The 53,324-nt window shown below is 55.2% G+C and carries 46 protein-coding genes; 28 read left to right on the top strand and 18 right to left on the bottom strand.

The genetic code is table 11. From position 1 onward, the window contains the following. Together ACOVRA_RS10035 and ACOVRA_RS10030 are read right to left on the bottom strand one after the other, a co-directional pair. Positions 1-1,448 (bottom strand): efflux RND transporter permease subunit (locus ACOVRA_RS10035; protein ID WP_421720176.1); only part of this gene is annotated, 1,448 nt, incomplete at its 3' end. After that, entirely contained in the window at positions 1,445-2,770 is a 1,326-nt protein-coding gene (locus ACOVRA_RS10030) for an efflux RND transporter periplasmic adaptor subunit (RefSeq protein WP_421720175.1), read from the bottom strand. The genes ACOVRA_RS10030 and ACOVRA_RS10035, both read right to left, overlap by 4 nt. A gap of 166 nt (positions 2,771-2,936) precedes the next feature. On the opposite strand from ACOVRA_RS10030, the gene ACOVRA_RS10025 reads away from it, so the two are divergent. From ACOVRA_RS10025 to ACOVRA_RS09995, 7 genes are all read left to right on the top strand, one after another. Continuing rightward, complete coding sequence (locus ACOVRA_RS10025) at positions 2,937-3,608, top strand: TetR/AcrR family transcriptional regulator (RefSeq protein ID WP_421720174.1); 672 nt, start codon at positions 2,937-2,939, stop codon at positions 3,606-3,608. Positions 3,609-3,646: 38 nt separating this feature from the next. After that, positions 3,647-4,579, top strand: coding sequence for a class A beta-lactamase (gene bla, locus ACOVRA_RS10020; protein ID WP_421720173.1), 933 nt, complete (start codon positions 3,647-3,649; stop codon positions 4,577-4,579). Positions 4,580-4,595: 16 nt separating this feature from the next. Further along, entirely contained in the window at positions 4,596-5,249 is a 654-nt protein-coding gene (locus tag ACOVRA_RS10015; protein WP_421720172.1) for a glutathione S-transferase, read from the top strand. A gap of 156 nt (positions 5,250-5,405) precedes the next feature. Beyond that, a complete protein-coding gene (locus ACOVRA_RS10010) occupies positions 5,406-6,239 on the top strand; it encodes a sulfite exporter TauE/SafE family protein (protein ID WP_421720171.1) in 834 nt (277 codons plus the stop codon). A 36-nt stretch (positions 6,240-6,275) separates the two neighbouring features. Continuing rightward, entirely contained in the window at positions 6,276-7,385 is a 1,110-nt protein-coding gene (locus tag ACOVRA_RS10005; RefSeq protein WP_290804352.1) for a pyridoxal phosphate-dependent aminotransferase, read from the top strand. Positions 7,386-7,694: 309 nt separating this feature from the next. Continuing rightward, complete coding sequence (locus ACOVRA_RS10000) at positions 7,695-10,436, top strand: TonB-dependent receptor plug domain-containing protein (RefSeq protein WP_421720170.1); 2,742 nt, start codon at positions 7,695-7,697, stop codon at positions 10,434-10,436. 168 nt (positions 10,437-10,604) lie between these two features. Continuing rightward, positions 10,605-11,765, top strand: a complete 1,161-nt coding sequence (locus ACOVRA_RS09995; RefSeq protein ID WP_421720177.1) for an AAA family ATPase — start codon at positions 10,605-10,607, stop codon at positions 11,763-11,765. Between the two features lie 11 nt (positions 11,766-11,776). On the opposite strand, the gene ACOVRA_RS09990 is transcribed toward ACOVRA_RS09995, so the two are convergent. Further along, complete coding sequence (locus tag ACOVRA_RS09990) at positions 11,777-12,724, bottom strand: hypothetical protein (protein WP_421720169.1); 948 nt, start codon at positions 12,722-12,724, stop codon at positions 11,777-11,779. 185 nt (positions 12,725-12,909) lie between these two features. After that, positions 12,910-13,284, bottom strand: coding sequence for a winged helix-turn-helix transcriptional regulator (locus ACOVRA_RS09985; RefSeq protein ID WP_421720168.1), 375 nt, complete (start codon positions 13,282-13,284; stop codon positions 12,910-12,912). Between the two features lie 92 nt (positions 13,285-13,376). Here ACOVRA_RS09985 and ACOVRA_RS09980 point away from each other — a divergent pair, with 92 nt between their 5' ends. Then, positions 13,377-14,147, top strand: coding sequence for a nuclear transport factor 2 family protein (locus ACOVRA_RS09980; RefSeq protein ID WP_421720167.1), 771 nt, complete (start codon positions 13,377-13,379; stop codon positions 14,145-14,147). A 27-nt stretch (positions 14,148-14,174) separates the two neighbouring features. On the opposite strand, the gene ACOVRA_RS09975 is transcribed toward ACOVRA_RS09980, so the two are convergent. Genes ACOVRA_RS09975 through ACOVRA_RS09965 form a run of 3 tightly spaced genes read right to left on the bottom strand, consistent with a single transcriptional unit; the run spans position 14,175 to position 17,100 of the window. Continuing rightward, on the bottom strand, positions 14,175-15,446 hold the full coding sequence (locus tag ACOVRA_RS09975; RefSeq protein WP_421720166.1) for a sulfate adenylyltransferase subunit 1: 1,272 nt from the start codon (positions 15,444-15,446) through the stop codon (positions 14,175-14,177). After that, entirely contained in the window at positions 15,446-16,354 is a 909-nt protein-coding gene (gene cysD / locus ACOVRA_RS09970; RefSeq protein ID WP_421720165.1) for a sulfate adenylyltransferase subunit CysD, read from the bottom strand. The genes ACOVRA_RS09975 and cysD overlap by 1 nt, the downstream gene beginning before the upstream one ends. After that, positions 16,351-17,100 carry a phosphoadenylyl-sulfate reductase gene (locus tag ACOVRA_RS09965; RefSeq protein WP_421720164.1) on the bottom strand — a complete coding sequence of 250 codons (750 nt, stop codon included), beginning with the start codon at positions 17,098-17,100 and terminating at the stop codon, positions 16,351-16,353. The genes cysD and ACOVRA_RS09965 overlap by 4 nt, the downstream gene beginning before the upstream one ends. Before the next feature lie 238 nt (positions 17,101-17,338). On the opposite strand from ACOVRA_RS09965, the gene ACOVRA_RS09960 reads away from it, so the two are divergent. From ACOVRA_RS09960 to cobA, 3 genes are read left to right on the top strand one after another with little or no spacing between them, the layout of a single operon-like run. Next, a complete protein-coding gene (locus tag ACOVRA_RS09960; RefSeq protein WP_421720163.1) occupies positions 17,339-19,033 on the top strand; it encodes a nitrite/sulfite reductase in 1,695 nt (564 codons plus the stop codon). Next, complete coding sequence (locus ACOVRA_RS09955) at positions 19,030-19,647, top strand: DUF934 domain-containing protein (RefSeq protein ID WP_421720162.1); 618 nt, start codon at positions 19,030-19,032, stop codon at positions 19,645-19,647. Before ACOVRA_RS09960 ends, ACOVRA_RS09955 begins: the two co-directional genes overlap by 4 nt. Continuing rightward, positions 19,644-20,420 carry a uroporphyrinogen-III C-methyltransferase gene (gene cobA, locus ACOVRA_RS09950; protein WP_421720161.1) on the top strand — a complete coding sequence of 259 codons (777 nt, stop codon included), beginning with the start codon at positions 19,644-19,646 and terminating at the stop codon, positions 20,418-20,420. Before ACOVRA_RS09955 ends, cobA begins: the two co-directional genes overlap by 4 nt. 31 nt (positions 20,421-20,451) lie before the next feature. Here cobA and ACOVRA_RS09945 read toward each other — a convergent pair whose 3' ends face one another. After that, positions 20,452-20,835: a glyoxalase gene (locus ACOVRA_RS09945; protein WP_421720160.1), complete on the bottom strand. Its 384-nt coding sequence runs from the start codon at positions 20,833-20,835 to the stop codon at positions 20,452-20,454. Then, positions 20,835-21,272 carry an OmpA family protein gene (locus ACOVRA_RS09940; RefSeq protein ID WP_421720159.1) on the bottom strand — a complete coding sequence of 146 codons (438 nt, stop codon included), beginning with the start codon at positions 21,270-21,272 and terminating at the stop codon, positions 20,835-20,837. Before ACOVRA_RS09940 ends, ACOVRA_RS09945 begins: the two co-directional genes overlap by 1 nt. 115 nt (positions 21,273-21,387) lie before the next feature. Between ACOVRA_RS09940 and ACOVRA_RS09935 the strand changes: the two genes are divergently transcribed. From ACOVRA_RS09935 to ACOVRA_RS09915, 5 genes are all read left to right on the top strand, one after another. After that, on the top strand, positions 21,388-21,738 hold the full coding sequence (locus ACOVRA_RS09935) for a PadR family transcriptional regulator (protein ID WP_421720158.1): 351 nt from the start codon (positions 21,388-21,390) through the stop codon (positions 21,736-21,738). Then, entirely contained in the window at positions 21,728-22,663 is a 936-nt protein-coding gene (locus tag ACOVRA_RS09930) for a hypothetical protein (protein WP_421720157.1), read from the top strand. Before ACOVRA_RS09935 ends, ACOVRA_RS09930 begins: the two co-directional genes overlap by 11 nt. Before the next feature lie 74 nt (positions 22,664-22,737). Beyond that, positions 22,738-24,273: a cryptochrome/photolyase family protein gene (locus tag ACOVRA_RS09925; protein ID WP_421720156.1), complete on the top strand. Its 1,536-nt coding sequence runs from the start codon at positions 22,738-22,740 to the stop codon at positions 24,271-24,273. Beyond that, the gene (locus ACOVRA_RS09920; RefSeq protein WP_421720155.1) at positions 24,260-24,493 is read left to right on the top strand and encodes a DUF2805 domain-containing protein; all 234 of its coding nucleotides are present in this window, start codon (positions 24,260-24,262) and stop codon (positions 24,491-24,493) included. The genes ACOVRA_RS09925 and ACOVRA_RS09920 overlap by 14 nt, the downstream gene beginning before the upstream one ends. Before the next feature lie 117 nt (positions 24,494-24,610). Further along, positions 24,611-25,285: an HAD family hydrolase gene (locus tag ACOVRA_RS09915; RefSeq protein WP_421720154.1), complete on the top strand. Its 675-nt coding sequence runs from the start codon at positions 24,611-24,613 to the stop codon at positions 25,283-25,285. A 35-nt stretch (positions 25,286-25,320) separates the two neighbouring features. Here ACOVRA_RS09915 and ACOVRA_RS09910 read toward each other — a convergent pair whose 3' ends face one another. Beyond that, positions 25,321-26,691: a sensor histidine kinase gene (locus tag ACOVRA_RS09910; protein WP_421720153.1), complete on the bottom strand. Its 1,371-nt coding sequence runs from the start codon at positions 26,689-26,691 to the stop codon at positions 25,321-25,323. Continuing rightward, positions 26,691-27,368: a response regulator transcription factor gene (locus tag ACOVRA_RS09905; RefSeq protein ID WP_421720152.1), complete on the bottom strand. Its 678-nt coding sequence runs from the start codon at positions 27,366-27,368 to the stop codon at positions 26,691-26,693. Before ACOVRA_RS09905 ends, ACOVRA_RS09910 begins: the two co-directional genes overlap by 1 nt. 118 nt (positions 27,369-27,486) lie before the next feature. Between ACOVRA_RS09905 and ACOVRA_RS09900 the strand changes: the two genes are divergently transcribed. The 4 genes from ACOVRA_RS09900 to ACOVRA_RS09885 all read left to right on the top strand — a co-directional run bounded on the left by ACOVRA_RS09900 (position 27,487) and on the right by ACOVRA_RS09885 (position 30,922). Then, positions 27,487-28,530 carry a class I SAM-dependent methyltransferase gene (locus tag ACOVRA_RS09900; protein ID WP_421720151.1) on the top strand — a complete coding sequence of 348 codons (1,044 nt, stop codon included), beginning with the start codon at positions 27,487-27,489 and terminating at the stop codon, positions 28,528-28,530. Between the two features lie 205 nt (positions 28,531-28,735). Continuing rightward, positions 28,736-28,936, top strand: coding sequence for a YdcH family protein (locus ACOVRA_RS09895; RefSeq protein ID WP_290804432.1), 201 nt, complete (start codon positions 28,736-28,738; stop codon positions 28,934-28,936). Positions 28,937-29,172: 236 nt separating this feature from the next. After that, positions 29,173-30,096 (top strand): diacylglycerol/lipid kinase family protein, encoded by a 924-nt coding sequence (locus ACOVRA_RS09890; RefSeq protein WP_421720150.1) that lies wholly within the window; start codon positions 29,173-29,175, stop codon positions 30,094-30,096. Positions 30,097-30,130: 34 nt separating this feature from the next. Beyond that, positions 30,131-30,922: a metallophosphoesterase family protein gene (locus ACOVRA_RS09885; protein ID WP_421720149.1), complete on the top strand. Its 792-nt coding sequence runs from the start codon at positions 30,131-30,133 to the stop codon at positions 30,920-30,922. On the opposite strand, the gene ACOVRA_RS09880 is transcribed toward ACOVRA_RS09885, so the two are convergent. The 3 genes from ACOVRA_RS09880 to ACOVRA_RS09870 are packed head-to-tail and all read right to left on the bottom strand — an operon-like array spanning position 30,893 to position 33,695. Next, complete coding sequence (locus ACOVRA_RS09880) at positions 30,893-31,642, bottom strand: MaoC/PaaZ C-terminal domain-containing protein (protein WP_421720148.1); 750 nt, start codon at positions 31,640-31,642, stop codon at positions 30,893-30,895. The two genes, ACOVRA_RS09885 and ACOVRA_RS09880, sit on opposite strands and share 30 nt — an antisense overlap. Next, complete coding sequence (locus tag ACOVRA_RS09875) at positions 31,639-33,132, bottom strand: AMP-binding protein (protein WP_421720147.1); 1,494 nt, start codon at positions 33,130-33,132, stop codon at positions 31,639-31,641. Before ACOVRA_RS09875 ends, ACOVRA_RS09880 begins: the two co-directional genes overlap by 4 nt. After that, positions 33,129-33,695: a TetR/AcrR family transcriptional regulator gene (locus ACOVRA_RS09870; RefSeq protein ID WP_298229749.1), complete on the bottom strand. Its 567-nt coding sequence runs from the start codon at positions 33,693-33,695 to the stop codon at positions 33,129-33,131. The genes ACOVRA_RS09875 and ACOVRA_RS09870 overlap by 4 nt, the downstream gene beginning before the upstream one ends. A 133-nt stretch (positions 33,696-33,828) precedes the next feature. Between ACOVRA_RS09870 and ACOVRA_RS09865 the strand changes: the two genes are divergently transcribed. The 4 genes from ACOVRA_RS09865 to ACOVRA_RS09850 all read left to right on the top strand — a co-directional run bounded on the left by ACOVRA_RS09865 (position 33,829) and on the right by ACOVRA_RS09850 (position 39,954). Next, a complete protein-coding gene (locus ACOVRA_RS09865; protein WP_421720146.1) occupies positions 33,829-34,758 on the top strand; it encodes an alpha/beta fold hydrolase in 930 nt (309 codons plus the stop codon). A gap of 19 nt (positions 34,759-34,777) precedes the next feature. Then, positions 34,778-37,018, top strand: a complete 2,241-nt coding sequence (locus ACOVRA_RS09860) for a TonB-dependent receptor (RefSeq protein ID WP_421720145.1) — start codon at positions 34,778-34,780, stop codon at positions 37,016-37,018. A 67-nt stretch (positions 37,019-37,085) separates the two neighbouring features. Beyond that, on the top strand, positions 37,086-38,432 hold the full coding sequence (locus tag ACOVRA_RS09855) for a spinster family MFS transporter (RefSeq protein ID WP_421720144.1): 1,347 nt from the start codon (positions 37,086-37,088) through the stop codon (positions 38,430-38,432). A gap of 250 nt (positions 38,433-38,682) precedes the next feature. Continuing rightward, positions 38,683-39,954, top strand: a complete 1,272-nt coding sequence (locus ACOVRA_RS09850; RefSeq protein WP_421720143.1) for a cation:proton antiporter — start codon at positions 38,683-38,685, stop codon at positions 39,952-39,954. 49 nt (positions 39,955-40,003) lie between these two features. On the opposite strand, the gene ACOVRA_RS09845 is transcribed toward ACOVRA_RS09850, so the two are convergent. The 4 genes from ACOVRA_RS09845 to ACOVRA_RS09830 all read right to left on the bottom strand — a co-directional run bounded on the left by ACOVRA_RS09845 (position 40,004) and on the right by ACOVRA_RS09830 (position 46,758). Beyond that, positions 40,004-40,795, bottom strand: coding sequence for a DODA-type extradiol aromatic ring-opening family dioxygenase (locus ACOVRA_RS09845; protein WP_421720142.1), 792 nt, complete (start codon positions 40,793-40,795; stop codon positions 40,004-40,006). A gap of 93 nt (positions 40,796-40,888) precedes the next feature. Then, positions 40,889-42,232 carry an alpha/beta hydrolase family protein gene (locus tag ACOVRA_RS09840; RefSeq protein WP_421720141.1) on the bottom strand — a complete coding sequence of 448 codons (1,344 nt, stop codon included), beginning with the start codon at positions 42,230-42,232 and terminating at the stop codon, positions 40,889-40,891. 30 nt (positions 42,233-42,262) lie between these two features. Beyond that, positions 42,263-45,337, bottom strand: a complete 3,075-nt coding sequence (locus ACOVRA_RS09835) for a TonB-dependent receptor domain-containing protein (protein ID WP_421720140.1) — start codon at positions 45,335-45,337, stop codon at positions 42,263-42,265. Positions 45,338-45,432: 95 nt separating this feature from the next. Next, the gene (locus tag ACOVRA_RS09830) at positions 45,433-46,758 is read right to left on the bottom strand and encodes a dicarboxylate/amino acid:cation symporter (RefSeq protein ID WP_421720139.1); all 1,326 of its coding nucleotides are present in this window, start codon (positions 46,756-46,758) and stop codon (positions 45,433-45,435) included. Positions 46,759-46,993: 235 nt separating this feature from the next. On the opposite strand from ACOVRA_RS09830, the gene ACOVRA_RS09825 reads away from it, so the two are divergent. The 4 genes from ACOVRA_RS09825 (at position 46,994) to ACOVRA_RS09810 (ending at position 53,188) form a co-directional block, all read left to right on the top strand. Beyond that, the gene (locus tag ACOVRA_RS09825) at positions 46,994-48,676 is read left to right on the top strand and encodes a sensor histidine kinase (protein WP_421720138.1); all 1,683 of its coding nucleotides are present in this window, start codon (positions 46,994-46,996) and stop codon (positions 48,674-48,676) included. Next, complete coding sequence (locus ACOVRA_RS09820) at positions 48,673-50,031, top strand: sigma-54-dependent transcriptional regulator (protein WP_421720137.1); 1,359 nt, start codon at positions 48,673-48,675, stop codon at positions 50,029-50,031. Before ACOVRA_RS09825 ends, ACOVRA_RS09820 begins: the two co-directional genes overlap by 4 nt. A gap of 103 nt (positions 50,032-50,134) precedes the next feature. Then, complete coding sequence (locus ACOVRA_RS09815) at positions 50,135-51,490, top strand: glycoside hydrolase 5 family protein (protein ID WP_421720136.1); 1,356 nt, start codon at positions 50,135-50,137, stop codon at positions 51,488-51,490. A 330-nt stretch (positions 51,491-51,820) separates the two neighbouring features. Continuing rightward, positions 51,821-53,188, top strand: a complete 1,368-nt coding sequence (locus tag ACOVRA_RS09810) for a cytochrome P450 (RefSeq protein ID WP_421720135.1) — start codon at positions 51,821-51,823, stop codon at positions 53,186-53,188. Positions 53,189-53,324 lie beyond the last annotated feature (136 nt).

The raw sequence follows: 53,324 nt of genomic DNA, 5'->3' as shown, positions 1-53,324 counted from the left end.
ACCGTCAAGGAGACAAACAAGGATGCTGCAATGGTCAACAGAACCGTGACAGGCAAGGATTGAATGAACTTGCCAGACCCTTCAGGCAGGAACAGCAGCGGTAAGAATGCCAGCATGAGGGTTGCCGTACAGCCCAAAACCGCAACCGCAATTTGACCCGTCCCATTTATGGCCGCTGTGACGCGATCTTCGCCTTCGCGCATTCGCCGGGCGATGTTCTCCGTCACCACAATGGAATCGTCGACGAGCAGCCCAAGGGAGAGAACGAAGCCCGCAATGGATAATTGGTTCAGCGTGAACCCGGTTGTCTGCAGCCAGAATACACCAATCAACAAAGACATCGGAATAGAGAGCATGACGACAAAGCCCGCCCTGATCCCAAGCGGTAGTAAGGTGATCAGTACCAGCCCCAAAGCAATCCCGAAGTCGCGATACAGGTTGCCGAGGCGATGGTTGACGTTGGCCGATTGGTCAAAAGCGCGCACGAGCTTAATGCCGGGAGGCAGACGCTTCTCAAACGCCTGTAAACGCGTTTCCAACCCGTCGCGGACTTTTTGGACGTCAACATTATCGCGTTGCTTAACCGTGATAAACATCGCACGCTTGCCATTGAGAAAGGTCAGATGGCTTGCCTCAGCCGTGTCCCAACTGACGTCGGCAACATCGCGAACGCGGACAACGCGATTGGCACTGGCAAAAACTGGCACGTCCTTGATCTGCTCTAGGCTCTTGTAAGCGCCTTTAGTCTTGACGTTGAAACGGCGCTCGCCAGCGTGGACCGCACCAATCGGCGTGTCGATCCCAGCATTGCGCAGAGCATCAGCAACTTGGGTCGGCGAAAGCTGCATCGTGGCCAGCCTGCCCGCATCGATGGAGACACGCGCTTCAGACTTGGGTGCCCCCCAATATTCGGCCTTGCGTACCCCCGGCGAGCGATCGAGCTCTTCGCGCAAATCATCAGCTACGCGCTCCATCGTCTTCCAGGGGACAAGATCAGAGACCATTGCGACTTGCAGAATATTGGTCTCAGTCGTGCGAGCGCGGCGCGTTTCCAGCCGAACAATGCCGCTGGGAAGCGTATTGCGGATCGCATTCACCTCGCGGATCACTTCATCATATTTGCGCTCTGGATTGGTGCTCCACTCAAACTCGACAATGACTGTCGCAACACCATCCGCGGCAAAACTGCGCACTTCCTTGACGTCATCTAGTCCATCCACGACGTCTTCGATTGGTTTGACCAGAAGCTCTTCTACATCCTTTGAATCTGCCCCCGGCAAGATCACATTGGTGATGACGATCGGGATTGGGAAGTGTGGGTCTTCAGATCGGGGGATCGACTGAAATGCGCTAAAGCCCAACAATGCCAGCAATGTAAAAGCCAGCAGCGTGAATTGCCAACGCTCAACCGTGAAGCGCGCTGGATTAAACTTGTTTGCAGATATCACGACTTCGCCTCAACGACCGATACCAGCGCCTTATCACTCACATAGGCCCCGCCTGATGTTACAATGCCAAGGCCCGCGGGAATGCCGCGGACTAAGGCCTGATTGCCTTGCAGGCGAACGAAGTCGACGGTTACAAGTCGTACCGTCTTTTGGTCGCCATTCAGAACGAAAAAGCTTGCTTTGCCGTTGGTAACGCCAATGAGGGCTTCGGTTGGAACGAGCACTTCATTGCTCGCCGCGACAGGGGCAGCACTTGTCTTGGCTTTGATGCGAGCTTCGGCGAAGAAGCCAGTCTTCACCTCGCCGCCGCCTTCAACAGCAATATCGACGTCGAAGGCCCCGGTTCGGGGGTCAGCGCGCTCAGCGACGCGGGTGACTACGCCTTTCAGATTCTTGCTTAAGGCGGAGACATAGACATCAACTGAATCACCGACTTGGATACGGGCAACATCCTTGTCTGAAACAGGCGTCCGCAAGATCAAGGGCGAATCCTCGTCTGCGACGGTCAAGATGGGTTGCCCGGGTGCGGTGATTTCGCCGGGCTCTGCAGCCCGTGTCAGGACGATGCCGCGAACGGGAGAAACCAATCTAGCCCAGCGTCGGTCGAAGGCTGCAGCGGACACAACCGCCTCAGCTGCGCGGGCTCTGCCAGAGGCCGCCTGAACGCCAGCTTGTGCCGCCCCCGCCCCTGCTTGGGCTTGCGTGATCCCAGCGTTTGCCGCAAGCGTTCCTTGGCGCGCTGCGGTCAGCCCAGCTTCTGCGGATCGCGCTGCCGCTTCAGCGACATCTAAACGAGTCTTGCGGGCGTCTAGCCTTGCTTCAGAGACAAAGCCCTTCTGCACCAGTGTCGCGTCGCGATCATAGTCGCGCTTCGCATTGGAAAGATCCGCTTGTGCTTGCGCAAGGGCGGCAGCTGCGCGGCTGGTATTGGCTTCGGCTTGTGCTTGACCCGCCCGCGCCGAGGCGATGGAGGAAGTTGCTGCGCGGGCTTGTTCCACAGCTTGGCCGATGCCGGCCGTTGCCTGCATGGCTTGGGCTTGCGCTTGAATGATTTGGGCTTCGACTTGGGTCGGGTCGATGCTGGCAACCACAGTGCCCTTATCGACCAATTGTCCCTCGCGGAAACCGACTTCACGCAACACACCACTAATGCGGAAGGATAGGTCAATTTCCTTTTCGCGCCGGAAGGATCCTGTGGCAACAATCTCTGTTTGCTCAGTCACGCTTTGCGCGCGCTTGATTTCAACAAGTACTGGTTCTGCTGCTTTTGACTTATCATCCCCATTGCCACAGGCTGATAAGATCAACGCAACGCCTGCCATCAGGCTTAGACGTAGTTTAAGGTTTTGACCTCCCCTTTCGGGGAGGTCGCTTTTTAGTTCTTTTTGTTTGGTCATTTTTTGCCGTACTGGGGAGGAGAATTTCAGACTGGACTACTAACCTATCAGTGATAGGATGGAGCAAATTTCGGTGAGGTCAAGAGGAAAAGTGACGATCTACAGAAAAAAATCTGATGCGCCGTCCGAAAACCGCTCGGCTGATGCGCCGCGCGCGACTATTGTCCATCGACTGAAAGGGGCTGATCGACGTGAGGATATCCTCAACCACGCCTCGCGCCTATTTCTGACCTATGGCATTGCCGGGACTTCGACCCGCATGATCGCCAACGCCGTCGGCATTTCTCAACCCAGTCTCTATGCCCATTTTGCGACCAAGGAAGCCTTGACCAATGCCCTGTCTGCGCGGGCATTCTCCAGTTTGGAAAGTTTGATCGGTAAAATTCGAACTGCCGATGTGCCACCACAAGCCCGCCTAGAAGCGATGATCCGCGGCTATATCGGCTTTGCACTCGAACAAGGGGCCGCCTATCGGATCGCTTTCATGCTGGAAGGCCCGATGCACGAAGTTGAAGAATTCAACCCCGACATTCTTCCAGGCATGCAAGCTTTTGCGAGCTTTCGCGATGAGATCGCCCTGTTGCAGCATGAAGGGCATCTGCGCGAAGGCTCAACCGATCATCTTGCGCAAAGCCTCTGGGCGACCATGCACGGCCTGTGTGCACTTTTGCTTGCTCGACCAGACTTTCCGTGGGGCGACACGGGCGCGATGATTGACTTCCATGTCGAAATCATTTTGTCAGCTTATCAGGCCAAGGCCTAATCATCGCTAGTCGACGAGATTGGCTTGAGGAGAATGAGATGACCGCGAACCCCCTTAGCGACCGCCGATCATTCTTGGGTTTTGCCGTGTCAGGCACTTTTGCCCTCTCTAGCCTTGGCGCGTGCGCGGCACCGGCCGTGAAGACAGCATCGCGTCAAGCCCCTACTGCAGAACTCGCAGCCCTTGAAGCAAAGTCGCAAGGCAGGCTTGGTGTGGGTATTCTCGATACTGCTAGCGGCGAATTAGTTGGCCACCGCCAGGATGAGCGTTTTGCTCTGTGCTCGACTTTTAAATTGCCGCTCGCCGCAGAAGTCTTGCGCGACGTCGATGCGGGTAAGCGCACACTTGATCAGTTTATCCCTTATTCAAAGGCTGACATGGTTGCCCATGCGCCGGTGACGGAGGCCAATCTTGCGGCTGGGGGAATGGCGATCGGCGAGCTTGCCAAAGCCACCCAGATCACCAGCGATAATCCCGCCGCCAACCTCATTCTGCGCGAATTTGGTGGGCCTGAAGCTATGACCCAGCGGATTCGCGCCGCAGGTGATCCTGTTACGCGGATTGATCGCTATGAGCCGATGATGAACCGCGTTGTTGGGGATGACCCACGCGACACTACCTCGCCTGCCGCCATGGCGCGTCTCGTCGCCCGCTATCTGACGACCGATTACCTCTCGCAAGCTTCAAGAGACTTGTTGATTGGCTGGATGATTGAAACCCAGACGGGCACCAAGCGGCTTCGGGCTGGCTTGCCGGTTGATTGGAAGGCTGGTGATAAAACCGGGACGGCGATGAGTGAAGGGATGACGGACAAATATAATGATGTGGCCATCGTCTGGCCGCCCGGGCGGGCACCGCTGATCATTGCTGCCTATTTCAATACCAATATTGGCTATGGCGACATGCGCGACGAGTTCCAGGCCGTGTTGGCTGAAGCAGGTCGCATCGCAGCCCGATGGGCGATAGCCTAAGGGCATGGAGCCCGCTTTGCCCATTCTCTACACGTTTCGTCGGTGCCCCTATGCCATGCGGGCGCGGATGGCATTGGCTGTTGCGGGTCTGCGCCACCAAGTCCGAGAAGTATCGTTGAAAGCCAAGCCAGCCGAGATGTTGGCCGTCTCGCCAAAGGCCACCGTGCCTGTAGTCGTCTTGCCGAATGGCCAAGTCATCGAGGAAAGCCGTGACATCATGCGCTATGCCCTCGAGCACAATGATCCGGAGCATTGGCTCGACGGCTGGGGTCCGCAGACAGAAGCGCTGGTTGATCGCAACGATGGGCCCTTCAAGGTCTATTTGGATCAATATAAGTACCCGCAGCGATATGAAGTGCCGATGGAAACCGCACGAGAGCTGGGCTTAGAAATTCTAATGGACTTAGAAGGACGCCTCGCGGAAGCGGCGTTTTTGGCGCGACAATCGCCTTCGATGGTCGATATCTGTCTGTTCCCATTCATTCGCCAATTTGCGGCAGTGGACCCCGATTGGTTCCACAAAGTGCCCGTAAATCGGCTTCGCGCGTGGCTCGCTCACTTTACGGAAGGGGCGTTGTTTTCCCAAATCATGACCAAATTTCCCGTTTGGGAATCGAGTCAGGTTCCAGTCTATGGTGGCGACCCCGTCATCATTTCGCCTATGGATTGAGCAAAACTATACGCTACTTGCGCAATCCAAATTCAATCTGAATTGCATGTCACCTAAATTCACGAAATTTTGAGCCACCTGCCTTTTGTCCTCGCGGACCCGTGATAGCGCTATCTGGACGTTGAATTCTCAACAGGGCGTGGGGCAAGTCTTTTGATGAATATGGGGGAATTAGCTGTTCAGATACCGCTGGTTTTGGCGCTCATGGCGGCAGGACTAACGGCAGGGTTCGCTGCGGGCCTATTTGGCATTGGCGGCGGCTTTGTGGTCGTGCCTGCTTTAATCGCAGTCTATCATTATTTCGGGGTGGACCCGAGCGTGATTACCCATGTCGCTGTTGGCACAAGCTTGGCAACCATCATCGTCACCTCTCTGCGTTCGGTTCAAGCCCATGCAGCCAGAGGTGTTGTCGACTTTGAAATATTGAAATCTTGGGCCCCATGGATTGTCCTTGGTGTTGCTGGCGGTCTGGTTCTGGCGGGCTCTGTGAAAGGCCAGGTGCTGGTTCTGGTGTTTGCGACTGGCGTGTTCATTATGGGCTTGCACTTTGTATTCCCCATTCTAGAGCGCAAAGACCCGATTGCGCGCGACATGCCGACGGGCCCTTTGAGAGCGGGCTTGGCAACCTTTCTGGGCGGCTTCTCTGCCCTCTTGGGGATTGGCGGCGGCACCATCGCAATTCTCGTGATGACCTCGTACGGTCGCTCCATCCACCGCGCGGTTGCAACCGCGGCTGGCCTTGGTGCGATTATCGCAATCCCCGGTGCCATTGGCTTTGCTATAATTGGTTGGGGACACGCGTCCCTGCCCATGGGCTCCATTGGCTACATCAATTTTCTAGGTGCGGTGTCTATCGCAGCCATGTCCTATTTCACCGCGCCCTTGGGCGTCCGTGCCGCCCATGCGCTGAATGCGGTAATGCTCAAGCGCGCATTTGGAATTTACCTTCTCGTCACATCGGCCATGATGCTGCATGAAGGGCTTAGTTAAGTCTCAACAAACAAACAGGGAAAAGGAGTGAAGGCGATGGATCTTTCAAGACGTTTGCTATTGGGGGCAGCCGCAGGCGGTGCGGCCCTAAGTTTAGCTAAGACTGCCTCGGCAGCTGAAGCTGTTGCGCCGCCGCTGCTAGGCCCGGCACCTGGGGTTGCGCGGCTTGGCTTGAACGAAAATCCGTATGGCCCTGCGCCAAGCGCGATCAAGGCCATGACAGAGGCCCTGTCGACTGGTGCCTATTATCCTGGCGGCGGGATCCAACGCCTCATGGAAATGATTGCCGAACGCCACGGCGTGACGCCCGATCACATCATCGTCTCATCGGGCTCAGGTGAATTGCTCAATGCCATTGCGCTCGCCTATGGCATGAAGGGCACCTTGATCAGCACGAATTTGTTCTGGGATGCTTATTTCAAGTTTGCAGAAGACAAGGGCGTAAAGACTGTTCGCGTTCCGTTGAAGGCTGACTACTCGCATGACTTTGTCGCGATGGAAGCTGCGATTACGCCCGCGACATCGTTGATCTCGGTGTGCAACCCGAACAACCCGACAGGTATTTTGGAGAAGGCTGCTGACATTCACGCTTTTGCTAAGGCAGCTTCGGCGAAGACGACTGTCCTAATTGATGAAGCCTATATTGAGCTTTCAGAGCAGCCTGTTTCCAATTCGGTCGTGGACCTGATCCGTGCGGGCCATAACATCGCGATCACCCGTACCTTCTCGAAAATCTATGGCATGGCGGGCATCCGCGTCGGCTATGTGATTTCGACACCGGCCAATATTGCCAAGATCCGCCCCTATGTCATGGGTGGCATGAATAGTGTTGGCCTCGCCGGCGCTGTTGCTTGCTACAATGACGAGCCTTTCTTGACTTATTCGCGCGCCAAGATTGTTGAAGCCCGTGAGATGGTCATGGCGGCTGTGAAGAGCGCAGGCCTGACCGCCTTGCCCTCCGCTACCAATTTTGTCTGGGTCAATGTTGGCATGAATGCCAATATTGTGCGCGAGCGCATGGAAGCAAAGAAGATCTTGATCCGCGGCGTCTATGGCACACACACCAATTGGAGCCGGGTAAGCATGGGTAAGCTGCCGGATGTGGAGCGTTATTGTAAGGCGCTGCCGGAGGTCATCCGCGCTTAAATCATCCTAGTCGAGGTCCCTGACTTTGGTCGGGCTTCACAATCAGACTCTAATAATGGGCATGCAGAGCAATCCTGCATGCCCATATTTTGATTTAGAAAATCCTTCGACTAATTCAATGATTTTCGGCATAAAAATTAGGCGTTTTTTCCTAATAAAGATGATTTTTTGGCCTATGATGCATCATTTTCATTAAATTATTCGAATCAACTAGACTTACATTTCGACCTGGCAAAACATGAAGCTGGGGAAACAGCCATCGAGAAATTCAACGCGGTCCCATGGCAGGGACCGATGAGGGGATGAACGATGCTGAAATTTAAAAATGGGGCCAGTGGCCTTGCAGTGGCGGTTAGCCTTCTGGCTGTCGGGGTAACGCTTCCAGCGGTATCTCAGGCACAAGAGGCCACCAGCGCAGATACAACAAAAGTGGGTGAAGTGGTCGTTGTGACTGGAACCAGAACGCGGGGGCGGACGGTTGCAGACTCAGCAGTTCCAGTGGACGTCTTGACCAGTGAAGCGATCACGGCTGTCGCCTTCACCGATACGCAAGACGTGCTAAAAACCTTGGTGCCGTCCTTCAACACGTTTCGACAACCGATCTCGGACGGCGCAACCTTCATTCGACCGGCGACCTTGCGGGGGCTTACTTCGGACAAGACCTTGGTCTTGGTCAATTCAAAGCGCCGCCACCGGGCGGCCTTGGTGACGATTGGCGGCAGTGGCACGCAGGGACCCGACGTGGCGACCATTCCCGCCTCTGCCTTGAAGACGGTCGAAGTCTTGCGCGATGGTGCAGCGGCTCAATATGGCTCTGATGCTATTGCAGGGGTGTTGAACTTCATCCTGAAAGACAATGACTCAGGCGGAGAGCTCAGCGCTTCCATGGGTCAATATACTGAAGGCGACGGCGACGACATTACCGTATCCGGCAATCTCGGTTTGCCCATCGGCGAGTCTGGCTTTGTCAGCATCAGTGTCGAAGCCAATTCCGCCAAGGGCACCAATCGTGGCGATCAATGGTCGCGCGCGCAAAGTCCGCAATTTGATACGGCAACGGGTGTTGGTTCAGGCTTTGATGTCGCTCTTTATCGCGCCACCTATCCACAATTCGCAGGCCTGTTCGGTCCGGGCACACGTAACAATACCAGTAACGTGCAAATCTGGGGTCAGCCGGAGAATGTCGCGTTCCGCTCGTTTGTGAATGCGGGCTATAAGGTCTCTGACAAGATCGACCTCTATGCCTTTGCCAATTACTCAAACTCAGAAGGCAGTGGTGATTTCAATTATCGCTTCCCAGATCCTGAGTTTGGCCAAACGCCGAATCCGAACGGCAGCCAAGGCACGCTGGGTCCGGCGATACGCTTGCAAAATGGTACGACTTGGACAGGGACTTCCAAATTCCCCGCAGGCTACACGCCGCGCTTCTCCGGCAATGTCATCGACTATTCGTTGACGGCGGGCGTTCGGGGCGATCTATCCGCCCGCTGGTCTTATGATGCTACCATTCGCTATGGTTACAACAAGATTTCGTATGGTCTGTCTGAAACGCAAAACCCCTCTTACGGGCCAGCGTCGCCAACCTCCTTTAGCCCGGGTGATCTGGTCGCAGATGAGACGGCCTTCAACCTCGACTTCTCATATGAGTTGCCGGTTGCCATGTTTGCCTCGCCACTGACCATATCCTATGGCGCAGAATATCGCTCTGAAGGCTATGAATTGGTAGAGGGTGATCGTGCATCTTGGGCGGCAGGACCTTATGCCAAGCCAGACCCTTGGGGCTTCTGTAACTTGGCCCAGCCGATTGCGACGCGCACACCAACCGCGGCCGGTCTTGCCGTCATTGCTGCGGGCTCAACGCTCAATTGCGCCAGCGCCAGTGATCCAGTCTATCGCCTCTTAGGCGTTGGCTCTGACGGCTTCCCCGGCAACAATCCGGACTATTCGGGCGCGATCGACCGGGCCAGCTATGCCGTCTATGTCGACCTTGAAGCCGATGTCACCGACAAGCTGTTCGTCGGCGTCGCAGGTCGGTTTGAAGATTATGAAGACTTTGGCTCTACGACGGACGGCAAGATTGCCGCGCGTTACGAGTTGACCGACGACATCAATCTTCGCGCTTCCATCGGCACAGGGTTCCGCGCACCAACGCCCGGACAATTGTCGACGGCTAACGTATCCACCCGCTTCCCAGCCAGTGAACCTGTCGCCTCGGGCCTCTTCCCGGCCACCAACCCGGTCTCGCTCTTCCTTGGGGCAAAGCCACTGGAACCCGAGCGGTCGAAGAATTACTCGGCAGGTGTCACAGCAGCTGTGGGTGACTTTAACTTCACCCTCGACTTCTACCAAATCGACATTGAGGGCCAGTTCTATGCGACGCGCTCCATCACCGTAACACCGACCATTCAAGCGGCCCTGATCGCCGCCAATGTGCCCGGTGCTAACACGATTGGTGCCGTGCAATTCTTCCAGAATGCGTTTGACTCCGTCACCAAGGGCGTCGACTTTGTGGGCACCTATCGGGCTGACTTTGGCGATTATGGTAAAACCAATTTCACGCTCAGCGCGAACTACAACACCTTTAAAGTCGGTGACATTCTGATTGGCTCGCCCTCAGCGCTCCTGTTCTTGGAAGAGGATGTCTATGACTTTGAAAATGGCGTGCCCGAGTTCAAATCAAACTTCACGATCAACCACTCAATTGGCAAATTCTCCGGCATGCTGCGCGCCAATTATTGGGGCGAATATACCGCATCCAATTGCTTGACCTCGCAGCCGATCAGCGTCTTCAAATGCCCAACCAGCACGGTCTATCCAGAAGGCCTGATCAAACAAAAGCTGGGCAGCGAGGTCCTGATCGATATGGAAGTCTCTTACGACTTCCCCAAAGATGTGATTGTCACTTTGGGTGCTCGTAACATCACAAACGAATATCCAGACGAAGGTGCTGCACGTCTGGGTGAGACGGGCAATGGCCGGGTCTACCGGTCTGACTCACTCGTGGATTGGCAAGGTACCTATTATTATCTGAAGATCAAAAAGACGTTCTAAGCTGGTTCATCAGTTTGAAATTTGGATGGGCGGGTCTCTGATCCGCCCATTTGCTTGTGCGGAAAAATGGATTTCCAAGTAAGATTTATGACATGGATTGAGGCCAATCTAGCTTTAACGTAAGATGAGCATAGCGCACGTGCTTTTAGTTTATTGGATCGATAGTTGATGATTTCGAAGCTGGCTATTTCAGGCTATCGATCCTTGCGCGATTGCGTGTTGGCGCTTGGCAAGATCAATGTGGTTACTGGCCCAAATGGTGCGGGGAAGTCGAATGTATACCGCGCCCTGCGTCTCCTAGGCGATGTGGCACAGGGACGTGTCATCCAATCTCTTGCGCAAGAAGGCGGCCTTAATTCCACCCTTTGGGCCGGCCCCGAAGCCTTCTCCGGTGCCATGAAACGCCAAGAGATGCCAGTTCAAGGCACGCAGCGCCAAGGCCCAATCGCCTTGAAGCTTGGATTCTCAGGCGAGGATTATGGTTATGCTATCGACTTAGGCTTGCCGATCCCATCGCGTTCCGCCTTCGCGCGCGACCCAGCGATTAAAGCGGAAGCCGTGTGGCTTGGTGAGACCTTGGGCCGCTCGAATTCAATTGCACTTCGCAATGGCCCCGGTGTTCGCCTGCGCGATGAGCAGGGCCAATGGCAGCAAGCCTACACCAATTTGGCAGCCTTTGATTCCATGATGACGCATTGCAGCGATCCGCGAGATGGGCTGGAACTCTTGCACATGCGCGAACGCCTGCGCAGCTGGCGCTATTATGATCATTTGCGAACCGACGTGGGGGCCCCTGCTCGGCAGCCGCAGATCGGAACTTATACACCTGTCTTGGCAAGTAATGGGGCAGACTTAGCTGCTGCCATCCAAACCATTCGTGAGATCGGCGACGGAGCGGCCTTTGATGCCGCAATTGCTGACGCCTTTGATCGGGCAGAAGTAGAAATCATTGGGAAGGAAGACGGCTATTTTGAAATTCAGCTCCGCCAATATGGCCTGTTACGTCCCTTGCGGGTGGCGGAGCTTTCCGACGGCACGTTGCGCTATCTGTTGCTGGTCGCTGCCTTATTGTCGCCAGACCCCCCTTCCCTCATGGTCTTGAACGAGCCGGAGACGAGTTTGCACCCAGACCTCTTGGCACCCCTTGCTCGCCTAATGCGCACTGCCGCCAGTAGCACACAGTTGATCATAGTGACCCACGCTCCAATCCTCGTGCAGGCTTTCTCCGACGAGCGGGACGTGGTGATGTTCGAGTTGAGTAAGCAATTGGGAGAGACTGTTATTTCAGGCCCAGACCGGCCAAGCTGGCAGTGGCCAAGTCGATCCTAAGAGCGCGACTGCTATTTCGCCTCTGCCATCGCCTCGCTACACGCCTGCATGGTCATTGAGTTGAGCTCGTCTCTGCGCTTCTCTGGAAAGCCCATTTGGGCCAGCTCAAAGGCCTCTTGTGGCTTGTCCATTTTGCAGGAGAGCTTCATGAAGTACTCGCGGTTTCGTCCATTGGGATAGCGCTGATAAACATCGCGCATAGAGGCTTGCAGGGTCGGCCAATCCGCAACTTCTTTGATGATGTCGCAATTGCAGGCCTCAAGATTCCATAGGATACGGATATAGACCCCGCTCCCTTCGGTCTTTTCAGACTTCTTGGCGGCAAAACGTAAGAAGCGACCAACCTCACCCCAACTGCCACCCCATTGCGGCATATAAAACCAGACAGCGTTGAAGTAGGTCCGGAAATAGGCCGGTTCCCGCTTAGCCGCTTCGTCCATCAAGTTTTTGAATTTGTCCTCTGGTGCACTTACGCCACGATAGATCGAGGCTAGCACAGCATAATATTCCGGATTGACTGACGCGATCTTCTTATTGGCCTCGAGGATTTCGTAAGCCGATTGCAAAGCCCCTCTAAATTTCGGCCAAGCCTCGGGTGTGACTGTGTCGGCAAAGCCATTGCCGCGGTAACACCAGCCTTGGGCTTCCAGCATACTGGCTTCAGCGATGATGGGTGCCGGACTATTGGGGGAAGCAGCTTTCCAGCGCGCGACAAAATCTGCCTTGAGAGGGAGACAACCCTTCTCCACTGTCAGGCCATCTCCTAAAAAGCTGTCCACCTTGGCGTGAAACAGTCCTAAATTCCAATAACCGTTCATGGTGCGTGAGCGACTGGTGCGGTAGCTTTCTTCGAGTGCTGTCAATGCTGTGAAGTCGTTAGCTACCATTAGGCTTTCGACCTTAGCGAAAACGGTGTTGCGATAGTCGATTTCATCCTGCGCGCTTGTGACTTCGCGCACAGGTTGGGATGCAACAGCTTGGGAAGTGCAATTCGAAAGACTGGCCAAACCCGCCAAAATAAAAAGAGATCGAATAATCAAGTGACGCCCCCGCCATTTAGAGTAGAAGCCACGTTTAAGTGAAATTGCTTTCAAGAGGTTTGCGTGATTGGTTCAAATGCTGAGTAGTCTAACGGAAAAAATTGCTATCGAGACCCCGCATCAAACCGCTTCCGCGCAGCCTGTACCGCATCATAATGCTCCGCCGCCCAGGTCACTAAGGGAATAAAGCGCGCAACAATATCCGACCCCATTGGGGTGAGTTGATAATGTACCTCGACGGGAGGGCCGGAGATAACTTCACGCGTGAGATAGCCGTCACGCTCAAGGGCGCGGAGGTTTTCAGTCAGGACGCGTTGGGTGATGTCACCGATCACGCGCTTGATCGCCGAAAAGCGTCGAGGACCGTCTTCGAGCGACAACAGGATCAGCGAACTCCATTTGCCAGTAACGGTGACGAGGATATTGCGCACGGGACAAAGCCCGCTCTCTTCTTCTGTGGTGACGGTTATGGGAAGCATACTAGGTACCCTTTTAGTACGTAATTGACACTAAGTATTAGAATAGTACTGCAGAATCTTCAACCGAGAAACTACCTTTTGGAGATGCAGAAATGACCCCTCGCGAGATTGCTTTAAGTGCTGTCCAAGCCATTTTCGCCGATTTTGACCAAGCAAAGGCGCAGTCGCTGCTGGCAACAGATTACATCCAACATAATGTCGGTGTTCCCACTGGGGCTGAACCCATAATTGGCTTTATTCCTGCCCTTAAGGAGAGTGGCATAAGGTGCACAATCCATCGCGTCATCTGCGAAGGCGATCTCGTCGTGCTCCACGGTACGTATGAGAATGCACAGGCCTTTGGTGGCGATACATTGGTTGCCTTTGATGTTTTCCGCGTGGAAGACGGCAAGGTAGCCGAGCATTGGGACAATCTGCAGCCGCACGTCACACAGACTGCGTCGGGCCATGGCATGACCGATGGTGCGGCAGACATAAAAGATCTGGATAAGACCGCGAGCAATAAAGTCTTGATTGAAGGGTTCGTGCGGGAAGTCTTGCAAGGCCGCGCACCAGAGCGGGTGACGGACTATATCTCGACCACCCACTACACCCAGCACAATCCATTGGTTGCAGATGGTCTCGACGGGTTGGGTGCGGCGATGCAGGCCTTTGCCGAGGCAGGCCAAGCCATGACCTATGCCCGCACGCCCCTAATCGTGGCTGAAGGCAATTTCGTCTTCACCGCTTCTGAAGGTAAACTCGGTGAGATTCCCACCGCTTTCTTCGATCTGTTCCGGATCGAAGATGGCAAAATTGTCGAACATTGGGACACCTTATCAACCATCCCTGATGACATGCCCCATTCTAACGGCAAATTCTAATCGGCAAACAATGATGCTGGGGTGGCTTTAGGCCACCCCACGTATCATGCCGGCGGCGGCTGTTTGGTTGGTTTCGGGATCAATCAGAATGAAAGCCCCAGTCTTGGGATTATCTTGAAACAGATCGGCCAAAATCGGGGTCTGGGTTTGTAGTTGGACCAAGGCGATGTCATTCAGCTTCAGAGCCTGATCACCGCGCACTTCAGAGAGGTCACGCATATCGCGAATGTGCAAGACGCTTTCAATTCGAGAGGTTATGCTCGCGGTGCCTTGTTGCAAGAGATATCGGCGGCGCGGGTCCCAAGCCTGATCGTCCAACCAGCATAGGTCGGCTGTTACTCGGTTGGCATAGGTTGCATCACCACCTGTCAGCAGGTCACCACGGGCAGCATCGACGTCATCTTCGGTATAGAGCGTGACAGACTGCCCTGCTTCAGCACGGCCCAAGCTTTGGTCGTAAGTTTCAATGCGAGCCACCTTGGTTGGACGGCGATGCGGCCCTACCAAGACCTCGTCGCCTACGGCCACATGTCCAGAGGCAATGCGTCCAGCATAGCCGCGCTGTGCCTCAAGCTTATGACCGTCCAGGCGTACGACGCGTTGGATCGAAAAACGAAAGGGAAGATCGCACAAATCTGTCCCCTCACCTTGGTTTTGAAGTATATCTAAAAGTGAGGCTCCTTGGTACCAAGGCGCAGCAGGACTGGTCGTCACAACATTGTCGCCAGAACGCGCATTGATTGGCACGATAGAGGGGTTGGTGATCCCAAGGCTACGGCTCAAGCGTTGCAGGCTTGTCTCAACTTCTTGGAAGACCTGCTGAGACCAATTGACGAGGTCCATCTTATTGACCGCGAACACGACCTTGAGGCCGAGCAAGTGGGCAATGGTTGCGTGGCGACGGGTTTGGACTTTGAGTGCGCCTTGGTGCAGGCGCGATGCATCAACCAGCACGATGGCGACATCGGCATTGCTCGCCCCTGTCACCATATTACGTGTATATTGCTCATGGCCCGGTGCATCAATGACAATGAAGGACGACTGGGGGGTGGCAAAATAGCGGTAGGCGACATCAATCGTAATGCCCTGCTCGCGCTCGCTCTCCAAGCCGTCAGTGACAAAGGACAAATCAAGGTCGCCCTCTTCGGCTCGGCTATAGCGGGCGTTCGATAGCGCATCGACTTGGTCGCTCATGAGCGCTTTGGAATCGTGGAGAATGCGACCAATCAAGGTTGACTTGCCATCATCGACGCTGCCAGCTGTGACAATGCGGACGAGTTTGGTTTGAGCTTGTGTCATCAGAAGTAACCTTCCCGCTTGCGCCGTTCCATGGCGGCCTCATTGACCTTGTCATCCATGCGGGTGGCACCACGCTCCGATAGCGTGCTGAGGCGCGTTTCAGCTATGATGGCGGCGACATCTGCGGCATCGCTCTCGATTGGACAGGTGCAGGTCATGTCGCCCACGGTCCGGAAGCGCACGAGGCGGTGCTCAACCTCTTGGCCCTCTGCGGCTGGGGTTACGGAAGTGACGGGCCGCCAATAATCGCCGTCGCGCACGACGGGCCGCACATGGGCGAAATAGAGGCTGGGCAGTGCGATTTTCTCGCGCTCAATATAGGTCCAGATGTCCAGCTCGGTCCAATTGGATAGGGGGAATACACGGAAGTTCTCCCCCGCTTGCAGGCGACCATTATAAAGGTCCCAGAGCTCGGGCCGTTGTGACTTGGGGTTCCACGCACCAAAGGCATCGCGGTGACTGAACACGCGTTCTTTTGCCCGCGCCTTGTCTTCATCGCGTCGGGCACCACCGAGCAACAAGTCAAAACCATGGGTTTCAATCGCTTCAAGAAGCGTCACGGCTTGCGCCGCATTGCGACTAGCCGTGGGCGAGGCCAAGCGCACACTGCCGCGCTGGATGGAGTCTTCGACATGGGCGACCACCAAGCGCTCACCCAATCTCGCCGCTGTCTCATCACGGAATTCGGTGACGCCCTCAAAATTATGGCCCGTATCGACATGCAACAACGGGAAAGGCAGTTTTTCCGGCCGGGAGGCCTTTAGCGCCAGATGCAATAGGACGGCGCTATCTTTGCCGCCAGAGAATAAGAGCGCCGGGTTGCGGCTTTGGGCTGCGGCTTCGCGCAAAATGTAGATGGCCTCCGATTCGAGGCGGTCGAGGTGGAGGAGACGGCTAAAGAAGGTCATGCGATTTTTTCCTGATTATGATTGTTCTGGTGCAAGCCGCACTCCTTGGTGTCGGCATTTTCCCACCACCAGCGACCGTCGCGCGCATGCTCACCGGGCCGAATGGCACGCGTGCAGGGGTCGCAACCGATGGACACATAGCCGCGTGCATGGAGTGGATTGAGGGGGACTTGAAACTGCTCGGCATAGGCCAAAATGTCGGCCCAATTCCAAGCGGCCAGCGGATTATATTTAACCAGGTCGTGAGCTGTATCCTGCTCGCGCTCTTCCAAACGATCGCGCGTCAGGGCTTGGTCGCGCCGCTGGCCTGTGATCCATGCGTCGTAACCACCAAGTGCACGCCCCAAAGGCTCAAGCTTGCGGACCCCACAACAGGCCTTCCGCGCTTCCAAGCTTTCGTAGAAACCATTGAGGCCAAAGGCCGAGACAAAATCAGCCAGCGCGGTCGCTTCAGGTTCGAATTGGTGGATGGTCAAGCCATAACGGGTCTCGGTCCTCTCAATCATGGCGACCGTGTCTGGATGAAGCCGGCCCGTCTGAAGGGTGAAGACTTCAATGTTCAGCCCCAGTCGGGCAATTACATCGGTTAGCACCATGTCTTCGGCCGAAAGCGAGCTGGCCAAAGCTACTCGGCCCTGCCCGCCAATGGCACGCAGACTTGCCTCTAGCCGCAACGTGAGCGGGACGAGCCGCTCTGGGTCGGGGGCTAGGCTGGTTGCTTTGTGTGTCTGATCGAGGAGGATCATCGTCGGCATCTTTCTGGAAACTTCGGCAGGAAACCGAAACTTGCAGAGCTGACTTAGGCAGAGCGCGCGCTTTAAACGACCGACGGAAGCTGCACGCTGCCATTAGCAAACCTATCAAAACCCCTCGAAACCCCCTGTTTTGCGGCATCTATCAGGTCTTCTAATAGACACCTTAAGCGGATCGGCATTGTTCGCGCGCGGGGGAGCCCAGATATAGCCCTCAGATAAAGGGCCCTGAATGTATATTTATAATGCCATCGACCAAAGCATCGTAGACGCGCGGGTCAGACAATTCGCCGACCAGACCGAACGCTATTTAAGCGGCCGGATCTCGGAGGACGAGTTTAAACCGCTGCGCTTGCAGAATGGCGTCTATGTAGAGCGTCATTCGCCTTTGCTGCGCGTTGCGATCCCCTATGGCCTGCTTTCGTCGCGCCAATTGCGTATGTTGGCCCAGATTGGCCGAAAGTATGATCGCGGCTTTGGCCATTTCACCACACGCCAGAACATTCAGTTTAACTGGGTCAAGCTGGAGCAGGTGCATGAGATTTTGGCTGATTTGGCCAGCGTGCAAATGCATGCGATCCAAACCAGCGGCAGCTGTATCCGTAATGTCACGACCGACCATCTAGCCGGTGTCGCCCATGATGAGCGCGTCGACCCCCGTCCATTAGCAGAACTGATGCGTCAGTGGTCGACACTCAATCCAGAGTTTGCCTTCCTGCCGCGCAAATTCAAAGTCGCTTATAATGGGGCGGTTGAAGACCGCGCTGCCAGTGAAGTGCATGACCTCGCCTTTGATGTCTACCGCGACGAGGCCGGCGAAGTTCGATTGACTGTGAAGGTTGGGGGTGGGCAAGGCCGTACGCCGCGCGTCGCGCCTGTAATCAAGACCGGCCTGCATTGGCGCGATATGCTGTCTTATACCGAAGCGGTCCTGCGCACCTATAATCGTTGGGGTCGGCGCGACAATATCTACAAGGCCCGCATCAAGATTCTGGTGGATGCGCTCGGTCCTGAACGCTTTGGCGGAGAAGTTGAGCAGGAGTTTGCCCATCTCCAAGGTGGTCCTGCAACTTTGGCGGCTTCCGAACTTGAGCGTATGACCGCCTTCTTTGGCGCGCCGGCTTATCACAGCGCGACAACTGGCGATCAGGATGAAGCCCGTCACCGTTTGGCTGATCCACGTTTCAATGCTTGGGTTAAACGCAATGTCGCCAAGCACAAGCGCGACGCTTATGGCGCGGTCACCATTAGTCTAAAGCCCCTCGGTATTGCACCGGGTGATGCCACCAGCGACCAGATGGACGCGGTTGCCGATTTGGCTGACCGCTTTTCCTTCGGGCAAATCCGTGTTTCCCATCACCAGAATTTGGTGTTGGCCGATGTGGCACGTTCCGAACTGTGGACCCTCTACCAAGCGCTGGAAACCCTCGGTCTGTCAGAGCCAAATGTAGGCCTTGCGACCGACATCATCTGCTGCCCCGGCGGCGATTATTGTGCTTTGGCAAACGCGAAGTCCATTCCTGTCGCCGCCGCCGTGCAAGAAACCCTTGCCGCCAAGGCGCAAGATATTGGCACACTGGCAATCAAAATGTCGGGCTGTATCAATGCCTGTGGCCACCACCATGTCGGCCACATTGGTATTCTGGGCGTCGATAAGAAGGATGAGGAATGGTACCAAATCCTCATCGGCGGCCGCACCGACACCAGAACCGCACTTGGCCAAATTGTCGGCAAAGCCATTCCGCGCGAGGCCGTGGCCCCCACCATCGAACGCATGACAAACTTCTATCTGGAAAACCGCACTAGCGGTGAGTTGTTCATCGATGCCGTGGAACGCCTCGGCAAGACGGCTTTCCATGATGCCGCCTTCCAATCCGATACCTCTCCGACTTCCCCCTCCCCCCAAATTCAGGAAGCAAACTCATGAGCACTTTGTTGAAACTCTTTTCGCTTGGCGACGTGCGCGCATTTCCTTTACCAGAAGGCGCGTTTCGCCCTGCCCCAGCCGCTAATCCACTGCCGAATATGGAATTGATCAATCAAGGCCAAGGCGATGTGCGCAGCCTCATTCGCCCCAACGTCAAACAACCCGAAGCGCCCAGCGTGTCGGCTTGGGAGCATGGCACTCTGCTAACGCTTCCGGAATGGTTGGCGCGCGATGGCGCTTCGTTGGCAGCACCTGTTGGGATCGTTTTGATGCCAACCGATGACCCATTGGCTTTGGCAGGGCACTTAGATGGTGTGGCCGTGATCGCGGTCGAGTTTGCTAAGTTCAGCGATGGCCGTGGTTACTCCATTGCGACCTTGTTGCGTTCGCGCTTGGGCTTTAAGGGCGAAATTCGCGGCGTCGGTGATGTCTTGATCGACCAACTGTTTGCTATGGCCCGTTGCGGCATTGATAGCTTTGCCTTGCGCGGCGACCAAGATGTGGAAGCCGCAAAGCGCGCCTTTGAAACTTTCCCCGCTGTCTATCAATGGGCGGCAGACGAGCGCGATTTTGTGTTGGCGACGCAGGCCAATCTGGAAAGAGAAGCTGCGTGATCGGTCAGGTCTATCTGGTTGGCGCGGGGCCAGGTGCTGCGGATCTTCTGACGGTCCGCGCCCTGCGCTTGATCGAGCGGGCGGACGTCATCCTCTATGACGCCTTAGTGACGGATGAGATTTTAGCCCTCGCCCCTCAGGCTAAAATGGTGCCGGTTGGCAAGCGCGGCGGTCGGGTCTCAATGGATCAGGCTTTGATCAATCGCCTCTTGGTCTCCACTGCCTCTAAGCACAAGCTGGTCGTGCGTCTCAAGGGCGGCGATCCGATGTTGTTTGGCCGCGCCCATGAAGAGATTGAGGCCTGCGTGCAAGCCGGCATCCCCGTTTCGGTCGTGCCCGGGATTACTGCCGCCTTTGGTGCGGCGTCGGCTTTATCAACTTCTCTTACGCAACGCGGCGTTTCTCGCTCGGTGACCTTTGTGACGCCAACTGTGGCGCGCGGCAGCCAAGCTTCCCCTGCTTGGGCCAAAGCAGTTGCGGCCGCCGACACGGCGGTCATTTATATGGGCCGGGGTGATGCGGTTTGGATCCGCGATACCTTGCTTAATCTAGGCATGCCCGCCACCCTGCCGGTCGTCTTGGCTGAAGATGTCTCGCGGCCGTCCAGCTTCAATGTCAAAGGGCCTTTAGCAGACCTACCAGACTTAGCGCTAAAGGTTGGCTCTGGACCCGTGCTGATGATGATTGGCGAGGTGTTTGCTGAGGCCAAGGTGGATGTCGATATGCTGGGTCTTGATCAAATGGTGGGACCGCTTACTTCATCGGTCGGGTAGCTTAAGCACAGTGATTGCCTGTCGAACTTTCTTAGCCAGTCCTAACCAAACTCGACGGCCAACCGATGCGGACAAGTAGGCCATCGGGTGCTGCGACGGCGAATTCATACATGCCCCAGTCGCGATGGCGCAGAACACCGCCGGGTCGGATGATCAAATCATCAACACGCGCAGCTATCTCGTCGACATGCGGAGTCCGAATGAAAACACCAAATGGGTTATGATCCACGGGAACGGCCCAAGGCCCTTCGCCGGCTTGGGTCACATGAACTTCGCAGTCCCAACCAGTCAGGATGACATAGTGCTTGTCGCCACCAACCCGTTCAAATCCCAAGCGCTCCCAAAACGAGATCGTTGCGACCAAGTCGTTGGTTGGCACGATTGCAAAGGCACCGACGGGGTCCTGATTTGCCATCAAGGTCGCGTAAAGATCAGGACGCCACCGATTGGGCCTTTGGGTGCTTGGTCGACCATGGGGCCTTGTGCAATTGCGGTGATGCGGTTTTCGGCAATACCGCGACTGACTAGGATCTGTCGCACAATGGCCGCACGCTCTTCGCGGTTCTCCAAGCTAGAAGGTGGCCCGTCATCGCCGGAAATCGACACCAACACGATGCGGCGCTTGGGACATTGGGCCAATTGATCTTGAAGCCGCACCACAACTTGCGCAGCTAAGGTACCAAGGACGCTTTCGCCATGGGGAAAATAGATACGTGTCGCCTCTCCCGCGCAGATTTCATCGCCCAGAACGATGGCGTCCGACTTTGGTGGATTTGTCGCACAACCGGCCGCCAACAGTGTGAGGCCAATCAGACCACAGCCTATCTTTACGCTTAAATGCTGCTTTCCCATTCGTGCCCCCCTAATGGACCGCCCCCGGTCAATCAATGCTTGTTAAGCTAGGCTAAGCCTGAACCACTGACAAGCCATCTGGACATACTGTGTATGATACAGTAATGAGTCGTGCATGGTAACTGATGACCCTTTCTTTAAGTTCGAGGGCGACCTTCGACGGGGCGTGATTGCGCTGGCAACGCTGTCCCAGCTTGTCACGGCGCAATATGGTTATTCCTTGCGCCAAAAGCTGACCGAACAGGGAATGGAGATTGAAGAAGGGACACTTTATCCCTTGCTGCGTCGGTTGGAATCTCAAGGTCTTTTGACCAGTGAGTGGCGGATCGAGGATGGCCCCCCTCGCCGCTATTATGTGCTGAGTGACGAAGGCCGCAGGCTCTATCCTCAGCTTGTAAATTCCTGGCGGAACCTATCCGCCGTGATGGAAAACCTATTTAAGGAAGGACCTCTGAATGACGTCTGACGACATGATCTTGCGCTATGCGCATGCGGTAGCCGCGTGTTTGCCCCAGTCCATGCAAGCCGATGTGCGTGCTGAACTCCATGCGCCTTTACAGGATGATATTCAGGCGCTTTCTGGCGATAGCGCGCCAACCCTTCAGTTGGTCAAGGAACGAATTCTCGCGTTTGGCCCACCGCAAGAGGTGGCGCTTCGATATCATCGTCCTGCCCCGATAATTGAGGCAGTGGATACGCGCTTGTTCTCAAAACTAGCTCTTGGCCTGATATTGGGGCTAACGGTTTTGACACTCAGCATCGCACTGTCTTCCCCAGATCAAACCGCGGCACGTTTGCAAGTCGGATTGAGGGACGCAGTCTTCTTGGTTCTTGGAGTCTTGCTTGCGTGCTTCTGGGGTCTTGGGGCGCTGCGTCGGGCCCAACCAAAACTCTTTGCATGGAAGCCTGCCAAGCTTCCCGCCGTGCGAAACCCAGACAATGTTTCGCGACCTTTGGCGTTATCTGCCTTGGTGGCCGGATCGTTGGGCCTACTCATTCTGATGAACCCAATTGCTTTCTCCGACCTGCTTTTAGGCGGTCAAAGCCCCGCGGCCCTTGTCTATGCCTTTACTTATGATGACCAATTTTTGTCGGATCGTGCGCCCTTCTTATGGGGCGCGCTAATCGTCGGCCTTGTAACCTATGGAGTTGCCGCGATCGAAGGACGTTGGAGGCCATCAACCCGCAAAGTCGCACTGGCCCTATCGCTCGCGATTGCCTTGATTAGCTTATGGGTGGTTCTTGTTGGCCCAATCTTTGTTGCGTTGCCGACCGATCAATCCATGAAGTTCTGGGTTGTTTTGATTGCTGGTATTACATGCGTCGATGTTTGGTTGAAATGGCGCGATCATCTTTCAACTCGCAGCACGTCGGTACCAAAACCGCTCTAATATTCCACATCACCCACTAGAAATATGGTGCAGCCGGCCTAGCTCTGGTTATTGAATTGGGTCCCGAGCACTTCATGAAAACCTTGCGCTTTGTATTAGGGGATCAGCTCTCCCAGAAAATCTCTGTCTTGCGTGGATCCGATCCCACGAGCGATATCATTTTGATGGTGGAAGTGCAGGCTGAAGCGGTCTCCGTTCGCCATCACAAGAAGAAGATCGCATTCATTTTGGCATCCATGCGCAGCTTTGCTGAAACCCTCCGCGGTCAAGGGTTCATCGTCGATTACGTTAAGATGGATGATCCAGCCAATATGGGCACTTTCGGAGGTGAGCTAGAGCGTGCCATCCTGCGGCATCGGCCAGATTCCCTAGCCATGACGCGGGCTTCAGAATGGCGGGTGCTAGAGATGCAGCGGCAATGGGCGGAAAGTCTCGACCTCAACGTGTCGCTGCTCGACGATGATCGCTTTCTTTGTGATGAGCCAAGATTTCGCGCTTGGGCTTCAGGTCGGAAAAGCTTTGTGATGGAGCATTTCTATCGCGACATGCGCCGTCAGACGGGCCTTCTGATGGAGGGTGATCAGCCTGCTGGCGGCCGTTGGAATTTCGACCATGATAACCGCAAGCCCGCCAAGCCCGATTTATTCATGCTGCCTCCGCGCCAGTTTCCGCCTTCGGCGCTGACGCAAGAGGTCATTGATTTGGTAGCCGTTCGCTTCGCTGATCACTTTGGCGACCTAGAGCCATTTTGGTTTGCTACTTCGGCCACCGAGGCAGAGCTAGCCCGCGATCATTTCCTGGCCCATCACTTGCCCCGTTTTGGCGAGACCCAAGATGCGATGCTGGAAGGCCAAGCCTTCCTCAATCATGCGGTGCTGTCGCTCTATCTCAACCTTGGTTTGTTGGAGCCTCTCGATCTGTGTCGCAGAGCAGAATTGGAATGGCGGGCGGGCCGCGCGCCCTTGGCAGCTGTTGAGGGATTTATCCGACAGATAATTGGGTGGCGCGAATATGTGCGCGGCATTTATTGGCTGCATGCACCCGACTATCAAGGCTTCAATCATCTCGAAGCCAAGCGCCCCCTGCCCGCCCTCTATTGGACTGGGCAAACAAAAATGGCTTGCATGCGTGCAGCCGTCGGTCAGACCAAGCGCGAGGCTTACGCCCATCATATTCAGCGCTTGATGGTCACAGGAAACTTCGCATTGCTGGCGGGCCTTGATCCCCATGAAGTGCATGAGTGGTATTTGAGTGTCTATGCTGACGCCTTTGAGTGGGTGGAAATGCCCAATACGATCGGCATGGCGCTTTATGCGGATGGCGGCATCATGGCTTCTAAACCCTATGCGGCCAGTGGCGCTTACATCAACAAGATGAGTGATTATTGCGCGCGCTGTGCCTATGCCCCTGCGGTCAAGGCGGGTCCGCAAGCTTGCCCGTTCAACCCGCTCTATTGGGACTTCATCGGGCGCAATGAAGACAAACTTGGCAGCAATCCGCGCATGGGCCCAGTCTATGCTACCTGGCGCAAAATGGGCACGGTCCGGCGTGAGGAGATAAAAGTCGATTCACAACGTATATTAGAGGCCTTAGATAATGGCCGCCTGTGAACCCCTCGACGCAACAGCTGTCAGTGAAGTCATCGCGATGGCGTTGAGCGACCATGTCAGTTTTGACCATATCCGGAACCTCTATGGGCTTGGCCCTGACCAAGTCAAAGCACTGATGCGAACCAACCTTCGCCCCGGCAGCTATCGCGCGTGGCGCAAGCGGGTGCGTGACTTTGGGGATCGCCGCGCCCATTACAAATCCGCAAAAACCTTAGCATAGCTGTATTTGCACCATGAGAGCCGCCATTTCACTGGCGGCACAGCGCTTGGCCATCCAGCCCACGCCGTGCATAATGACAGAGTCTTGTAACATCTCTTCTAGGTCAGATCGGTAATCATGCAACATCAGCCCAAGCTCGTGATTTTTGATTGCGACGGGGTTTTGGTCGACTCCGAGTCCATCGCCAATGAAGTGGGCGCTGCTTGGATTTCGGAGCTTGGTTGGCAGATGGACGCGGCTGAAGCACGGGCTCGTTTCTTGGGCTTATCCGATGCGGCCATGTTTGCCGTGATCGAACAACGGATTGGCCGCGCGATCACAGCCGAAGAGATTGCGCAGAACCATGAGCGGATCACTGCGCGATTTGAAGCGGAGCTGCAAGCGATTCCGAGTGTTGCATTGGTTTTGGCAGATTTGGCCGCTCGCGCAATTCCTATGGCTGTAGCGTCGAGTGGGGAGAGGACCAAGATCTTCGCCAATTTGGCCAAAGTGGGTTTGCTTGGCTATTTCGGAGACCAGATTAGTTCGGCGACAGAAGTGGCCGAAGCTAAGCCGTCCCCGGATGTTTACCTGCTCGCTGCGCGAAAGGCGGGCTATGCTCCCTGCGATTGTCTGGCGATAGAAGATAGTCCCAATGGTGTGTTGGCAGCAGTGCGTGCTGGAATGTACGTGATTGGCTTTGCGCGTGAAACGCCCGCGTCTGCGCTCGTGGATGCGGGTGCCCATAGGATTGCACTCACGATGCCCGAAATACTTGAGCTCTTGCACGCGGAACTTGGGATCGCAGGCTAGTGTCGCAACGGTCAGGGAGGACGTAACCCCTCGTTTTAGCTATTTGATGTCGCAGCGGGGTTTGGAAGGGTGATGGAGACGCGTAACCCACCCAGATTGCCATCGGAAAGTTCCAAATCGCCGCCATAGGCTTGGACGATCTCTTGAGCAATGCTCAAGCCCAAGCCTGTCCCACTGAGACTGGAATCAAATTTTTGCCCGCGTGCCAGTGCCATGCGGCGCTGGTGCGGTTCAATGCCTGGTCCATCATCGTCGATCAGGATTCGAAGATTTGCATGATCGGCTACCGTCGCGATGGCAATCCGCGTCCTGGCCCATTTGCGTGCATTGTCGAGGAGCGATCCAACCAGCTCGGTCAAGTCGCTTTGGTCTATTCGAATCTTGTGCTCTGGATCGACTTGGACATCCCACGTTAGATTTTCGGTCGCGCTCGTGCGCGCCAGTGCATTAGCGATCTGATGGATGATCGGGGCGAGGGAAATCTCAACGAGGCGTCCAAGGGTTGGACCATGAATATTGGCGCGCGCCAAATCACGTGTGGCCCGATGTTCAAGATCGCTCACAATATCTCTTATGGTTGCGGCCGCATTGGCTTGGCCAGACGTTTCGATTTCGTCCGCGCGTGCCAATAGGACTGCCAATGGCGTTCGAAGACTGTGGGCTAGGTCCGCTGCGCGTTCGCGTGCTTCGCGCGCATGACGCTCACCGGCATCAAGGAGGGCGTCAAAATCGCGCGCGAACGTGTCCAACTCGATGGGAACCATTTCCGTGAGACGTTCTTGACGGCCTGAGCGCACTAAAGCCAACGCATGTGATGCTTTATTCAATGGGCCCATGAGCATGCTGCCCTGCACAAAGGTGATGATCAACAAACCCATGCCTAACAGGATGAAGACGGGTGCCGTGTCCAGCATGATGGCATCGACTTGGCCCTCTAACAGCTCTCGATCAATTGCCACTGCAAATCGCCAGCTATGCTTCCCTTCAACTCCTTCAGGAATCCTGCGCTCCAGCAAGAGTAGGTCCACGCCATCTGGTCCTTCTGCGGCATGTCGATGGACTGTGTTCAAGGGTAGAATGTCGTTCGGGAGTTCCATGGTAAATGTCACCAGCGACCCTGACCTGACGATGGCTTTGGATTTATCGTCGACGACCTGCCAGTAGAGGCCTGATAATGGCTCCTCAAACCTCGGATCCGGCAAAGTCTTTGGCACCAAGGTCACAACGCCATTTTCCAGCTTCAGCCCACGTGTCATGAAGCGCAAATCGGCCTCAAGTTCGGCAATGGTGCTCTGTTGGACGTGGTGTTCAAATGCCGCCCGAAATCCGATTGCGGAGATCAGTGGCAGAATGATTGCGCTTGCAAGACCGACAGACCAAAGCCCGAAGCGTAACGACTTGACCATCACTTCTGCCCTATCGGTTCTTTTGGGTTCCACATGTAGCCGTAGCCGCGGCGCGTCATAATCCTGTCGGGTCCGATCTTTCGACGCAAGCGCATCACTGCTGCTTCGATGGCGTTCTCCCGACGCAATTCATGATCACCGTAAACATCCTCGCAGAGGCTGGCTTGAGAGATGGTCTCGCCTGGCGCTCGGATGAGTGCCGTCAGTATTCGGAACTCCAAAGGGGTCAAGTCGATCTGTCCAGTCCCATCCGAGACACTGCGAAAGCGCAAATCAATCGTAAGGTCACCGTCCCGTATCAGATTTTCTGCCTGCCCTGCCCCACGGCGCAGAACCGCATGAATACGAGCAATAACCTCGTCCAGAATGAATGGCTTGACGATGTAATCGTCTGCCCCGGCGTTAAGGGCATCAACGCGTTCTGTCCAACTGCCGCGAGCGGAGGCCACCAGCACAGGAAGCTTTACCCCATCGGCTCTCCATCGCTTTAGAATTGAAAGACCATCCAACTTTGGCAGGTTCATGTCCAGAATGGCGAAAATGAATGGTTCTGTATCGCCTTTGGCCCAACCTGCCTCGCCATCTGAAACAAGTGTCGGCAGAAATCCCGCTCGATCCAATGCGCGTACAAGTATAGAACCAATCTCTGGTTCATCTTCTATGATTAGAACGCGCATTTATCCTCCGAGCACTTCCTCTAGCTGAAAGTAACTGACAGTTTCCTGACAAAGTCGATCAGGATTCTGCTTCTTCTTGACCTTTATCGTCCGCTTTTGATCTTTTGCGGAGAAAGTCATGAAGTTGGGCGATACAATCACAGCCGATCCTTGCATGTTGTGCGGCAAGATCGAACGCACCGTGGTAGGCACTGTCGGGCGGGGATTAAAGCCACTGACAACAGTTCTCTGTAATGGGTGCGGCCTAGTCAGTCACGATCCCCTGCCGACAAAGGCTGAATTGGATGCGTTTTATACCTCAGACTATCGGAAGAATTACAAAGGCATTTTGAAGCCGAAGGCGAAGCATTCCTTGCGCGCACAGCGAAGTGCTGCGCTGAGGGCCGTACGCCTCAAGGCTCTCATCCAGCCCGGAAGTCGAGTCCTGGATATTGGCGCGTCATCCGGCGAGTATGTTTATATGATGGGCAAGCTCGGTTTTAACGCTTGCGGCGTCGAGCCCAATGATGGCTACAGGCATTTTGGCATGGTAACCTATGACATAGAGGTCACCAATCCCAAACTGGAGCCCGAAGCCTTTGGTGCAGGAATCTTTGACCTGATTACTTTAAACCATGTGTTCGAGCACCTGGCCGACCCGCTAGATGCTTTGACTTGCTTTAGGCGATGGCTAGCTCCGGGGGGGCTGTTATTCATTGAGGTGCCAAATATTGAAGGCGTCCAGAAGCAGCGTGGCAACCTCTTCCATTATGCGCATGTCTGGAATTTCTCGCCGGCGACTCTGAGGGCCACCCTGTCTCGCGCTGGCTTTGAGCCGATCAACAGCCCGCAATGTAACGGGACCTCGTTGGTGTTTAAAGCGAGCTCTAACCCGGCCCCAAGTCACACCGAAAGCCTCTCAAATCTGGCTACCAAGCTGCGCCACCAGTTGCTGGAAGACCAATCGCCTGCGACTTATTTCGTCTCTGGTGCCCCTTTTAGGCGGCGTTGGCAGCGGCTCTTACGAAACCTCGATGAGATCACAACAACAAGTCGCTTTGAAAGCCTCAGGAAGATGGCAGACGCAACATTGAAACAGGCGCAACACGCTGCGCGTCTTGAGACATCCAGCCAAAAAGCCAGTGTCCATCAACCAAGTCATCAACAAACTCTCACAAGCTAGTGAGATCACAACTTTGTCGGTTGCGCCGGTAATGTGGTGACCCCATGTTGAATGCGTGTGGACCGGGCCCCTCTGGCAACCCGTTTTCAGGTTGCGATGTCGGCCACACCGGAGTCTTTTATAAGGCGCGGTGTCAGGGTCCCTCTTTTATTCCCTCATCGGCCTTCTTCAGGCTCTGCCATGCATAAGCATAGAGGAGCATGACATGAAACTTGGACGTATCGAAGCCCTGAAAAGCCATCATTCAAGACTTGAAAGTGAATTGGCGGCATTGGCGAAGAGACCCTTTATCGAGCCTGAACTCATCACGCGGCTGAAACGCCAGAAGCTGTTGGTGAAAGACCAATTGGTTGCCGCGGGTGTTATGGCACCCCGACCAGAGCGGGCCCTAATTTACGGCCAATAGCGCCACCCTCGAACAGGTAAGCGCACCCGCCCCAATCGCTTGCCTCGGGAGAATATAGGTCAGAACGGACTTTCCTATTCTCCCACCCGGCCCTTGCGCACCGCTCTCCCCCCGCCCGTGCGCAAGGGCCATTCCTACCTTCATGACCTCGCCTTTGACGACAATTGGAAGTCTTCGTGTACCAACCCACAAGTGATCAACTCCGCACACCTGATAAGCCAGTGGTGCACTTGAACGTGAACACATCTGTCCAGGCTATCGACACAAGCGCAGGCGCAACCAGTGTTCCGTTTGCAATCTTGGTCAATCGATCCGCCGGCAGCTTCCGCTTGTTTGGATTGGCGCGCCTTAAGGCCGCGATGCGTCGAGCAGGACTTGGGCAAGAGGTGCCGCTAGTCTTGTGCACAGGAAGTGAGCTTCACGATCGCGCATTAGAACTTGTCCACCAAGGCGCTCAGACGCTTGGTATCTTAGGCGGTGATGGTTCAGCCCGCACAGTCGCTTTAGCCTTGCGCGGCTTGGATGTGCCAATTCTGCCTTTGCCGGGCGGCACCTTAAATCGCCTCTGCCACCGAGTTCACGGCCATGCCGACCTCGGCCAAACTCTGCGAGACTTGGGTAACGCCAAGCCAGCCTGGCTGTCGGGAGGCCTCGCAAACGAACACGTCTTCTTGGTCGCCTCAGGCTTTGGTCCGTGGATGGGCTTTCACACGATGCGCGAGACGATTCGCCGGCATGGCTTCTGGGCCGGGCTGGGTGCTTTAAAGACACTGCGACATGACTTGTTTGCTGGCAGGCTAAGCCTGTGTGCCAATCGCCAAGCTTGTGATGTTGTGATTGCAGCGCCTGGTCAGGTGGATGAGGCATTTGGCCTTGGTACAAAGGAAATTGACTTTCCCGAGACGCGACTTGAAACCGCGCAAGCACGGTTCAGTGGTCTTGGGAACGTGATGTGGCTGGCTTTGGCGGTTCTATTCAGACGCTGGCGCAATCTATCTTTTGCAAAGACCCAGATCTCAGACCGCCTGAGCGTCAGTTGTGGCGGCGATGAGATCATCGGACTTGTCGATGGCGAGAAGTGTCAGTTCGGCGATCACTTGGTATTGCGGGCTCTACCGCGGGCTGCATTGGTGCTCTCTACAAAGCGTTCGCAAGGATGATACAGGTCGCGCTTTCAGAGTTTTAGAGCGCTTCATGACCACTCTTGTTCACATCAGCGATGTGCATTTTGGCGATGCGGATTCAGCCAAGCTGGACGCCGCTTTGAGGGCTATTGAGGCAATAGAGCCAGAGTGCGTCTTGATAACGGGCGATTTGACCCAAGAGGGCAAGCTTAGTGAATTTGCCCAAGCCGACATTTGGCTCAAAAAGGTCAAAGCACCCATTGTCAGCTGTCCAGGCAATCATGACACGCCAATGTTCAACCTAGCACTGCGCTTCGCCGATCCGTTTGGTCGATATAATCGATTGGGACTTCGAACCACGTGGCAGTCCAGCGATAACTTAGTCCATATTGAAGCGGCCAATAGTGCAAGAGGTTTGCAAGGGCGTATGGATTGGTCGCAAGGTGATTATGGTCAGTTAGGGGTCATTGAGGCTTTGGATAGATTGGGCGGCTCCCGCGCTCAATATAAAGTCCTTGCCTTACACCATCCACCCCAAACCCCCGAGGGGGCGTCTGTAATGAGTCTGCCTTCAGGCCTTGATCGATTTGTGAAGCGCCTCACTCTAAACCCGCTAGACCTACTTTTGTGTGGCCATGTCCATGCGGCATTTGATTTTCCTGCTCCTGTGCTCGCGGGCGTTCGGGTCATGACGGTGCCGTCTTTGGCTTCCTCGCGGGAGCGTGGCTTTGGTTCAGGCTTTGGTGTGCTGCGTTTCGGAGCAGACAATTCGACGATAGCGCGCTCGATTTGGCGTTATCAAGATGGGTCGTTCAAAGAAGTCACTGAGCTTTCAAAAGGCACCCTTCACATCGCGGGCTGATACAAGGGCGCGGCCTTTGGCCAAAACCTCGCCGTGTTCATTTTGAACTTGGGTACTCAAGTCAACTAAGGCCTTCTCCGGCCGCAGCCGCGTAATCGTAACCTGCGTGTGTACGCGCTGCCCAGGCTTCAGCGTGCCGAGCCAAGCTGTTTCCTGTTTGAGATAATTGGTGCCTTGTCCCGGTAAGTCCATGCCAAGCAAAGTTGAGATCAGACCTAACATATAGGCTTGACTGGCCAAGGTCTGAGCAACTTCTGCTGCCAATGTCGTCCCGCCCGCTCGAGCTTGTAAGTCCTGCATAGCTTGGGCAGCATTTGCTTCAAAGACGGTTTCGCTCGCGCTGATCATGCCGACTTTGAGTGGCACCGTGGCTGCGCTGCTTGCCGCTAAAGCTTCTTCAATAGGTACGGCAGCGTTAATCAAAAGCCGACACACGACAACGCCATCCTCCAAGCGCGCAAGTTCCCACCCATCCCCCTCCCGGACGACTTCCAAAGCTTCGCCTGCAAAGGCGGGGGCTGGAAACATGGCCGCAGTTGAGTGGGGCGTCTCAGAAAGTCCTGCGGCTCGGACGAGCCAAGATGTCAACATTGCACCGTGCGCGACAGTCCGCCCAAAGCCGCTGTTTGCGGCAAAGTTAGGATCAACATGAATCGGATTGGCATCGCCAGACAGCTTTGCAAATTGGTCGAGGTCGCTTTGCGTGGGTGTTAGGATCATGGTCTTGGGATCAAGTGCTTTTGGATTTTGCCAGCTGGTGTGCGGGGAAACTCGTCAACCAAGGTGATATATTTGGGCACTTTAAAGGCCGCCAGTCGGGCGCGACACCAAGCTTGCAAGTCACTTGTCTCGGGCGCGCTTTGATCGGGACGCAGCAAAATGAAAGCATGCCCGACTTCGCCCCAGCGTGCGTCTATGACACCGACGACGGCTGCCTCTAATACGGCAGAGTGGAGCGCCAGCACATTTTCGACTTCGGCGGGATAGACGTTTTCTGCGCCTGAGATGAACATCTCTTTTAGGCGACCCACAATATAATAGCACCCATCGTCATCCTTGCGAGCAAGGTCACCGGTTTTGAGCCACCCGTCCGGCGTGATGGCCGCTGCCGTCGCTTCAGGATTGCCCCAATAGCCTGGCGTGATCCCAGGCCCACTAAGCCACAATTCGCCTGTCGCTCCTGTCGCCACGTCATTACCGTCTGCGTCTACAAGGCGGGCCTCACACAGGATTTGCGGTTTGCCGACTGAGCCAATCTTTTGGGTTGCGGTCTCTGGGTCTGCCAAAAAGACCGTAGGGCCAGTCTCGGTCATGCCCATGCCGTTAGCGACTTTGGCTCCTCGGCGCGCAAAGGCGTGAACCAAAGTATCGGCGAGCGGCGCGCCACCACAGCCCCAATGGCGAACCTTATCGAGCGCCACTTGTTCAAACTCAGGGTGCAAGCTTAGAGCCTGATAGATTGCCGGAACGCCGAAGAAGGTAGAGATGCGGCCTTGAGCCAATAGATCTATGACCTGATTAGCTTCAAATCCCGGCAAGATCAAAACATGGCCGCCTGCAAATAGCGTCGGCAAAGTATGCAGATTGATGCCGGCGGTATGAAACAGGGGCAGGAAGTTCAGCGTGACATCGCTGCTCTGCAAGTCGATGGCTTGGCCGAGATTGACCGCATTTACATGCGCCATGCCATAGGTCTGGATTACCGCTTTTGGCTGACCGGTCGTGCCAGACGTGTAAAGCAGGTACCAAATGTCCTCAAACGCCCAGTGGCGGCGCGCTGGTGCGGGGCTCGCCTGTTCTAATAGTTCTTCATAATTGTGATCGAAGTCGATCAGCTTGGCTTCAGAACTGCCCGCCAAAATGCTGGCAACGGCGGCATCTTCAGCGCCGCAAAAAACAAGCACTGGGGAGGCTTGGCCGACCAAAGGAGATAGCTCTGGCAAGGGTGCGCGCCAATTCAAGGGCGTGACGATTGCGCCCGTATTGGCTGCGGCAAATAGGACTTCAAAAAACGCGATGCGGTTACGACACAGAACCGCAACACGAGCGCCATCAACAGCACCTTGCTCTGTCAAGATCGTGGCCAGACGCAATACCCGGTCGTGTAAGGCCCCATAAGTCCTGGATTGCCCCCCAACCAATTCTGTCATGGCTGGTCGGTTTGGCGTAAGCTCTGCCCGCCGCGCCAAAAGGTTGGTCATATGCTTCATGGCTTTGGGCCCAAGGAAAGACCGCGCTCAATCATATCAAGCGCCGCGTCGACAACAGGCTCTAAGTCGGCCGTCTCGTCCCAAATCGCGTAGCGCATTCCCAAGAACACCGACAAACCGATCAGCGACCATGCCCGAATATCGGCGTCCCCCGGCCGGATTTCCCCGCGCTCAACGGCCGTTTGCAGGTTCCGCCGATAACCTTCTGCGAACGTATCATAATAAGCGCGATAGCTGTCTTCGGCGACAAATTGGGATTCCATCACGATCTTGTAGAGATTGCGGTGTGAGCGGGCGAACTCGAAAAATGCCCGCATACCAATCCGCTCAGCGCTCAGGCGGTCTGGTGCCTGTTCCACCTGGCGGGCAATATAAGCCCGCGTTTCATGGCCCATGTGCGTGACGAGAGCCCGGAAAACCGCTTCCTTCGATTCGAAATAGACATAGAAAGTCCCAAGACCGACGCCAGCGCGGCGCGTAATCTCGACAATTGAACCGTCATGATAGCCGCGTTCACCAAATTCAGCTTCTGCTGCTTCCAACAGTTTTGCCTGTGTCGCCAAGCCCTTCCGGGTCTTTGGCGTCTTAGGGCCTAGGCCAGCGCTCTGTGATTTCAAAATTGAATGTTGATTCATATTTCAACTTATGCCACGAGTTAGAGAAAGAACAAGTCCCGATTTGATCCGGGCGGACTGCGTGAGTCTATCACCAGCCGAGGGGAGGCACGAGCCATTGGAGATGCAATCCGTCTTCGACCAAGCATGGGCTGCCTATAATGGCCGTCATGACGCCATGACGCTTGGTGGTGAGACTATGATGGTTCATCGCGCCGGCGCGGGGTACCCTCTGGTTTGCATTCATGGTTGGGCTATGGGCGGTAGGTCTTTCGCCCCACAATTGGCGTTGATTGACCAAGGCTTTGAGATCATTGCGCCAGACTTGCCGGGATTTGGCGATAGCGCGGCTTCAAAAGAAGTGCCAACCATCGAAGCGATGGCGCGTCTTATCCGCGAGTTGGTCTCGGCCTTGGATTTGTCGGAAGTGACTTTGGTAGGTTGGTCGATGGGTGCCAGCATCGCTTGGCATATGGCGGCGACTAGCCCAGCAAGCCTGAAAGCGCTTGTCAGTATCGATATGTCACCCCGCGTTGCGCCGGAGGATGGCTGGGCTTTCCCATTGTCCAGCGGCATGACACGCGAAACCATTGAGCTTGCCATTCAAGCCATGCGCACGGACTGGAAGGGCTATTGCGACTTGTTTCTTGATCGCATCCTTGCAGATCCAAATGACCAGATCCGAACTGCTTTGGCCGCCCTTGCGGGGCAAGCTGATCCAGAAACCGCGTCACAGGCTTGGCTCTCGCTGATGCAATTTGATGCCCGCGCGGACCTTCCCCAAATTCAAGTCCCTGCGCTTGCCATTCATGGTGGGCGCAGCGTGCTTTACCCCCAAACGGTCGGTCTTGAGATCGCCCGTCTGATGCCAAACTGTCGGGCCATTGTGCTCGATCATGTTGGCCACGCGCCTCACATCGAGGCCCCTGACGCGTTCAATGCCCACCTGCTTACCTTGGCCAAGCGAGGCCCCCCTGCCCCCACGCTTTGCCAGCACATTACTGCCCAATAAAAACCCGGAGGAACTGACTATGAAAAAGACAACCATCAAAACCCTTTCAAGCCTGCTCTTGAGCGCCAGCGCGCTGACCAGCATTGGCTTCATCAACCCCGTACTTGCACAAAGCACGACGGCTGCGCCCAGCGATGAAGCTGCAGATGTTGTTATTGTTACCGCACGCCGGCGCGATGAAGCTTTGCAAGATGTCCCCATTTCTGTGACCTCGTTGAGTGCCGCATCGCTTGAAGCCACCGGTGCACCGGACATCACAGTGCTGCAGCAATCCGCCCCTAACGCGACCGTTCAAGTCGCCCGCGGCTCAAACTCCACCCTGATTGCCTTTATTCGTGGTGTCGGACAGCAAGATCCTTTGTGGGGCTTTGAGCCCGGCGTCGGTCTCTATGTGGATGACGTTTACATCGCCCGCCCGCAAGGTGCAGTTCTCGACATCTTTGACATCAATCGCATCGAAGTTTTACGCGGACCCCAAGGCACGCTTTATGGCCGCAATACCATTGGTGGCGCGATCAAATATGTGACCCGCAAGCTTGCAACTAAGCCCGCTTTGAACGCACGGCTCAACATGGGCAGCTATGGCCAGATTGACGCGATTGTCAGTGGTTCAACACCTTTGTCAGATACGTTCCGCGTCGGCGGTGCCTTGGCGCGTTATCAACGTGACGGCTATGGTAAGAATATCACCACGGGTGCGGAGCACTATAACAAGGACGTCTTCGCCGGTCGCGTGAGTGCCGAGTGGGAGCCAAGCGAGAACCTCTATTTCCGCTTTGCCTATGACAAGGTCAAAGACGATTCCAATGCGAAACATGGTCACCGCGAAGCAGCAGGTGCCGGCCTGACCACGGGCGCAGCGATCTTGCCAAACGTTTATGACACCGACGCTGGCATCGGTAGCGCGAATTCGGTTGAAAACTCCGGCTGGTCATTGACTGGTGAGTGGAAAATCAATGATCGCCTGACCGTCAAATCGATCAGCGCCAGCCGCGAAGGTGCCAGCGATAGCTTGATCGACTTTGATACCAACCAAGTCAAAGCGCTTGATGTACCTGCCCGCTATGACGACAAGCAATTCAGCCAAGAACTCCAACTCTTGGTAACGGGTGAGCGCTTGAACGGCGTGTTCGGCCTCTATTATCTCGATGCTGAAGCTTCCGGTGCCTTTGATACCATTGTCGGAATCGCCAATCTGACCATCGCAACATCGGGCAAGGTGGAGACCGAGAGCTTTGCGGCCTATGGCGACTTCTCATTTGATCTCACGGACGCTTTGTCGGTGTCTGTTGGTGGGCGTTACACCGAGGATTCCCGGACCGGCCAAGTCTATCGTCAGAACTTCACCGGACTTGGCTCGCCCTTGTTTGGGAATACGGCAGCGATCGCTGGTCTGTTGCGGTCCAATTATCGCAACTCAAAAGACTTCAACGACTTCAGCCCTCGGGTCAGCGTTTCCTATGAGTTCAGTGATGCACTCACGGCTTATGCTGCCTATTCGGAAGGGTTTAAGTCTGGCGGCTTTGACATGCGAGGTGACGCCGTGCTGACACCCAAGACGGTTGAAGGTTACAAGCCTGAATATGTGAACTCGTATGAAGTGGGTCTCAAAGGAAGCCTGTTTGATGGTCGTGCCAATTTTGCTGCTGCCGTCTTCCGCGCTGAATATGAAGGCCAGCAAATCACTCGCCAAGAGCCAACTTTGGCCGCTGGTATCGCGAGCTTTGTAGACAATGCCGGCTCCTCGACCATTCAAGGCTTCGAGCTGGAAGGTGGTGCCCGCTTTACCGACAATTTGTCGATGACGTTTGGGCTTGGCTATACAGATGCAAAGTTCAATGAGTTCCGCAGTTTCACTTTGGTGGGCGGTGTCCTAACACCGATCAATTTGGCGCCAACAGCGGTGTTCCAAAATACCCCAGAATGGAATGGCAATGTTGCGCTTAAATATACACGCGACCTCGGCACCATGGGCTCGCTCGATGCGACTTTGTCGGGCTCCTACCGCAGCGAATACAGCATGTTTGAGTTCGTCAATCCTTTGGTCGACCAATTGGACTCTGTGACTTTGGTCGATGCTGGCATCGGCTGGAACAGTGAAGATGGTGTGTTCCGCATGGCCCTCACTGGTCGCAACTTGACCGATGAGCGCTATAAGGTCGGCGGTTATTCCTTTGCTGGGGCAACCTTCGGCAATGTGCAGAACAGCTTCTATGGTCCGCCAAAGACCGTGACTTTGAGCCTGTCTGCCAAATTCTAATCTCCCCAAGCCCTTGGTGCCCCCGGCGAAATCCGGGGGCATTTTGTTTTTCTAGATAGAGGTGACCATGCAACCCGCACCGGCCAATGATCCGAGCCCCGCATATCGCACGCTTGTTCTGACCCTCTTGGTCACCGTCTATACATTCAACTTTCTGGACCGACAGATCATCGGCATCTTGTCGATCCCGATCCAAAAAGAGCTCGGCCTAAGTGACACGCAATTGGGTCTGATGCGGGGGCTGTCCTTTGCGTTATTCTATGCGACCTTGGGTGTGCCAATCGCGCTCTTAGCAGACCGATTTAACCGCACTTGGATCATGACGACTGCTTTGACCTTATGGAGCGCGATGACTGCACTGTGTGGCTTGGCGCAGAACTTTTGGCAATTATTTGCCGCGCGTCTGATGGTGGGTGTGGGTGAAGCGGGCGGTGTTGCACCCGCCTACTCGCTGCTTTCGGATTATTATCCACCGGAACGACGAGGACGCGCCATGGCAGCCTATTCGTTTGGTATTCCGATTGGCTCCGCAGTTGGTATTATTTTTGGCGGTGTGATTGCAACCGTTTTGGATTGGCGCTGGGCCTTTATAATTGTCGGCATCATGGGGGTGGCCCTGGCCCCGATCTTTAAAATCCTGATGAAAGAGCCGGTCCGTGGTCGCTATGATCCGCCAGGAGCCAAAGTGGCACCGGCGAAATTGAGTGAAGTCATGTCGGTCTTGGTCAAGAAGCCAAGCTTCTGGACCCTGTCACTTGGAGCGGCCTCCTCATCTATGATGGGCTATGGCTTATTTGCTTGGCTACCTGCTTTCTTTGTGCGGTCCTGGGGTGACGACCTCGGAAAAGCCATGGCGTGGCTGCCTGACTGGATGATCCCCGAAGGCGCAGGCCCCCTCCTCTATGCCGGCTACTTTTATGGCACGATTGTTCTGGTAGGAGGATTGATTGGCATTTGGTTGGGTGGGCAATTGGGTGATCGGTTCGGGGCCAAGAATAAGGGTGCCTATGCGCTTGTCCCCGCCCTTGCCTTTGTGGCGACAACCCCGTTTTTTGCCATTGGCATTTTGTCTGACTCCATTTGGGTCTCGTTTTTCGTGTTTCTCATCCCGACCGCCTTAGGGCTTGCATGGCTCGGTCCAGTCTTGGCTGCGTTTCAAGGGATTGTGCCGCCCAATATGCGGGCAACCGCCTCTGCCCTCTTTCTTTTGATCAATAATCTGGTTGGAATTGGCCTTGGAGACTTGTTGCTAGGTGCCATGTCGGACGGGTTGAGCGCTCGGTTTGGCGAAGAATCCTTACGTTACTCTATTCTTTGTGGCAGCAGCTTTTACTTGATTGCCGCCGCTCTCTTGTTTGCATCGTCCAAGTTGTTGGAACGGGATTGGATCCATCTGGACGCGGGCCAGAAGTAAATCACTGAAACTTGATGTACTTTCTGATCGCCCTTGGGCGACATGCCTTGCGCTGCATTTTAAAGACCGCACCCAAAAATCCATTTTTGCCAATAGATTTTTCGTAAAGCAAAGCTTGCAGACAAGGCATTAGCGGCCCCGATGTCCTTATGTAGTCATCACCGCCCCTTGGCTTGTGTGGTTAGGCCGCCTCTGGCAGAAGCGGAAAGCTGAGGCGTCATGCCGTTCAGGTTTGGAGATAAGAATACCCATGACTCCGCAGGACCTAAGTATCGCCTTCTTTGCACAATTGGCCCTGATCCTGTTGGCATGTCGGGTTTTTGGCTGGATCGGTAAGCGCTTTCTTGGTCAGCCCCAAGTCGTGGGCGAAATGATCGCGGGTGTATGCTTGGGGCCTTCCTTGTTCGGTCTCCTGGCACCTGAACTTCAAAGCATGATTTTCCCCAAAGAATCTAAGCCCATCCTGTTTGTTGGGGCGCAATTGGCCGTTGGCCTGTACATGTTCATCGTGGGTCTGACGTTTGATACCTCGCACTTTGTATCCCGAGCCAAGAGCGCAGCTGCAGTCTCGATTTCTGGTATCGCTGTTCCCTTTGTCTGCGCATTCCTGATCACCCCTTGGCTCTTGCAAACACCCGGCCTCTTCCACGATAGGCTTGCGACCTGGGAAGCCCAATTGTTTATGGGGGCTTGTATCGCCATTACCGCCTTTCCGATGTTGGCGCGGATCATCCATGAAAAAGGCCTCAGCAAGTCGCCTTTAGGAACTCTCGCGCTCTCGGCTGGGGCAATTGATGATGCTGGTGCTTGGTGCGTCCTCGCTATTGTTCTTGCCAGCTTTGGTGGCGGTCCCATGGTAGCCATTGTTGCAATCGGGGGCGCGTTTGCGTTCGCCATCTTCATGGCTTTGTTTGGCCGTAAGCTGACCGCACCCTTGGCAAAGATGATGGAACGCGATGGCGGGATAAGTGAGATTAGCCTTGCCTATGTTCTGATCGCTTTTGCGCTTTGCGCCTTTGCCATGGATATTGTAGGGATTCACGCGGTTTTTGGTGGGTTCGTTCTGGGCGCAGTAATGCCCAAGGGCAAATTCTCCGAAACCCTTCGTGAGAAGCTTGAACCAGTGACAGCCGTTATGTTGTTGCCGCTCTTCTTCACCTATTCAGGCCTGCATACACAATTGACGCTCGTGAACACGTGGCATTTGTTGTTCATTGCTGCGGTGATTCTGGTGATCTCAATCGCCGCCAAAGGACTTGCTTGCTATGCTGCAGCCCGTGCGACTGGGGAAGACAATCGCACGGCGATGGGCATTGGGGCTTTGATGAATGCCCGCGGTCTGATGGAACTCATCATCCTCAATATTGGCTTGCAACGCGGCATTATTGAGCCCGCCCTCTTCTCCATCATGGTGGTTATGGCGATTGTGACCACTCTCATGGCAGGACCTTTGTTTGAATTGGTCTATGGCCGTCATGCGCGGGCGACGGGTTTATTGCCGGCGGCTGACTCACGATCCTAATTGGTCGCGTCAGATAGTCGGCGATCACTCGCCGCTCGGCCCCAAAGACCTAAAAACGATATCCTGACAAAGCGGTCGAGAGAACCTCCTCATTATAAATGCGTTCGCCTTGGAGCGCGCTGGTCCCTGCGGCAACCAACAGCGGCAATAAATGTTCTTCTTGGCGGGGCGGATGGGCAAAGCGGGCAGATGGTGCATCTGGCCACTGCGCCAAACGGTCGGCGCGCTCGGCCGCGTTAGACCGCGCCGTCTCGGTCAACCAATCATCAAATGCGCGAGCGCCGGCTGAAGAGCGCGGATCGCCATAGGCGCGCATGTTATGGAAGCTCATGCCAGAGCCAAGGATCAGGACGCCTTCATCCCGCAAGATCGAAAGCGCTTTTCCGGCAGCGACATGCATAGCCGGATCGAAGCCCTGCTCTACCGACATTTCAACAACCGGAATATCGGCATCTGGAAAGGCTACTTTGAGCGGAATAAACACCCCATGATCTAGCCCACGATTAGGATCGACATGGGCATCAAGCCCATGCTCCTTCAGTAAGCTCGCAGCACGTGCCGCAAGGCTCGGTGCGCCAGCCACCTCATAGCTCAATTCATATGTATGAGGCGGGAAGCCGTGGTAGTCATAAATCAAGCTCGGCTGGCTCGTCCCGGTAAAGGCGAAGCCGCGTGTTTCCCAGTGCGCAGACACGATCAGAATTGCTTTGGGTCGCTCCGGCAGCCGCGCTGGCAAACTTTCCAAAAAGCGCGCCATTCCGGCCCACATTCCTTTTGGATCCTCCATGAAGAAGCAAGGACCTCCGCCGTGGGGGATGAAGAAGGCGGGCTGTTGGGTCATGTTCGATCTCCGATCTGGTGCAGACCCTACAGCGATAAGCTGAGCGTGATAATGCGCCATTTATGAAACGCACTGGTGACCAAATTGACCCAATCAATGGCCTTGATTAGCCGGCTGATACGGCACCAAGAACAAGCAGGGCGCGCCATATTTTTGCGCAAACACGGGGCAAGCTGATTTAATGCTCGCTTGGGTCGGTCTTTTGCCCGTCTCAATCCAATTTAACATGGCAGAGAAAATGGTGGGATAAGTTGGCACACTTAAGCGACTGTGCTCGGCTTCATCGGTGAAGCTTTGCACCAATAAGTCACCCCGTCCTGCTTGCTCAATTGTACGCCGATAGGCCGCCTCGTGGGAGACATGGGCAACCGGATCGTGAATGCCGTGAACCGTGATGACCGGGGCGACGATCAATCCGCTCAGGTCACTGTCATAGGCGAGTTCTGCGACGGCGGTCGGGTCTGCCGCAAAACGCTCCACTCCCGCATTCAAGGCCCGGTCATTGTCAGAACCCTTATAGACGACGCTTTGGTTTGAAAATGGATTGCGCCCATTCAGACGCCCAATCATGTCTTGAAACGTATTGGTTGCCCAAGCCAGATTGGGAAGGATTTGTTCTTCCTTGATCGAGAGAACCGATGTGATGTTGCGAAGGTTAGCCTGTTGTTTTGCGGTGCGCTGCGAAACCGGTGTTCCGATCCCGGTGCATTCACGCACCCTCTCGGCAAGCTCGGCGCGCGTCATGGTGGTGCCAACGGGCAAGCCTTGCCAAACTGGATATTGCGTTTCGTTTGGCCTTGGGTGGTTGCGGCAATAATATTGATAGACCGCGCGGAGATCAGAACGTAGCCAATAGGCCCTGGTGCCACCCGCCAAGACGCCACTGGTCAGGATCACACCATCGAAATTGCGTTTGCCTTCGAGATCCATTGCATAGAGCTCAGCCGCCTTTGCGGCAACATTGCCGCCCCAGGACTGGCCATGTAGAATCGTGCGTTTCGGCCGTCCGAAATGCTGCCACGTGAGTGCGCGCAAGTGGTCCATATCTTCGGCGGCAGACCTTACGCCATAGCCACCCCGGCGATAGGTGGTGCCAGCCCACGCATAGCCTTCACGCACCATAACTTCAAAGCGCTCAAGGTCCTCGATTGTCTCCGCCAATTTTGGACTGCCAAGGCGGGGACCACCATGAGCAAACAAAATCAGGCTTTGGTTCCAGTCCTTCGGCATGGCGATGAAGTAAGGCGCGCCTGCGCTCGACTTACCAGTGAAGCAATGGACCTCGCTGGGCAAAAACGCTGGGCAAGGCGTCGGCGTTGGTTGACCCGTCGCGGCAGATTGGGCCGCAACTGGAACGGGGCGGATGAGACAGCAGAGCAAGGCCAGTGTCAGCAGGAACCCCGCCAAGTCTGGAAACTCTGAGTTGCTTTGTCTCATCACGCCCAACCTTTCAGTTGCCTCGTAGCTTTAAAAGGACTTCGAAGTGCTGAAATAGAGGTAACGTCCATAGGGACGATACAAGGATCCCAAATAGCCTGACGAGGCCAGTGGCGGCTTCTCATTGGTCAAGTTGCGGACGCCTGCACGGAAGCTAGTGTTGGACGCCCAACCTTGCTTTGCTTTTGGCTCAAACTGGAAATAGAGATTGCCGGTCAACTGCGCATCTACTTCCCAAGCCACGCCATTAACGTCCAAGAATCCGGTCTCATCTACGGCACTGATATATTGGGTAAAGACGCCAATTTGGAATTCGCCGCGGCTCCAAGTCAAGGAGCCCGATCCACGCCATTCTGGACGGCCATTCTTACCCAAAAGATCGGACGACTCAGGCAAAGGGGTTGCCGCATTGATAGTGCCCGCCGCGCGAGCCGCAAACAAAGCATCGACAGCAGGTCCAGGCTCACGCCCGAACTTGGTCAGGTTCGACGCATTCAGGCTGACGCGGAAGGTTCCGGCGGTTTTGGTCTTCAGCCGCCACTTCATGCCCAAGTCCACCCCTTCGACTTCTTGTGGCAGCAAATTGACGAACTTGTCGCTGACCGAAATGATCTGCCCCACTGGCGTGATGCCGGTGCCGGCAAACAACGCGATATCATCGGCATTGGCTGCTGCGCGGGTAACGAGTGGGTTCGACCGTCCACCGAGGCGGTCGAGATAATCCTGCACCACAGCATTGGAGCCGCCAAACAGACCGACGATCCGCTCTTGCTCGATCCGCCATTTGTCCACGGTGAAGGTATAGTTGCCTGCCCAATCTGGTAGGAACTTCGGTTGGAACACCAGACCAATGGAAGCATTTGTGCTTTCTTCTGGCTGTAGGTCAGGATTGCCAGACAACAGTAGCGAATAGCCAATGCTGCGCGTACAGGCCCCAAAAGTCGTGATCCGGCGTGCCCGCAGGTCAGCTTCACAGCGGATATAGTCGTTATTGGTCGCCAAGCGGCCATAGGTCTTGGTGTTAGTTTGCTCCAAGTTTGGTGCGCGGAAGCCTTCGGAATAAGAACCCCGGAAGCGCAGGCTATCCACAATATCCCAAGCCACAGCGACCTTTGGCTTTACGACGCTGCCAAAGTCGCTGTAACTCTCAGCTCGCCCGGCAATTTGCAGATCGATGCTGCGGACCAGTGGGATATTCATGGATTGCGAGACGACCGGCACGGCAAACTCGACATAAGCCGCTTGCACAGTGCGCTTGCCTTTGGTGTCAGGGTTCTGGCTGACGGCAATCACATTGCTCAATTGGGTCGCGCCCGTTACGGAATCCACAAATGGGTTGGAACCATCGAGATTGGCATCACGATTATCGCGCTGCGTCTCGGCGCGCACTTCAAGACCAAATGCAACGCCGACGTCACCACCCCAAATCTGGAACAGGTCACCTTTGGAGACTTTAAAGTCTGCCATGCTTAAAGTCGTACGCGACTCACGGCGCAGTTTGAAGGTGATCGCGTCAATGGCAGCCTTAGAACTTGGTGTACAATCCCCGTAGCTTAACTGATCCAAGCAACCGCCATTGAAAGGGTTGTAAGCGTCAGGCGTTGAGAGGGCCAATTGTCTCTGGAGGGCCGTTGAATTGACCGCGTCGGAAACGTCTTCAGCTTCGGCTTCAGAATAGACGATCGCCGACTCCCAGTTGAAGCCACGATAAATACCCTTCAGGCCTGCTAGCAAACGCGCTTGGTAATTGTCGACATTCACAGTCTGATAGCCCGCGTCAACAAAGCGATATTGGTTCAAGGTAATGGCCAAGCCTGTGGTAGGCACATTGGTCAAACCAGACAAACGATTGGGGTTGGTTTGGCCGTTGGCAAACACGGTTGGGCCAAATGGGTTCCAATAATTGGAGGCCGGAATTGTCAGCGTGTTCAGGTTGATGACGGGCGGTTGGATCCGCGTCGTCGAAGCTTGATAAAAGCCCAACTCGCCAAACGCCGTCAGATTTTCGTTGAAGTCGAAATGCCCGGTGAGCATGGTATTAATGCGCTGGGTGTCGGGTGTGATGGTCGTCCCAGGAGCCGTATCGAAGCGCAAATCGCGCTGGGTTGTATTGAAGGTCAGCGCGCCGGAAGCGACACAAATGCCGGCGCTTGTCGTCAAAGTGGCAGAGCACCCAGCAATGGTGGTTGGCCGGATGCTGAACGCACCAGCGGCGGTTGTCAGCGCAACGGTACCTCGACGAATGATACCGGGGCCCGCTACGACGGCCAAATTGGCCCAAGCACCGCGCGTGTTGCGCGCGTCTGGGGTCAGGCTGCTTGCAAAGTCTGGCTCATCCGCAAAGAAGCTGCGAAGATTGTCCGTCTTGGTGAATTCTTGATCTTCCGCGCGCAGCGCTGTGCGGTCGGTGTAGTCGAGAAACAGCGAGACATTGCCGCGATCAAAGTCCTTCCCGGCAAAAATGCCGAGGTTAAACTCGCGCAAGTTTGTGCCTTCGGCCGCGCCATATTGGGCGTCTATCTTCAGGCCGTTGAAGTTGTTTTGGGTCACAGTATTGACCACGCCGGCAACCGCATCTGCACCATAAATCGCCGCAGCGCCGTCCAGCAAGACTTCCAAGCGCTCGAGGCCCGAGACGGGGATGGCATTGGAGTTATAGGTCAGAACTGGCACGGTACCCGTATCGGATGTGCCTTGGCTTGTCGGGTGTTGAACGATACGTCGTCCATTGAGGAGCACCAAAGTATTACCCACGCCCAACGAACGCAGATTGATCGAATTCACATCACCGCGTGCAGAGTTAGAGGTTTGGGCGTTATTGGCTGGGCTAACTAACACATCGCCCATTTGCGGAATTGTGCGGAGAAGATCATCGCCATTGACTGCGCCTGTCGTCTTGATCTCTTCTTGACTGAAGACAGCAACGGGCAAGGCGGCGGTTGTTGAAGCACCACGGATTTGGCTGCCGACCACAATGATGGTTTCGACTTCCTGTGCGGGCTCTGCATTTGGGTTTGTCTGGTTTGCTGCTGTCTGGGCGTAGGCCGTGCCGGCCAGGCTCCAAACAAGCGCGGTTGTTCCCAATAGAATCTGCATCGTTTTCATAGCGTTTCCTGCCCCTAACTTGTTTTTACTTGCTTGCTGTTTCGACCTTTTGGGTCGTGAATTTCTGAGTTGCTTGATCCTGTGTCGCTGACCTCTCAGGATGGATCAGATGATTTCTTGCCCGCCCCGGCCAGTGCTTCGGCCAACATGGTTTTGTCCAAGGCCCCCTCCCAGCGCGACACCACGATGGTCGCGACGGCATTGCCCATCAGATTGGTAAGTGCGCGGCACTCACTCATGAAGCGGTCAATGCCAAGGATCAGCGCCATGCCAGCTACGGGGACACTGGGTACAACCGACAAGGTCGCGGCCAAAATCACAAACCCGGCACCCGTAACGCCCGCTGCTCCTTTGGAACTGATCGCAGCGACGCCGATCAAAAGAAGCTGATCGTGCAGCGACAGGTCAATCCCGACAGCTTGGGCAATGAAGGTCGCCGCCAACGTCATATAGATGTTGGTCCCATCCAGATTGAACGAATAGCCTGTTGGCAAAACAATGCCGACCACTTCTTTCCGGCACCCTGCTCGCTCCAGCTTTTCCATCAAGGTTGGCAAAGCCGCTTCAGACGAAGATGTGCCAAGCACCAGTAAGAGCTCGTCCTTGATGTAGCGGACAAGTTGAAAAATAGAGAAGCCTGCCAGCTTAGCGATTAAACCCAGAACCACGATCACAAACAAAAACGAAGTGACGTAGAAGGTGATGATGAGCGACCCGAGACTGACGAGGCTAGCAACCCCAAACTTGCCAATCGTAAACGCCATGGCACCAAAGGCACCGATAGGTGCCAGTTTCATCAGCATGTGGACCAGCTTGAAGACCACTTGGTTTGCTGCTTCCAATACGTTCAAAAGCGGGCGCGCGGGTTCGCCAACGGCGGCGATGGCAATGCCGGTCAGGACGGCAATCAGCAGCACTTGCAGGATCTCGCCTTCGGCCAAAGCACTGATCGGTGTCTTTGGAATGATGTTCATCACAAAACCTAAAAGGCTCTGTTCATGGGCACGTTGGGTATAATTCTCGACCAACTTCCCATCGAGCGTTGCAGGATCAATATTCATCCCCGCGCCCGGCTGGACTAAATTGCCAACGATCAAACCAATGGCGAGGGCAAAGGTCGAGACCGCCAGAAAATAGGCTAAGGCCTTACCGAAGACACTGCCAATCTTGTTGACCTGCGACATGCCGCCTAGGCCTGTCACCACGGTCAGAAAAATTACGGGGGCGATGATCATTTTCACCAGATTGATGAAGGCATCGCCGAGCGGCTTTAAGCTTGCCCCGAAACTTGGGAAAATGGCACCAATGGCAATGCCGAGCACAACGGCAATCACGACTTGCGTGTAAAGTTGCTGGTACCAAACCACTGGCTTGGCCGGAGTGGCGCTAGACCCACTTGCAATAGGTTGGCTGATGGCCAAGGCATTTCCCCATAGATGTATCGTTTGACTTGTTGTCATCGTTATTGGGAGAAATTTAGCGCAAATCCTATGGGCAGGTAAAACTCCAATCACTGGAAATAAACTAACATTAAGACAGGTATTTAGACTTCCTCTAGTTCAGATTTGTGCGATTTTTCACACAAATAAGTTGCCAGATGTGTGGTTTTCCGCCAGGAGGCAATCGTCGGATGATGAGGCTCTGGGGAAAGCGCGAATGGTGAAGCCTACTCGGAACCTCTTGCTCGCGGCTGCAATGATCGCCGGTCTTTTGTTGATCGCTGCGAGCTTTTTGATGTCTGACAACTCGGCCCGTAATCGCGCTGTCACTGAAGCCGACAAAAGAGGAAACGTGTCTGCCGAACTCCTCGCTTCTGCTCTGGAGCGCGAACATGAGCGATTTCGCTTGGCAACGCTGGTGCTGGCCCAAGATGCGGATGCGCGCGCCGTGCTCGCTGGCGAAGATGGTCAGCGGCTAGCTGCCTTCAACAAAAAGCTCGAAGCACTGAGCCGCGACATGGGGGCAGCGGCCATCTATCTCTTGGATACCAAGGGCCTGACTTTGGCGTCGAGTAACTGGCAACGACCTGAAACCTTTGTTGGACAGAATTATGGCTTTCGACCCTACTTCCGCGAAGCACTGAGCAAGGGTCACTCAGAACAATTCGCACTTGGAACAGTCTCGCGACGTCCGGGTCTCTATATTGCACGACAATTGAAAGCAGGTGGACAGATTCTTGGTGTCATTGTCTCGAAAGTCGAATTTGACAATCTCGAAGCCGAATGGCGCAAAGCGGGCGTGACGGTGTTTGCGACCAATGCCAATGGCGTCATCCTAATCACCAGTAATCGCGACTGGCGGTTCAAGACGGTCCAACCTTTGAGCCAAGCGACGCAGAGCAAAATGCTGCGTGATCTCGACTACGGAACCAATCCGCTGGAAGTGCTGCCCCTATATCAAAATGGCCAAGTTGGGGCCGTCCAAGATGCAGATATCGCGTCAAAGAAATATGCAGAAGCCGTCAAGCAACTCGCCAACGACTGGCAATTGCATGTCCTGACAGAGACACAGGACAGCATTCGCGCGGCGGTGCTGTCCAGTCGGATTAGCGTCCTCGCCAGCTTGCTGGCCTTGTTCGCACTTGGGCTGGCGATGATTTACTTGCGGCGCAGCGCCGCCTTTAGGGCCGAGCGCAACCTTGCCATTCAACAACGCGACATGAGCGAGCGTCTGGTACAACTTAATAAGCTTGCGGCCTTAGGTCAGATCGCTGCAGGCGTTGGCCATGAGATTAACCAACCGCTGGCTGCCATCTCGGCCTATACGAGTAACGCCGTCACCTTCTTGGATCGCGGCCAGCCTGAAGAGGCGCGCGCCAATCTGACCCGCGTGATTGGCTTAGCCTCCCGCATTGGCACCATCACGGCCGAACTCTTAGGTTTTGCCCGCAAAGCAACGGGGACGATGACGTCAGTCAGTCTCAACAAGGTGATTGAAGGTGCCCTCCTCTTGCTACGCGATCGGATCGCGACCTTGGGTGCGGTCGTGCATCAACCGAAGGATGATGCCCTCGTCCAAGCTGAGGCGGTGCGCTTGGAACAGGTTTTGGTCAATCTGATGGCCAATGCTCTGGATGCCGGACAAAACGGCGTTGAAATCAACCTATCGATCAAATTGGAAGGCGGCTTTGTAGAGCTTACTGTCGCTGATAATGGTCCTGGGCTTTCGACAGAGACGCGAGTGAGCTTGTTTCAGCCCTTCTCAACAACCAAGCGCGACGGGCTGGGGCTTGGCTTAGTGATCTCGCGCGACATTATGGCCGACTTCGGCGGAGATCTGGTTGCTGCCACCCCAGAACAGGGCGCAGCTTTCATCATGCGTATGAGGCCTGCCCCTTGAGCACTGTAAAGCCAGATTCCATTCTTCTTATTGACGACGAAGCCGACGTTCTGACCGCTCATGGCCAAAGCTTGGAATTGGCTGGGTTCAAAGTCCATACATTCAGCTCTGCCGAAGCGGGGCTGGCTGCCTTTTCGGACAGCTTTGACGGTATTATCGTGTGCGACTTGCGCATGCCGGGGATGGATGGGCTCGAGCTCTTTCGTCGTGTGAAAGAAATCGACCCCGATGTACCGGTCATCTTGGTTTCCGGGCACGCCGACATTGCAACAGCGGTGAATGCGGTTCGCCAGGGCGCATATGATTTTCTTTCTAAGCCCTTTTTGCCTGAACAATTGGTGCTGACTGCACAACGCGCCTTAGAGCGCCGTGCCTTAACGCTGGAAGTCAGGCAACTCCGAGATACCCGTCCAGATGCGGTCGAGGGTGGACCACTTTTTGGAACCTCCAGCGCCATTACGGCTTTGCGGCGCACGATTGCACAGGTAGCCGAGATTGATGTGGACATCCTCATCGAAGGCGAGACAGGTACTGGGAAGAGCTTGGTCGCGGCCATGCTGCATGCACAAAGCACCCGCAGCCGCCGGCAAATGGTGACCATCGACTGTGGCGCAATTCCCGATGCGTTGCTGGATGAGGAATTGTTCGGGGTCGCCCAAGGTGCGTATCCAGCCGCCTATAAGTCGCGAGTTGGCCGGCTCGAATTGGCGCATAAAAGTACGCTCTTTCTCGACGCGATTGATGCCGCACCCATTAAGGTCCAACAAAAATTGCATCGAGCCTTGGAAGTACGCGAAGTAACGCCCTTAGGCGCCAATCAATCCCGACCCTTTGATGCACGAATTGTGGCCGCCAGTTCAACTCAGCTAGCCGAGCGCGTGCAAGAGGGTACGTTCTTTCCGACTTTGCTTTTCCGCCTAAATAGCTTGACCCTCAAAATACCGCCTTTGCGCCAGAGACGAGAGGATATCCCCCTGCTTTATGGTCTGTTTCTGGAGCAAGCAGCAAAACGCCACGGCCGCAAACCAGCAGCCCTTACGCCAGAAATTTACCGCTATCTTCGAAGCCATGATTGGCCGGGCAATGTACGGGAGCTGAATCGTTTTGCGGAGCAAAATGTCCTCGGGCTTTGGGATGCTAAGTTAGCCGCACCGCGCATAGATCAAAGTCCCACATCCGATAAACTCAAGACCCGGGTGGCGGAGTTTGAAAAGGCCTTTATCGAGCAGACTCTGCAGGAGGCCGGCGGCGACATTCAAACGGCAATTGCCTCCTTAGGTCTACCCCGCAAGACTTTTTACGACAAAGTGAAGCGGCTAAATATCGCTCTGAGTGACTTTCGATCACGACCCTAGACCCTTGCCGCTGACCGTTCAGATGGCCCAAGACCCAAATTGACAGCGCTGTTTTTATTGCTCATACAGAGTGCCCTTGGATGTGCTTTGGAAAGAGGGTGGCATGGTAAACCGTCGAGAATTATCGCTTGGATTGGCTGGAATGGGCATTTCATTGGCGGGTCTTTCCGCCTCAGGGCTGGCTGGCTGCAGCCCCCAAAGAGATGGCAAAGCAACCTTTATCACCACTAAAGGCCAGCAATTTATCAAGGATGGAGCCCCCTATTATTACGCAGGTGCCAATCTTTGGTACGCGGCTTATGCCGCCTCCCCTGATCCAGCGATCGGCAATCCGGGTCGGCTGGAGCGAGAGCTGGATGCCTTAGCTAAGCTTGGCATTACCAATTTGCGCTTGCTGGCTTCCTCAGAGCTGTCGCCCCTTAAAAACTCCCTCAACCCAGCCTTCCAATCCAGCGATGGCACGTTGAACGAAAGCCTCCTCCAAGGCTTGGACAAGGCGCTCGCCCTGATGGCAGAGCGCGGCATGACGGCCATTCTTTACCTGACCAATTTCTGGGAATGGTCTGGCGGGCTTGGAACTTACGAAGCTTGGACCAATGGCGGCACTTTTATCGATATGAACGATCCAGCCCATCCTTGGCCCGCCTTCCCTGACTTCGTCTCGCAATTTTATGAGAACCAAGCAGCCCTGGTCAAATATGAAACCTATGTGCGAACCTTGGTCACGCGCACGAATAGCGCGACCAATAAACCCTATAAGGATGATCCAACCATCATGTCTTGGCAGCTGTGTAACGAGCCTAGGCCGGGTGGGACGGACGAAATCATCGCAAAGCGTTTCAAGGCCTATAAGGGCTGGATTGATCGCTCTGCCGCTTTGATCAAATCCCTCGATCCAAATCATCTGGTCTGTGTCGGTCATGAAGGGCCCAAGGGCTGCAATGATGATTTGGCCTTGACGCAGTCTGCTCAAGACAGCCCCAATATTGATTACACCACAGCGCATATTTGGCCGCAGAATTGGTCTTGGGCTGACCCAAAAGACCTCGAGGGAAGCTTTCCGACTGTAGCTAAAGAAACCACTGCCTATATCGCTAATTCGGTTACAATAACCAACGCCCTAAAAAAGCCGCTCGTGATCGAAGAATTTGGCTTTCCCCGTGATGAAGCCTCCTATGAAGCCGGCACACCGACCATTTGGCGCGATAAATTTTACGACCTGATCATCAAAGCCTTGCTCGACAGCCACCAGCGTGGCGGCGAGATTGCCGGCATCAACTTCTGGGCTTGGGGTGGCGAAGGCCGTGCCCTGCATGATGATTATCGTATGAAACCCAAGGAAACGGCCTATGTTGGTGACCCGCCCCATGAGCCGCAAGGTTGGTATTCCGTATTTGATACCGACGCTTCCACCAAAGCCCTCATCAAAAATGCCGTCCAAAAGATCGCAACCCCCTAAGACTTAGCGCCGTCCTCTGCTTCAGCTCTCCCCGTCCTACTGGGCTAAGGGCTTAAGTTACGGGGGTAACGGATAGACGGGGATAAGTTTTATCTGCAGCCCTTCACCCTGCCATGGGGAGAGGGGCTCGCCGCTTTCCAATACCGCTTTAACGCCTTTGCTGGCATCCGCCCAAAGGCGCGTTGCTCAGTGCTTAGAAAGCTCCACCATGCGCTCGATGAGTGCATTGCTCATGTCGATGGGCTTGTCGCGCTGTGCGAAGTGGACATATAGCGGTCTGTACGAGGCCGGTAACAAACCGTCGCGCCTTGCCAAGGAAGCTCGAGAGCCATGCAGCTGATCAGTGACGATGTTCTAATCGATACCGGACAGATAGATCCCACCCATTCGGCGGCCTATCCGCTGATCAGTGGGTTTAAACTGGGCGATCCAGCTTCTTGGACAAGCGGGCACCCTTGGGAGTTCTACCGAAAGCTTCGCGATGAAGCACCGGTGCATTGGAGCCCTGGCTATCGGGGCATCTCTGGGTTCTGGTCGGTCACCCGCTATGAGGATATCAAGTCGGTTGAACTCAATCCGCAGGTGTTTTCGTCCCAGCGCGGCAGCATTAATTTGGGTATTCAGGCGCGGGATAAATGGAAGCCAAAGAAACTGATCCCGGCAGCGCTCAATTCCCTGATCAATATGGATGCCCCCATGCATATGGAGGCCCGTATCCAGCAGAAGGATTTCTTCATCCCGGCCTATGTCGCCAAGATCCGCGACAAGGTCAGGACCCATATTGACGGCTTGCTCGACGAGATGGAGCGCAAGGGGCCAGAAGTCGATTTTGTGAAGATGTTTGCCGAACAAGTCCCGCTCTTCACCTTGTGTGAAATGCTCGGTGTCGATGAAGCAGACCGGCCGCGCATCGTGCAGTGGATGCATTATCTCGAAATGGCCTCGCAATATTTGGCAAACCCATGGCAGACGATTCTAAAAGAGCCCCTGTTTCCGTTCCGCTTCTTCAACATGGTCGATGCCATGTTCGCCTATGGCGAGGGTGTTATGGCCGACCGGCGCGCCCGCCCGCGTGAAGATCTGTTGACCGCAATTGCGCGCTCACAGCTTGGCGGGGAGGAATTGCCGCAAGAGCATCTCGATGGTGCTTGGCTTCTAATTATCTTTGCTGGCAACGATACCAGCCGCAACTCGCTGACTGGCACAATCCAATTGCTCCACGACTTCCAAGACCAGCGGCAAATGGTGCTGGATGACCCGAAGCTGATCCCGCGCATGGCAGAAGAAGCGCTGCGTCTGGTCTCCCCGGTGAAACACATGCGCCGCACCGCGTTGGAAGAAACAGAGTTGAACGGTCAGCGGATCGCTAAGGACGAAAAAGTGGTGATGTGGTACGGTGCCGCCAATCGCGACCCAAGCCTGTTCCCCGACCCCAATCGGTTCGACATGATGCGCGATAATTATGACAAGCACCTCGCTTTCGGCCATGGGGTGCACAAGTGCCTGGGCTCGCGGATCGCACAGATGCAGCTGCGCTTGTCGTTTGAAAAGATTTTCGAGCGCTTCCCAAACATTGCCCCCGTCGGTCCAGTTGTCTATGCGCCCAATGCGCTCGTCAATGCGATGTCGAGCCTCAAGGTCAATCTGTATGGCGTCGGCGGCCGTCGCCCGACACTGGTAGGCGCACGGTCCAGCTGAGGTAGGCCTGCCCTTAACATCGTCGGCCAGCGAAATCTGAGAATGCTTATGTCGGGGCCCGCACTCCAACACCAACACCCATAGCCCCGCGTGGAAAACCACCGGGGGTGCACCATAAAGAGGGGCCGGGGCGCGT

The organism is Aquidulcibacter sp. (genome assembly GCF_049239865.1).
GTDB lineage: Bacteria > Pseudomonadota > Alphaproteobacteria > Caulobacterales > Aquidulcibacteraceae > Aquidulcibacter.
Note: the sequence above shows the minus strand (reverse complement) of the source record. Positions and strands in the feature narration are given on the sequence as shown.

Bases quoted from the DNA above. Each gene is read 5' to 3' on its own strand.
- ACOVRA_RS10030 (WP_421720175.1), bottom strand. From the start codon at position 2,770: ATGGCAGGCGTTGCGTTGATCTTATCAGCCTGTGGCAATGGGGATGAT.
- bla (WP_421720173.1), top strand. From the start codon at position 3,647: ATGACCGCGAACCCCCTTAGCGACCGCCGATCATTCTTGGGTTTTGCC.
- ACOVRA_RS10010 (WP_421720171.1), top strand. From the start codon at position 5,406: ATGAATATGGGGGAATTAGCTGTTCAGATACCGCTGGTTTTGGCGCTC.
- ACOVRA_RS10005 (WP_290804352.1), top strand. From the start codon at position 6,276: ATGGATCTTTCAAGACGTTTGCTATTGGGGGCAGCCGCAGGCGGTGCG.
- ACOVRA_RS10000 (WP_421720170.1), top strand. From the start codon at position 7,695: ATGCTGAAATTTAAAAATGGGGCCAGTGGCCTTGCAGTGGCGGTTAGC.
- ACOVRA_RS09995 (WP_421720177.1), top strand. From the start codon at position 10,605: ATGATTTCGAAGCTGGCTATTTCAGGCTATCGATCCTTGCGCGATTGC.
- ACOVRA_RS09985 (WP_421720168.1), bottom strand. From the start codon at position 13,284: ATGCTTCCCATAACCGTCACCACAGAAGAAGAGAGCGGGCTTTGTCCC.
- ACOVRA_RS09980 (WP_421720167.1), top strand. From the start codon at position 13,377: ATGACCCCTCGCGAGATTGCTTTAAGTGCTGTCCAAGCCATTTTCGCC.
- ACOVRA_RS09975 (WP_421720166.1), bottom strand. From the start codon at position 15,446: ATGACACAAGCTCAAACCAAACTCGTCCGCATTGTCACAGCTGGCAGC.
- cysD (WP_421720165.1), bottom strand. From the start codon at position 16,354: ATGACCTTCTTTAGCCGTCTCCTCCACCTCGACCGCCTCGAATCGGAG.
- ACOVRA_RS09965 (WP_421720164.1), bottom strand. From the start codon at position 17,100: ATGATCCTCCTCGATCAGACACACAAAGCAACCAGCCTAGCCCCCGAC.
- ACOVRA_RS09960 (WP_421720163.1), top strand. From the start codon at position 17,339: ATGTATATTTATAATGCCATCGACCAAAGCATCGTAGACGCGCGGGTC.
- ACOVRA_RS09955 (WP_421720162.1), top strand. From the start codon at position 19,030: ATGAGCACTTTGTTGAAACTCTTTTCGCTTGGCGACGTGCGCGCATTT.
- ACOVRA_RS09945 (WP_421720160.1), bottom strand. From the start codon at position 20,835: ATGGCAAATCAGGACCCCGTCGGTGCCTTTGCAATCGTGCCAACCAAC.
- ACOVRA_RS09940 (WP_421720159.1), bottom strand. From the start codon at position 21,272: ATGGGAAAGCAGCATTTAAGCGTAAAGATAGGCTGTGGTCTGATTGGC.
- ACOVRA_RS09935 (WP_421720158.1), top strand. From the start codon at position 21,388: ATGGTAACTGATGACCCTTTCTTTAAGTTCGAGGGCGACCTTCGACGG.
- ACOVRA_RS09930 (WP_421720157.1), top strand. From the start codon at position 21,728: ATGACGTCTGACGACATGATCTTGCGCTATGCGCATGCGGTAGCCGCG.
- ACOVRA_RS09925 (WP_421720156.1), top strand. From the start codon at position 22,738: ATGAAAACCTTGCGCTTTGTATTAGGGGATCAGCTCTCCCAGAAAATC.
- ACOVRA_RS09920 (WP_421720155.1), top strand. From the start codon at position 24,260: ATGGCCGCCTGTGAACCCCTCGACGCAACAGCTGTCAGTGAAGTCATC.
- ACOVRA_RS09915 (WP_421720154.1), top strand. From the start codon at position 24,611: ATGCAACATCAGCCCAAGCTCGTGATTTTTGATTGCGACGGGGTTTTG.
- ACOVRA_RS09910 (WP_421720153.1), bottom strand. From the start codon at position 26,691: ATGGTCAAGTCGTTACGCTTCGGGCTTTGGTCTGTCGGTCTTGCAAGC.
- ACOVRA_RS09905 (WP_421720152.1), bottom strand. From the start codon at position 27,368: ATGCGCGTTCTAATCATAGAAGATGAACCAGAGATTGGTTCTATACTT.
- ACOVRA_RS09900 (WP_421720151.1), top strand. From the start codon at position 27,487: ATGAAGTTGGGCGATACAATCACAGCCGATCCTTGCATGTTGTGCGGC.
- ACOVRA_RS09895 (WP_290804432.1), top strand. From the start codon at position 28,736: ATGAAACTTGGACGTATCGAAGCCCTGAAAAGCCATCATTCAAGACTT.
- ACOVRA_RS09885 (WP_421720149.1), top strand. From the start codon at position 30,131: ATGACCACTCTTGTTCACATCAGCGATGTGCATTTTGGCGATGCGGAT.
- ACOVRA_RS09880 (WP_421720148.1), bottom strand. From the start codon at position 31,642: ATGATCCTAACACCCACGCAAAGCGACCTCGACCAATTTGCAAAGCTG.
- ACOVRA_RS09875 (WP_421720147.1), bottom strand. From the start codon at position 33,132: ATGAAGCATATGACCAACCTTTTGGCGCGGCGGGCAGAGCTTACGCCA.
- ACOVRA_RS09860 (WP_421720145.1), top strand. From the start codon at position 34,778: ATGAAAAAGACAACCATCAAAACCCTTTCAAGCCTGCTCTTGAGCGCC.
- ACOVRA_RS09855 (WP_421720144.1), top strand. From the start codon at position 37,086: ATGCAACCCGCACCGGCCAATGATCCGAGCCCCGCATATCGCACGCTT.
- ACOVRA_RS09850 (WP_421720143.1), top strand. From the start codon at position 38,683: ATGACTCCGCAGGACCTAAGTATCGCCTTCTTTGCACAATTGGCCCTG.
- ACOVRA_RS09845 (WP_421720142.1), bottom strand. From the start codon at position 40,795: ATGACCCAACAGCCCGCCTTCTTCATCCCCCACGGCGGAGGTCCTTGC.
- ACOVRA_RS09840 (WP_421720141.1), bottom strand. From the start codon at position 42,232: ATGAGACAAAGCAACTCAGAGTTTCCAGACTTGGCGGGGTTCCTGCTG.
- ACOVRA_RS09835 (WP_421720140.1), bottom strand. From the start codon at position 45,337: ATGAAAACGATGCAGATTCTATTGGGAACAACCGCGCTTGTTTGGAGC.
- ACOVRA_RS09825 (WP_421720138.1), top strand. From the start codon at position 46,994: ATGGTGAAGCCTACTCGGAACCTCTTGCTCGCGGCTGCAATGATCGCC.
- ACOVRA_RS09815 (WP_421720136.1), top strand. From the start codon at position 50,135: ATGGTAAACCGTCGAGAATTATCGCTTGGATTGGCTGGAATGGGCATT.
- ACOVRA_RS09810 (WP_421720135.1), top strand. From the start codon at position 51,821: ATGCAGCTGATCAGTGACGATGTTCTAATCGATACCGGACAGATAGAT.